45 protein-coding genes (2 of these 45 cut by a window edge) are annotated in these 57,671 nt (G+C 65.3%); 21 read left to right on the top strand and 24 right to left on the bottom strand.

Going from position 1 to position 57,671, the window contains the following annotated elements; translation table 11 throughout:
* The 4 genes from Q4S45_RS09385 to nadC form a co-directional block, all read left to right on the top strand.
* Nucleotides 1-422, top strand: the end of a protein-coding gene (locus tag Q4S45_RS09385) for a hypothetical protein (RefSeq protein WP_305511233.1). Its footprint begins 1,069 nt before the window's first position; the window shows 422 of its 1,491 coding nt (coding positions 1,070-1,491); the start codon falls outside the window, past its left edge; its stop codon occupies nt 420-422.
* A 210-nt stretch (nt 423-632) separates the two neighbouring features.
* On the top strand, nt 633-2,231 hold the full coding sequence (locus Q4S45_RS09380; protein ID WP_305511228.1) for an ABC-F family ATPase: 1,599 nt from the start codon (nt 633-635) through the stop codon (nt 2,229-2,231).
* Nucleotides 2,232-2,243: 12 nt separating this feature from the next.
* A complete protein-coding gene (gene nadA / locus Q4S45_RS09375; RefSeq protein WP_305511227.1) occupies nt 2,244-3,377 on the top strand; it encodes a quinolinate synthase NadA in 1,134 nt (377 codons plus the stop codon).
* Complete coding sequence (nadC, locus tag Q4S45_RS09370) at nt 3,374-4,240, top strand: carboxylating nicotinate-nucleotide diphosphorylase (protein ID WP_305511225.1); 867 nt, start codon at nt 3,374-3,376, stop codon at nt 4,238-4,240. Before nadA ends, nadC begins: the two co-directional genes overlap by 4 nt.
* Before the next feature lie 42 nt (nt 4,241-4,282).
* On the opposite strand, the gene Q4S45_RS09365 is transcribed toward nadC, so the two are convergent.
* The 5 genes from Q4S45_RS09365 to Q4S45_RS09345 form a co-directional block, all read right to left on the bottom strand.
* Nucleotides 4,283-5,089 (bottom strand): NAD-dependent protein deacetylase, encoded by an 807-nt coding sequence (locus tag Q4S45_RS09365; RefSeq protein ID WP_305511224.1) that lies wholly within the window; start codon nt 5,087-5,089, stop codon nt 4,283-4,285.
* 6 nt (nt 5,090-5,095) lie between these two features.
* Nucleotides 5,096-5,992: a DMT family transporter gene (locus tag Q4S45_RS09360; protein WP_305511223.1), complete on the bottom strand. Its 897-nt coding sequence runs from the start codon at nt 5,990-5,992 to the stop codon at nt 5,096-5,098.
* Nucleotides 5,993-6,031: 39 nt separating this feature from the next.
* Nucleotides 6,032-7,639: an L-aspartate oxidase gene (gene nadB / locus Q4S45_RS09355; protein ID WP_305511221.1), complete on the bottom strand. Its 1,608-nt coding sequence runs from the start codon at nt 7,637-7,639 to the stop codon at nt 6,032-6,034.
* A gap of 81 nt (nt 7,640-7,720) precedes the next feature.
* Nucleotides 7,721-8,521 carry a hydrolase 1, exosortase A system-associated gene (locus Q4S45_RS09350; protein ID WP_305511220.1) on the bottom strand — a complete coding sequence of 267 codons (801 nt, stop codon included), beginning with the start codon at nt 8,519-8,521 and terminating at the stop codon, nt 7,721-7,723.
* Complete coding sequence (locus Q4S45_RS09345; protein ID WP_305511218.1) at nt 8,518-9,366, bottom strand: hydrolase 2, exosortase A system-associated; 849 nt, start codon at nt 9,364-9,366, stop codon at nt 8,518-8,520. The genes Q4S45_RS09350 and Q4S45_RS09345 overlap by 4 nt, the downstream gene beginning before the upstream one ends.
* 301 nt (nt 9,367-9,667) lie before the next feature.
* Here Q4S45_RS09345 and Q4S45_RS09340 point away from each other — a divergent pair, with 301 nt between their 5' ends.
* Together Q4S45_RS09340 and Q4S45_RS09335 are read left to right on the top strand one after the other, a co-directional pair.
* Nucleotides 9,668-11,497 (top strand): asparagine synthase-related protein, encoded by a 1,830-nt coding sequence (locus Q4S45_RS09340; RefSeq protein ID WP_305511216.1) that lies wholly within the window; start codon nt 9,668-9,670, stop codon nt 11,495-11,497.
* Nucleotides 11,498-11,575: 78 nt separating this feature from the next.
* Complete coding sequence (locus tag Q4S45_RS09335; RefSeq protein ID WP_305511213.1) at nt 11,576-12,703, top strand: glycosyltransferase; 1,128 nt, start codon at nt 11,576-11,578, stop codon at nt 12,701-12,703.
* On the opposite strand, the gene Q4S45_RS09330 is transcribed toward Q4S45_RS09335, so the two are convergent.
* Nucleotides 12,643-13,818, bottom strand: coding sequence for a TIGR03088 family PEP-CTERM/XrtA system glycosyltransferase (locus Q4S45_RS09330; protein WP_305511211.1), 1,176 nt, complete (start codon nt 13,816-13,818; stop codon nt 12,643-12,645). The two genes, Q4S45_RS09335 and Q4S45_RS09330, sit on opposite strands and share 61 nt — an antisense overlap.
* A 281-nt stretch (nt 13,819-14,099) precedes the next feature.
* Between Q4S45_RS09330 and Q4S45_RS09325 the strand changes: the two genes are divergently transcribed.
* Both Q4S45_RS09325 and Q4S45_RS09320 read left to right on the top strand, forming a co-directional pair.
* Nucleotides 14,100-14,846 (top strand): long-chain N-acyl amino acid synthase, encoded by a 747-nt coding sequence (locus Q4S45_RS09325; protein ID WP_305511209.1) that lies wholly within the window; start codon nt 14,100-14,102, stop codon nt 14,844-14,846.
* A gap of 9 nt (nt 14,847-14,855) precedes the next feature.
* Nucleotides 14,856-16,538 (top strand): FAD-binding oxidoreductase, encoded by a 1,683-nt coding sequence (locus tag Q4S45_RS09320; RefSeq protein ID WP_305511207.1) that lies wholly within the window; start codon nt 14,856-14,858, stop codon nt 16,536-16,538.
* Between the two features lie 98 nt (nt 16,539-16,636).
* Here Q4S45_RS09320 and Q4S45_RS09315 read toward each other — a convergent pair whose 3' ends face one another.
* The 6 genes from Q4S45_RS09315 to Q4S45_RS09290 all read right to left on the bottom strand — a co-directional run bounded on the left by Q4S45_RS09315 (nt 16,637) and on the right by Q4S45_RS09290 (nt 23,607).
* Nucleotides 16,637-18,031 carry a SpoVR family protein gene (locus tag Q4S45_RS09315; RefSeq protein ID WP_305511205.1) on the bottom strand — a complete coding sequence of 465 codons (1,395 nt, stop codon included), beginning with the start codon at nt 18,029-18,031 and terminating at the stop codon, nt 16,637-16,639.
* Nucleotides 18,028-19,176 (bottom strand): DUF444 family protein, encoded by a 1,149-nt coding sequence (locus Q4S45_RS09310; RefSeq protein ID WP_305511203.1) that lies wholly within the window; start codon nt 19,174-19,176, stop codon nt 18,028-18,030. Before Q4S45_RS09310 ends, Q4S45_RS09315 begins: the two co-directional genes overlap by 4 nt.
* A gap of 16 nt (nt 19,177-19,192) precedes the next feature.
* Entirely contained in the window at nt 19,193-21,142 is a 1,950-nt protein-coding gene (locus Q4S45_RS09305) for a serine protein kinase (RefSeq protein WP_305511201.1), read from the bottom strand.
* Between the two features lie 228 nt (nt 21,143-21,370).
* Nucleotides 21,371-21,784, bottom strand: a complete 414-nt coding sequence (locus Q4S45_RS09300; RefSeq protein WP_305511199.1) for a hypothetical protein — start codon at nt 21,782-21,784, stop codon at nt 21,371-21,373.
* Nucleotides 21,785-21,907: 123 nt separating this feature from the next.
* The gene (gene mnmH, locus Q4S45_RS09295; RefSeq protein WP_305511197.1) at nt 21,908-22,984 is read right to left on the bottom strand and encodes a tRNA 2-selenouridine(34) synthase MnmH; all 1,077 of its coding nucleotides are present in this window, start codon (nt 22,982-22,984) and stop codon (nt 21,908-21,910) included.
* Nucleotides 22,981-23,607 carry an arylesterase gene (locus Q4S45_RS09290; RefSeq protein WP_305511195.1) on the bottom strand — a complete coding sequence of 209 codons (627 nt, stop codon included), beginning with the start codon at nt 23,605-23,607 and terminating at the stop codon, nt 22,981-22,983. The genes mnmH and Q4S45_RS09290 overlap by 4 nt, the downstream gene beginning before the upstream one ends.
* Here Q4S45_RS09290 and Q4S45_RS09285 point away from each other — a divergent pair.
* Nucleotides 23,606-24,322 carry an ABC transporter ATP-binding protein gene (locus tag Q4S45_RS09285; RefSeq protein WP_374046087.1) on the top strand — a complete coding sequence of 239 codons (717 nt, stop codon included), beginning with the start codon at nt 23,606-23,608 and terminating at the stop codon, nt 24,320-24,322. The two genes, Q4S45_RS09290 and Q4S45_RS09285, sit on opposite strands and share 2 nt — an antisense overlap.
* A gap of 184 nt (nt 24,323-24,506) precedes the next feature.
* Here the strand turns inward: Q4S45_RS09285 and Q4S45_RS09280 are convergent, their stop codons facing one another.
* Nucleotides 24,507-26,003: an NAD(P)H-hydrate dehydratase gene (locus tag Q4S45_RS09280; RefSeq protein ID WP_305511194.1), complete on the bottom strand. Its 1,497-nt coding sequence runs from the start codon at nt 26,001-26,003 to the stop codon at nt 24,507-24,509.
* Between the two features lie 92 nt (nt 26,004-26,095).
* Between Q4S45_RS09280 and Q4S45_RS09275 the strand changes: the two genes are divergently transcribed.
* Nucleotides 26,096-29,716, top strand: coding sequence for a hydantoinase B/oxoprolinase family protein (locus Q4S45_RS09275; protein WP_305511192.1), 3,621 nt, complete (start codon nt 26,096-26,098; stop codon nt 29,714-29,716).
* A gap of 194 nt (nt 29,717-29,910) precedes the next feature.
* On the opposite strand, the gene Q4S45_RS09270 is transcribed toward Q4S45_RS09275, so the two are convergent.
* Nucleotides 29,911-31,539 (bottom strand): tetratricopeptide repeat-containing response regulator, encoded by a 1,629-nt coding sequence (locus Q4S45_RS09270; protein ID WP_305511189.1) that lies wholly within the window; start codon nt 31,537-31,539, stop codon nt 29,911-29,913.
* A 231-nt stretch (nt 31,540-31,770) separates the two neighbouring features.
* On the opposite strand from Q4S45_RS09270, the gene purL reads away from it, so the two are divergent.
* From purL to Q4S45_RS09255, 3 genes are all read left to right on the top strand, one after another.
* Nucleotides 31,771-35,814, top strand: a complete 4,044-nt coding sequence (purL, locus tag Q4S45_RS09265; RefSeq protein WP_305511188.1) for a phosphoribosylformylglycinamidine synthase — start codon at nt 31,771-31,773, stop codon at nt 35,812-35,814.
* A gap of 153 nt (nt 35,815-35,967) precedes the next feature.
* On the top strand, nt 35,968-36,258 hold the full coding sequence (locus Q4S45_RS09260) for a nucleotidyltransferase family protein (protein ID WP_305511187.1): 291 nt from the start codon (nt 35,968-35,970) through the stop codon (nt 36,256-36,258).
* On the top strand, nt 36,255-36,632 hold the full coding sequence (locus tag Q4S45_RS09255) for a DUF86 domain-containing protein (protein WP_305511185.1): 378 nt from the start codon (nt 36,255-36,257) through the stop codon (nt 36,630-36,632). The genes Q4S45_RS09260 and Q4S45_RS09255 overlap by 4 nt, the downstream gene beginning before the upstream one ends.
* 101 nt (nt 36,633-36,733) lie before the next feature.
* On the opposite strand, the gene Q4S45_RS09250 is transcribed toward Q4S45_RS09255, so the two are convergent.
* From Q4S45_RS09250 to Q4S45_RS09220, 7 genes are all read right to left on the bottom strand, one after another.
* Nucleotides 36,734-37,507: a peptidyl-prolyl cis-trans isomerase gene (locus Q4S45_RS09250; RefSeq protein WP_305511183.1), complete on the bottom strand. Its 774-nt coding sequence runs from the start codon at nt 37,505-37,507 to the stop codon at nt 36,734-36,736.
* A 67-nt stretch (nt 37,508-37,574) separates the two neighbouring features.
* A complete protein-coding gene (locus tag Q4S45_RS09245) occupies nt 37,575-38,354 on the bottom strand; it encodes a peptidyl-prolyl cis-trans isomerase (protein ID WP_305511181.1) in 780 nt (259 codons plus the stop codon).
* 103 nt (nt 38,355-38,457) lie between these two features.
* The gene (locus Q4S45_RS09240; RefSeq protein ID WP_305511180.1) at nt 38,458-38,724 is read right to left on the bottom strand and encodes a BolA family transcriptional regulator; all 267 of its coding nucleotides are present in this window, start codon (nt 38,722-38,724) and stop codon (nt 38,458-38,460) included.
* Nucleotides 38,721-39,350 carry a septation protein A gene (locus Q4S45_RS09235; RefSeq protein WP_305511178.1) on the bottom strand — a complete coding sequence of 210 codons (630 nt, stop codon included), beginning with the start codon at nt 39,348-39,350 and terminating at the stop codon, nt 38,721-38,723. Before Q4S45_RS09235 ends, Q4S45_RS09240 begins: the two co-directional genes overlap by 4 nt.
* Before the next feature lie 13 nt (nt 39,351-39,363).
* Nucleotides 39,364-39,759, bottom strand: coding sequence for a peptide-methionine (R)-S-oxide reductase MsrB (gene msrB, locus Q4S45_RS09230; protein WP_305511176.1), 396 nt, complete (start codon nt 39,757-39,759; stop codon nt 39,364-39,366).
* A gap of 10 nt (nt 39,760-39,769) precedes the next feature.
* Nucleotides 39,770-41,164 (bottom strand): YdiU family protein, encoded by a 1,395-nt coding sequence (locus tag Q4S45_RS09225; RefSeq protein ID WP_374046105.1) that lies wholly within the window; start codon nt 41,162-41,164, stop codon nt 39,770-39,772.
* A 196-nt stretch (nt 41,165-41,360) separates the two neighbouring features.
* Complete coding sequence (locus tag Q4S45_RS09220) at nt 41,361-43,460, bottom strand: catalase (RefSeq protein WP_305511174.1); 2,100 nt, start codon at nt 43,458-43,460, stop codon at nt 41,361-41,363.
* Between the two features lie 209 nt (nt 43,461-43,669).
* Here Q4S45_RS09220 and Q4S45_RS09215 point away from each other — a divergent pair, with 209 nt between their 5' ends.
* The 7 genes from Q4S45_RS09215 to Q4S45_RS09185 all read left to right on the top strand — a co-directional run bounded on the left by Q4S45_RS09215 (nt 43,670) and on the right by Q4S45_RS09185 (nt 52,576).
* Nucleotides 43,670-45,322: a 3-(methylthio)propionyl-CoA ligase gene (locus Q4S45_RS09215; RefSeq protein ID WP_305511172.1), complete on the top strand. Its 1,653-nt coding sequence runs from the start codon at nt 43,670-43,672 to the stop codon at nt 45,320-45,322.
* 31 nt (nt 45,323-45,353) lie between these two features.
* A complete protein-coding gene (locus Q4S45_RS09210; protein ID WP_305511171.1) occupies nt 45,354-46,580 on the top strand; it encodes a branched-chain amino acid ABC transporter substrate-binding protein in 1,227 nt (408 codons plus the stop codon).
* Between the two features lie 101 nt (nt 46,581-46,681).
* Nucleotides 46,682-47,626 carry a branched-chain amino acid ABC transporter permease gene (locus Q4S45_RS09205; RefSeq protein ID WP_305511169.1) on the top strand — a complete coding sequence of 315 codons (945 nt, stop codon included), beginning with the start codon at nt 46,682-46,684 and terminating at the stop codon, nt 47,624-47,626.
* The gene (locus Q4S45_RS09200; protein ID WP_305511167.1) at nt 47,623-48,888 is read left to right on the top strand and encodes a branched-chain amino acid ABC transporter permease; all 1,266 of its coding nucleotides are present in this window, start codon (nt 47,623-47,625) and stop codon (nt 48,886-48,888) included. The genes Q4S45_RS09205 and Q4S45_RS09200 overlap by 4 nt, the downstream gene beginning before the upstream one ends.
* Nucleotides 48,885-49,625, top strand: a complete 741-nt coding sequence (locus tag Q4S45_RS09195; RefSeq protein ID WP_305511165.1) for an ABC transporter ATP-binding protein — start codon at nt 48,885-48,887, stop codon at nt 49,623-49,625. Before Q4S45_RS09200 ends, Q4S45_RS09195 begins: the two co-directional genes overlap by 4 nt.
* Nucleotides 49,622-50,323 carry an ABC transporter ATP-binding protein gene (locus Q4S45_RS09190; protein ID WP_305511163.1) on the top strand — a complete coding sequence of 234 codons (702 nt, stop codon included), beginning with the start codon at nt 49,622-49,624 and terminating at the stop codon, nt 50,321-50,323. Before Q4S45_RS09195 ends, Q4S45_RS09190 begins: the two co-directional genes overlap by 4 nt.
* 165 nt (nt 50,324-50,488) lie before the next feature.
* The gene (locus Q4S45_RS09185) at nt 50,489-52,576 is read left to right on the top strand and encodes a 3-hydroxyacyl-CoA dehydrogenase NAD-binding domain-containing protein (RefSeq protein ID WP_305511161.1); all 2,088 of its coding nucleotides are present in this window, start codon (nt 50,489-50,491) and stop codon (nt 52,574-52,576) included.
* A 100-nt stretch (nt 52,577-52,676) separates the two neighbouring features.
* Here the strand turns inward: Q4S45_RS09185 and Q4S45_RS09180 are convergent, their stop codons facing one another.
* From Q4S45_RS09180 to Q4S45_RS09170, 3 genes are all read right to left on the bottom strand, one after another.
* A complete protein-coding gene (locus tag Q4S45_RS09180; RefSeq protein WP_305511160.1) occupies nt 52,677-53,021 on the bottom strand; it encodes a four-helix bundle copper-binding protein in 345 nt (114 codons plus the stop codon).
* Nucleotides 53,022-53,175: 154 nt separating this feature from the next.
* Nucleotides 53,176-54,993 carry a M2 family metallopeptidase gene (locus Q4S45_RS09175; RefSeq protein ID WP_305511158.1) on the bottom strand — a complete coding sequence of 606 codons (1,818 nt, stop codon included), beginning with the start codon at nt 54,991-54,993 and terminating at the stop codon, nt 53,176-53,178.
* A 103-nt stretch (nt 54,994-55,096) separates the two neighbouring features.
* Complete coding sequence (locus Q4S45_RS09170; RefSeq protein ID WP_305511156.1) at nt 55,097-56,800, bottom strand: MFS transporter; 1,704 nt, start codon at nt 56,798-56,800, stop codon at nt 55,097-55,099.
* 205 nt (nt 56,801-57,005) lie between these two features.
* Between Q4S45_RS09170 and Q4S45_RS09165 the strand changes: the two genes are divergently transcribed.
* Nucleotides 57,006-57,671, top strand: partial view of an acetyl-CoA C-acyltransferase gene (locus Q4S45_RS09165; RefSeq protein WP_305511155.1) — the 5' portion only. The gene runs 513 nt beyond the window's last position; only the first 666 of its 1,179 coding nucleotides appear in the window; it begins with the start codon at nt 57,006-57,008; the stop codon falls past the right edge of the window.

Here is a 57,671-nt window from a genome sequence, read left to right as displayed (position 1 = left end):
CCAAGTTCGACGGCGAGGAGTCGATGAACAAGCTGGCGATGCTGCAGAACGCCACGGCCAGCGACAAGAAGACGGTGGACTCGTCCGCCGACGCCGCGCGCACCGGCCAGCAGATGATCGCGATGGAGACCTCCAAGGTGCAGGGCCTGCTCGCCGGCCTGGCCACGGTGGACACCAAGGCCAACAAGATGCTCGACATCAACTCGATGATGGACGCGCTGGACGACTACATCCAGAAGGCGCTGGCCGGCAACCTGGGCGTGCCGATCAATTACTACCTGAAACCGGTGACCAAGTCGGAACTGGCCGAAATGTGGATGTCGAAATACTATCCTAGCAAGTACCTGTCGATTGCCGGCGATGACACGCCGGTGGTCAATCCGGCCACGCCGACGCCTCAGCCGCAGCCAGTGAACAACTGACGCAGGAGAGGAGGGGGCTGGTCCTGCGGACTGGCCCCATCTTGGCGCAAGCCTTCGATCTGCCGCGCGGTCGTTCACGTCGCGGCGTCAAAACCGGGGTCAGGTCCGCCGGACCTGATCCCGCGCCCGCAAAAACAGCCCCGGCGCCATTTCGCCCTGCACAATGGTAAAATACGCGGTTAAATCAATCGCTAGTAAAGGCTTTACCAAGTGCTCTCCACTGCCAATATCACCATGCAATTCGGCGCAAAGCCGCTGTTCGAGAATATTTCAGTCAAGTTCGGCGACGGCAACCGCTACGGCCTGATCGGCGCCAACGGCTGCGGCAAATCGACCTTCATGAAAATCCTCGGCGGCGACCTCGAACCGTCGGCCGGCACCGTCATGCTCGACCCGAACGAGCGCCTGGGCAAACTGCGCCAGGACCAGTTCGCGTTCGAAGACATGCGCGTGCTCGACGTGGTGATGATGGGCCACACCGAACTGTGGAACGCGATCTCCGAGCGCGACGCGATCTACGCGAACCCGGACGCGACCGACGACGACTACATGCACGCCGCTGAACTGGAGAGCAAGGTCGCCGAATACGACGGTTACTCGGCCGAAGCGCGCGCGGGCGAACTGCTGCTTGGCGCCGGCGTGTCGATCGACCAGCACCAGGGTCCCATGAGCGCGGTGGCGCCGGGCTGGAAGCTGCGCGTACTGCTGGCGCAGGCGCTGTTCTCGAACCCGGACATCCTGCTGCTCGACGAGCCGACCAACAACCTCGACATCAACACCATCCGCTGGCTCGAAGATGTGCTCAACGACCGCGATTCGACGATGATCATCATCTCGCACGATCGCCACTTCCTCAACCAGGTCTGCACCCACGTGGCCGACATGGATTACGGCACCCTGAAGATCTACCCGGGCAACTACGACGAGTATATGTTCGCCTCGACCCAGGCGCGCAACCAGCAGCTGGCCAACAACGCCAAGGCCAAGGAAAAGGTCGCCGAGCTGCAGGACTTCGTGCGCCGCTTTGCCGCCAACAAGTCCAAGGCACGCCAGGCCACCTCGCGCGCCAAGCAGATCGAGAAGATCAAGGTCGACGACATCAAGCCGTCCTCGCGCGCCTACCCGTTCGTGCGCTTCGAAGGCGAGAAGAAGCTGCATCGCCTGGCGGTGGAAGTCGAGGGCATCTCGAAGAAGTACGACCGCCAGCTGTTCAAGAATTTCAGCATCATGGTCGAAGCGGGCGAGCGCATCGCCATCATCGGCGCCAACGGCGCCGGCAAGACCACGCTGCTGCGCTCGATCTGCGGCGAGATGTGCGGCATGCAGACCGACACCGGCCGCGTCAAGTGGGCCGAGAACGCGAACGTCGGCTACATGCCGCAGGACCCGACCGAGGAATTCGCCGGCGGCGAGGTGCTGACCGACTGGATGGGCCAGTGGACCAAGGAAGGCGACGACGACCAGGCCGTGCGCTCGATCCTGGGCCGCCTGCTGTTCGGCGGCGACGAGGTCAAGAAGTCGGTCAAGGTGCTGTCGGGCGGCGAGAAGGGCCGCATGATGTACGGTAAGCTGATGCTGGGCCGTCACAACGTCATGCTGCTCGACGAGCCGACCAATCACATGGACATGGAATCGATCGAGTCGCTCAACATCGCGCTTGAAAAATACGCCGGCACCCTGATTTTCGTGTCGCACGACCGTGAATTCGTCTCGTCGCTGGCCACGCGCATCCTGGAGATCAAGGAAGACGGCATCGTCGACTTCCAGGGCAATTACGAAGACTACCTGAAGAGCCAGGGTATCGATTAATCAGGAGCTGCCATGACTGTCATGCCAATCAAGAGCGTTGAGTACGATCACCCGCAGGCGGGCCTGTCCTGCACCGCGCAGGCTTGGGCGCGCACGCCGGAAACGCCGTCGGCCGACGAGCGCACCGCGCTCAAGGACAAGATCCGCCGCCTCCTGAAAGAGCGCGAAGCGGTGCTGGTCGCGCACTACTACGTGGACGCCGACCTGCAGGACCTTGCTGAAGAAACCGGTGGCTGCGTCTCCGATTCGCTGGAGATGGCGCGCTTCGGCCGCGACCATCCGGCCAAGACGCTGGTGGTTGCCGGCGTGCGCTTCATGGGCGAGACGGCCAAGATCCTCAGCCCGGAAAAGCGCATCCTGATGCCGGACCTGGACGCGACCTGTTCGCTCGACCTGGGCTGCCCGGCCGACGAATTCGCCGCCTTCTGCGACGCCCATCCGGACCGCACGGTGGTGGTGTACGCGAACACCAGCGCGGCCGTGAAGGCGCGCGCCGACTGGATGGTGACGTCCTCGATTGGCCTTGACATCGTGGCGCACCTGCACGCGCAGGGCAAGAAGATCCTGTGGGCGCCGGACCGCCACCTGGGCTCCTACATCCAGAAGAAGACCGGCGCCGACATGCTGCTGTGGCAGGGCTCCTGCCTGGTGCATGACGAATTCAAGGGCATCGAGCTCGATTTGCTCAAGGCAGAATATCCTGACGCGAAAGTGCTGGTGCATCCTGAGTCGCCGGCCAACGTGGTGGCGCTGGCCGACGTGGTCGGCTCGACCACGCAGCTGATCAACGCAGCCGTCGAGATGGACGCCACCACTTTCATCGTCGCCACCGACAACGGCATCCTGCACAAGATGCGCATGGCCGCGCCGGGCAAGCACTTCATCGAAGCGCCGACCGCCGGCAACAGCGCCACCTGCAAGAGCTGCGCGCATTGCCCGTGGATGGCGATGAACGGCCTGCGCAACCTGGCCGATGTGCTGGAAAACATGAACAACGAAGTGTTCGTCGATCCCGAGATCGGCAAGCAGGCGGTGCGCGCGATCGACCGCATGCTCGATTTCGCCGCTGCGAAAAAGGCCAAGGCACTGCCGACCGGCGAGCTGGCAAAAGAAGGCGCACTGTTTTCGGGAGTTGGTCCTGCATGAGTAATCTGAAGAATCCGTTCAATGAATTCGACGCGGCGCTGCAGTCGGCGTTCGAAGCAAACATCCTGGCCGCGCTGCTGGAAGACGTCGGCAGCGGCGACCTCACTGGTCTGCTGGTGCCGAACGACACACGCGTGCGTGCGCGCGTTATCGTGCGCGAGGATGCAGTGCTGTGCGGAGCGCCATGGTTCGAAGGCGTGATGCTGGCGCTCGACCAGGACACCGAGATCACCTGGAACTATGCCGAAGGCGAGATGATGAAAGCCGGCAGCGTGGTGTGCACGATCGAAGCGGCGCCGCGCGCGCTGCTGACGGCCGAGCGCGCCGCGCTCAATTTCCTGCAGCTGATGTCGGGCGTGGCCAGCGCCACGCGCCGCTATGTCGATGTCGTCGCCGGCACCAAGGCCGCGGTGCTCGACACGCGCAAGACCGTTCCCGGCCTGCGCCAGGCGCAGAAGTACGCGGTGCGCGTAGGCGGCGGCAAGAACCAGCGCATGGCGCTGTTCGACGGCATCCTGATCAAGGAAAACCACATTGCGGCGGCGGGCGGCGTGGGCAAGGCGCTGGCTGCGGCAGCAGCGCTCAACTCGGGCAAGCCGGTGCAGATCGAAGTCGAAACGCTGGCGCAGCTGACGGAAGCGCTGGACGCGGGGGCCGTGTCGGTCCTGCTGGATAACTTCGAACTGGGCACGATGCGCGAAGCGGTGAAGATCAACGCCGGCCGTGCGCTGCTGGAAGCATCCGGCGGCGTAAGCCTGGACAGCGTGCGCGCGATCGCCGAGACGGGCGTCGACCGCATCTCGGTCGGCAGCCTGACCAAAGATGTTAAAGCCACCGACTACTCTCTGCGAATAGTTGACTAGTCAAGTATCCCGGGGTCTGGTCCTGCGGACCTGACCCCATTTTCAAAGCAGCGGCAGCACTTCCTCGGCACTGGCATCGATCTTCAGCGTCAGCAAATCATCCGCACGCGTTATGCCAAGATTGATCGCCGCGATCGGCTTGCCGGCCGCCGCAGCCATCCGCGCAAACCGGAACCCCGAAAACACCATCAGCGACGAGCCGACCACCAGCAAGGCGTCGGCCGCTTCGACGCGGGACATCGCTTCTCGCGTCACGGTGCTGTCAACGCCATCGCCAAAGAACACGACATCGGGCTTGAGCATCCCGCCGCAGTGCACGCAAACGGGCACCTGAAAGTCCGCCAGCGCCTCTGGTTCGAGATGGGCGTCGCCGTCGGGCGCGGCGGCGGCCACCGCGCCGGTCACGCCGGGATTGAGCGCCGCCAGCACGTCCTGCACGTGCGCGCGCGAGAAGCCGGCCTGGCAATCGAGGCAAACCACGTGGTGAATGTTCCCGTGCAGTTCGAGCACGCCCCTGCTGCCGGCGCGCTGGTGCAGGCCGTCGACGTTTTGCGTCATCACCGACGCGATCCGGCCCGCAGCCTGGAGATCGGCCAGCGCGATATGCGCCGCGTTCGGCATCGCGCGCGCGAGCGTAGGGTAGCCGACCATGCTGCGCGCCCAGTAGCGCTTGCGCACCGCTTCGAGTTTGCGAAACTCCGGGCCCTGCACTGGCGGATTGCCGCGCCGGACTCCGTCGCGACCGCGGTAGTCGGGAATGCCCGATGCCGTGCTGACGCCGGCGCCTGAGATCACCAGGATGCTTTGGTGCTGAGCGAGGAAGGCGTCCAGTTGGTCGATGGGATTCATGAGCCGCTAGCGAGACGAATAAGCGATGCCGCCGACAATCAGGGTGAATGCCGCAAGGTGGTACAGGTGCGGCAGCTCGCCGAGGAAGGCCGACGACATCACGGCGGCGAACAGCGGCGTCAGGTTTGTGAAGAATGCGCCTACCGTCGGGCCGGCGCGTTGCACGCCTGCCCCCCAGCAGCGGAACGCGATCACCGCAGGGCCGGCTGCCACGTACAGCAGCACCGCCACAACGGTCCAGCTCCATGCGATGTGGCGCGGCGCCACCGACCATTCTACGCTGGCGAGCACGCCCGACCACAGCGCGCCGTAGATCACTTGCGCCAGCAGGAAGGCGGCCCAGTCGGCGCGGATCGCCGGCCGGTCCTTCGGCTGCATCAGCATCCAGCTGTAGAACGACCACGCGATGGTCGCGAGGATCATGTACAGGTCGCCCGGCACCAGCCGCAGCGCGACAAGCTGGCGCCACTCGCCGCGCGACAGCACCAGCACTACGCCGCCAATCGACAGCAGCGCGCCGACGATCTGGCGGCGCCGCACCGGCATCTTGAAGAACAGCGCGCCGACCAGCAGCATCCAGACCGGCATGCCGGCGGCGACCAGGGTGACGTTGATCGGCGTCGAGCTTTGCAACGCGAGGTATTGCAGCGAGTTGTAGAGGCCCACGCCGAACAGGCCAAGCAGGCTGTAACGGCGCCAGTCCTGCCACAGCCCGCTGCTGGAACGCAGCAGCGCGCGGCCGATCGGCAGCAGGATCAGCAGCGCCAGGCTCCAGCGCAGAAGATTGAGCGTCATCGGCGGCACGGCGTCGCGCACCAGGCGGCCGACGATGGCGTTGCCGGCCCAGAGCAGGGGCGGCACCGTCAGGAGCAGGGCAGTGGATGCGGTGAGGGGACGTTTCATCGAGACCGGGGTCTGGTCCTGCGGACCTGACCCCATCTTCTATCGGCGCGGCGGCGTCAGCACACTAGGCAACGCCTTCGGCAACGTGTTCGGATAATCGCGGCTGAAATGCAGCCCGCGGCTCTCATGCCGCGACAACGCGCTGTTGACGATCAGCGCCGCCACGTCGACCAGGTTGCGCAGCTCGAGCAGATCGTGAGTGATGCGGAAGTTGCGGTAGTACTCGTCGATTTCTTCCTTGAGCAGCGCGATGCGGTGCTGCGCGCGCTCGAGCCGCTTGGTGGTGCGCACGATGCCGACGTAATTCCACATGAAGCGGCGCAGCTCGTCCCAATTGTGCGAGATGACGACTTCCTCGTCGGCGTCGGTGACGCGGCTCTCGTCCCACTGCGGCAGCGCAGGCTGTTCCAGCTTCGGCTGCGCCGCGACAAACTGCGCGCAGGCGCGGCCGATCACGAGGCATTCGAGCAGCGAGTTGCTGGCCAGGCGGTTGGCGCCGTGCAGGCCGGTGCAGGCGGTTTCGCCGACCGCGTACAGGCCTTCGAGGTCGGTGCGCCCGGCCAGGTCGGTAACCACCCCGCCGCAGGTGAAGTGCACCGCCGGCACGACGGGAATCGGCTGCTTCGTGATGTCGATGCCGAGCTCCAGGCAGCGCGCGTAAATGGTCGGGAAGTGCTCCTTGAGGAACTCGGGCGGCTGGTGGCTGATGTCGAGGTTGACGTAGTCGATGCCGCGCTTTTTCATTTCGAAGTCGATCGCGCGCGCCACCACGTCGCGCGGGGCCAGCTCGCCCCGTTCGTCGTGCATCGGCATGAAGCGCGTGCCGGCCGCGGCGCCAGCCTCCGGCGGCAGCAGCAGGCGGCCGCCTTCGCCGCGGATCGCTTCCGTGATTAGGAAGGACTTGGCGTACGGGTGGTACAGGCAGGTCGGGTGAAACTGGATGAACTCCATGTTCGACACGCGGCAACCCGCGCGCCACGCCATGGCGATACCGTCGCCGGTGGCGGTGTCCGGATTGGTGGTGTACAGGTAGGTCTTGCCGGCGCCGCCGGTGCACAGCACGGTGTGCTCGGCTTCGAAAGTCAGCACGGCGCCCGATTTTTCGTCCTGTACGTACAGGCCGAGGCAGCGCGGCGTGGAGCCCGGCGCCTTGGCGCCCAGCTTGTCTGAGCTGATCACGTCGATCGCGCAGTGGTGCTCGAACAGCGAGATGTTCGGATGCGCGCGCACTTTCTGTTCGAGCGTGAGCTGCACCGCGTGGCCCGTCGCGTCGGCGGCGTGAATGATGCGCCGCTGGCTATGGCCGCCCTCGCGGGTCAGGTGAAATCCCAGTTCGGCGGTCGGGTCGCGGGTGAAGGGCACGCCTTGCTCGATCAGCCATTCGATCGCTTCGCGCCCGTGCTCGACGATGTAGCGCGTGGCGCCTTCGTCGCACATGCCGGCGCCGGCGACCAGCGTGTCGTTGATGTGTTCTTCGTAGCTGTCGCCCGAATCGAGCACCGCGGCGATGCCGCCCTGGGCCCAGTTGCTGGCGCCGTCGAGCAGTTCGCGCTTGGATACGATGGCGACCTTGCGCGTCTGCGCCAGGTGGAGGGCGACGGACAGGCCGGCCAGGCCGCTGCCGACGATTGCGACGTCAAATTTCATGGAGTGAGCGATGATGAATGCAGATGCATCACTATAGACGATTTGGCTTCGCCGCGCCCGCGGCTGGTGTTTCTGGTTCCCTTACCAGGACATGATCCAGTTGGCGCTGGCCTCGGCGACCTGGCTGCGCCATTTGGCCGACGCGAACGTGTGATTGGCGCCGCGGATGTCGATGCGCTTTGCGCGCACGTTGTGGCGCGCCATCAGGCGAGAAAATTCGCGCGCGGTGAGGTCGTCTTCGCTGAGCACCACCAGCACCTGGCCATCGAACGCGGCCAGGCTCGCCACCACGCGCTGCGGCAGCGCCTGGCCGCGGTCGCGCGCCGCCATCTTCATGTTCCGGCCCAACGTGGTGGCGCTGGCGGCAAAATCGAGCCTGCCGCTGGCGACTTTTTTCCAGAACGCGCCTTCGCCCAGCCGCGCCAGGTAATAGTGGCGCAGCATCGCGCGCGCGGCGCCTTGCGGCGTGCGCACCCAGGGGTTGAGCAGCACCAGGCCGCGCACCCTGGCGTCGGTGCCGACGTAGAAGGCGGCGGCGGTGGCGGCGTCGCACAGGCCCCAGATCACCACTTCCTTCATGTCCGGCACCTGCAGGAAGAATTCGCGCATGGCGGCGCCGATGTCGTCGTCGATCCGGTCGAAGCTGCGCGGCTCGCCCTCGCTGTCGCCCATGCCGCGCCGGTCGAAACGCATCACCGGGATGCCGCGCTCGGCCAGCTGGCGCGACAGCATGGTGAACTGGCGATGGCCGCCGATCCGGTATTGCGGGCCGCCCGTCACCACCAGCACGCCGCGCGGCAGGGGACGTTCGGGAACGTCGATGATCCCGACCAGGCTATTGCCGTTGCAGCTGAAGCGCAGTGCGCGCTGTGAGAAGTTCATGGCGCGCCCCGTGCAAAAACACTGGCCGTCGCGGCCAGCAGCGCCGGGCACTCGGCAATGTCGCTGGTGGCCCAGAACGGCACGCCGTCGACCGGATGGAAATGCAGCTCGACGCCGAGCGGCGCCCAGCGTTCGGCCAGGCGCGCCGCGCCAGCGGCCAGCCTGCGCGCGCCGGGCGTGCCGCTGGCGAACCAGTGCACGGTGCAGGGCAGCGGCTTCAGGTTGATGGCCTCGCAGGCGTCGATGGCGCCCACCATCGCGCACTCCAGGTCATAGCCCGCTACTTCGAGTCGGCCGTGCACGGCCAGCGCGGCACGCAACGCGGCGGTGCTGCGCGGGGCGCCCGGGCCGTCGCCGTCCAGACCCGCCGCGAGGCGCAGCCGGAGGAACTGGTTGATGCAGGTCCGGCCATTGAGAAATGGCTGCCACAGGACGATCGCTTCCACCTTGCGGGTGGTGGCGAAATCGAGCGCCAGCAATCCGCCCAGGCGCACGCCCCACAGGTGCAGCGGGCCGCTGTCGCGCGCATCGAGCCAGTCGGCGGCTGCGGCGAGGTCGCGCTTCCACTGGTCCCAGCGGCCCGAATGAAAGTCGCCGCAGCTGTCGCCGCAGCCGAACAGGTCGACCTGCAGCACCGCGTAGCCCATCGCCGCGAACGCGCGTGATTGCAGCGACGCCATGCGGCGGGTCTTGTTCAGTTCCTCGGCGAACGGATGCACGTAGAGGATCGTGCCGCGCGGCTCCAGCTGGGGATTGGGCGCGTGGTACAGGCAGAAACGCGTTCCGGGGGCGACGTCGAAGAAAAACGGTTCGACATGGGGGGCGGTGATGAGCGGCGCATTCATGGTTCAGGCATCTCCTGCACGATTTCGGGCACGCTGCCGACAGTGCAAGCGCATTCGATGTGATTGGAAGGAAACGTTCATGGTGTTTTTGTCCAGTGGACAAGTCCATTAGACACCCCCGAATTTGCAGGATGTTGATAGCGCACAAGCTGCGGACTCAGCCGTTAGCTGAGGGGCGTCAATGAGGTGCTGGCTGTTTTTCTGAATCATTGATTCTTTGACGCAATGCATCGGAGGAAATCATGGCCGCACAGCGACAGCGGGCGCGGGACGACGGCGCCGCCTTACCGGCGGATGCGCCATGAGCGGCCTGTGCGGATGGTTTTCGTCCGAACCGGGCGCGCTGCCGATCGGCGAGATGGCCGCGCCGCTGTGCCGCAATGGTGCGCACGAAGTGGTGACGGCCGAACACCGCGCCGGCGCGCTGGCCGTGGCCACCGCCGCCAACAGCGCGACGCTGCTGCGCGAAGACGGCTTGATCGTGGCGATGTGGGGCGATCGCGCCGATACGCTCGCGCGCCTGTGGCGCAGCCACGGCGCTAAGGCGTGCGCGGCGCTGTCGGGCAGCTTCGCCTTCGCCATCATCGACGAACGGCGCGGCGAAGCGCTGCTGGCGGTGGACCGTACCGGAGCGCGGCCCTTGTACTATCAGCAGCTCGGACGCACGCTGGCGTTCGCCAGTTCGGCCGATGCGCTGGCGCGCCATCCAGGCGCAGGCCACGAGATCGATCCGCAGGCACTGTACAGCTACCTGTATTTTCACGGCGTGCCGGCGCCGGCCTCCATCTACAAAGGGCAGCGCCGCCTGATGCCGGGCGAATCGCTGCATATGTGCGGCGCGCGGATGGTGCGCACGCGCTACTGGAAGCCGCAGTTCGACGAGTCGGCCGGCGCCGGCGGGCCGGCCTTGCAGCAGGAATTGGTCGATACGGTGCGCGGCGCCAGCGCCGACGCGCAGGGCGCGGGCGCCGCCGGGGTCCTGCTGTCCGGAGGGCGCGCCAGCGCGGCGATCGCGACGCTGTTGGGGAGCGCCAATCCCGTGCGCACTTATGCGATCGGGTACGGCGACGAAGCGGCGCTCGCCCCGGCGCGCCGCCTTGCGCAGCAGCTGGGCGCGCGCCATCGCGAGCTGGTGGCCAGCGCCGGCCAGGTGGCCGATGCGGCGGTGCGCCTCGCGGCGGGCTGCGACCAGCCGCATGGCGATCCGGCGCTGCTGTCCACCTATTTCGGCGCGGGACTGGCACGCGCGGACGGCGTGCAGCGCCTGCTGGCCGGGCATGGCGGGGCAAGCCTGTTCGGCATGCGCGCGCATTACGCGCGGCAGGCGCGCCTGAGCCAGTACGAAAGGATTCCGTCGGCGCTGCGCCAGACCCTGGTCGAGCCCTTCCTGTTCCGGCTTGCCGGCCGCGTGCGCGCGGCGCCATTGCGGCATGCGCGCAGCTACATCGAGGACGCGCTGGCAAGCCTGCCGCAGCGGCTGGAGGCATCGAACCTGCTGCATGGCTACGGAAGCGCCGAAGTCCTCGAGCCGGGCTTCATGGACGCAATCGATCCGACCGCGCCGGCGGCGATGCTCGGCGAGAGTTGGTGGCAGTCCGACGGCTGCAGCCAGGTCAATCAGCTGATCGCCCTCGACCTGCAGTTCGCGCTGGCCGGCTGCCAGCTCCCGGCCGCCATCGGCGCCTGCCGGCTGGCCGGCATCGAAGCGGCGTTTCCGTTCCTGGGCGACGCCGTGATCGCGTTCGCGGCGCGCCTGGCGCCGCAACACAAGCTCGATGGAGCCCGGCTGGCGCCGTTGTGGCGCAAGGCCCTGAACGACCTGCTGCCGCCGCGGCAGGGACCGCGCGCGCGGCCGGCCGCGCCGCCGCTGGCCCAGTGGCTGCACGCGGAACCGCGCATCCGTCAGCTGGTGTCGGACAGCCTGTCGGACCTGAAGCGGCGCCATATCGTGCGCGCCGGTTTCATCGACACGCTGCTGGCGGCAGGCGCCGGCGTCCAGCCGCAGCCCCACGCCCGCATGGCCTGGCTCCTGATGATGCTCGAACAATGGCTGGCGCAGCGCCCCGGCGCGGCAGTGCGCATGCCCGCCGCAAGAGGACTGCTGCGCGAGCCGGAGTCCTGCCGCCCGTAAGAAGCACCAGCCGGCGCCGAACCACCGCGCGCGGCGCAGGCTGGCCGCGGCCCTGTCGCACTGAACCCGGAGAATCCCATGCGAGTTGGCATATTGTCGTACCCGATGCTGTTCCAGCGCGACGGCAGGCTGCAGGCGCAGGTGCGCGCAACCATCCAGGCGCTGAACCGGATCGCGCTGATGCCCGGGCGCGGACCCGTAGAGGCCGAACTGGTCGATCCGCTGCGATCGCGGCTGGACGACTACGACCTGGTGCACGTGTTCGCGGCAATCAACGGCAACCACCGCATCGTCGAGGCGGCCGTCGAACTGGACGTGCCGGTGGTGCTGTCGGCCCTGATCGCGCCCGGCTGGAACCGCGCCGACGGCCGCCGCGCGCGCATCGCCGACCGGCTGCTCGGCAACCTGATTGGATGGGGTGTGCAAAGCAGCTATGCGCAGACGCGCGACGCGCTGCAGCTGGCCAGCCTGGTGCTGGCACAGGGGCCGGCCGAAAAGCAGGCGATGCGCAACGCCTTCCTGGTTGATCCGGACAAGGTGCGGGTGATGCCGAACGGGATCGGCCCGCACTTCTTCGCCGCCGATGCGCAGCTGTTCCGCGCGCGCACCGGGCTGCAGGGCGAATTTGCGCTGATGGCCGGCCCGGTCTCACCTTACCGCAACCAGATCGAGATGGCGCAGGCGCTGCACGAAATCGCGCTGCCGCTGGTGGTGATGGGCGAAGCGCGCGAGCGCGACGCCGGCTACCTGCGCCAGCTGCGCGCCGCCCCCGGCGTAATCTGCATGGGCACGCCGCGCCACGCGGAGCGCATGATGGCCAGCGCCTGCGCGGCGGCCAGCGTGTTCGTGCTGCCTGGCCGCGGCGACGATCTTGCGCCGGCGGCGCTCGAAGCGCTGGCGGCCGGCACGCCGGTGCTGGCCGGCGCCGAGTGCGCGCTGGAGCTGCCCAACAGCGAGTTCGCGCTGAAGAAGGCGCGCTGGGACGACGTGCGCGCGCAAAAGCGGGCGCTGCTCGCCATCCTGGAAGCGGCGCCCGCGCCCGAGCGGGTGCGTGCGCTGGTGCGCCAGTTCAGCTGGGACAGCGTGGCGCTGCAGCTGAACGACTGCTACCTCGACGTGGCCGAAAGCTTCAGGCGCCGCCTGCCTCAGGCGCCGTGGCTGGGGCAGGGGCCCTGTCCCAGCAGCGAGTCGTACACGGCCAGGTAGCCGCGCGCCATCGCCGGCAGGCTGTGGCGCGCGATCACCTGGCTGCGCGCGCGCATGCCGTGGCGCGCGCACATTTCCGGAATCCGGCAGTAGTCGGCGATCGCCGCAGCCAACAGGTCGGGCGAGCGGGGCGGCACCAGGATGCCGGTAAAGCCGGGATGCACCAGTTCGGCGTTGCCGCCGACCGCCGTGGCCACCACAGGTAGGCCGCTGGCCATCGCTTCGAGGATGGTGTGCGAGCTGCCTTCGGCCAGCGACGGCAGGACGAAGACGTCCATGGCGCGCAGCAGCTGCGGAACGTCGTTGCGTTCGCCCGGAAGCCAGGCGCGGTGCGAGGCGCCGGCGCGCGTGAGCATGTCGAGGCACTCGGCGCGCGCCGGCCCGTCGCCCACGATCATCAGGCGCAGACGCTGGTGCGCGGGGTGCGGCGACGCGATCAGGCGCAGGAAGGCGTCCACCAGGGTCGGATAGTTCTTGACCTCGGCCATGCGCCCGACGCTGCCGATGACGAACACGTTGTCCTGCATGAAGCCGGCGGGCCCCACCGCGGCGGGAGGCCCGAGGCGCGGGTGAAACTGCACGCTGTCGACGCCGTTCGAGATCTGCGAAACCCGCTCCGGCTCGGCGCCGACGCTGTCGATCAGCCAGTGCTGGAGGTCGGCGCTGACGGCGATGAAGTGGCCGATCAGGGGCCGCAGCATGCGCCGCAGCAGCTGGTACTTCAGGCGCGTGCCATACAGGTCGGCAATGTCGCGTCCGTGCTCGCCGTGCACGCGCTGCTTGATGCCGGCCAGCGCCGCTACCAGCTGGCCTTCGAAGCCGGACAGGTTGCGGGTGTGGATCAGATCCGGCTGCAGCGCGCGCAGCGTCTTATACATGCGCATGTAGTGGGCCAGGTCGCGGCCATTGCGCTTGTTCAGGCTGATGATTTCGACGCCGCGCTCCCTGATGTGGGCGTGGTAATCGCTGTAGTCCTTCAGGCAGACGATGGTGTGGCGGTAGCGCTCGGGCGGCATGTGGCGGATCAGGTTGATCAGGCCCGTTTCCAGGCCGCCGACATCGAGCTGGTGCACCAGGTGCACGACCAGCCGTGGTTGTTCTATTGTCGCTGCCATCACACGCTCCGCAATGTCGATGCGGAATGGGACTGCTGACTCCGCCACAAATAAAGTATATGGCCGATCAAAATGGGGGCAGCGGCTAACTCCGGCGCTGCTGATTCGCGTCAACAGCTTCCTGACAAGCGGGCTGTGCAAATTCCACCGGCAGCCCCGTGCATTTGTGGAAAGGCAAACGCTACGGCCGAGGCCGGAACTCCGCCACGCATGACCCTGTCTGAATCAGACAACAAGGATTTTCCGCGCACGACGCGGCGAACCGGCCAACAGGAGGCACCATGATGATTCAGGACGATGTGGCGATCGCGAGTTTCGCCGCTCCCCCCGCCGCGTGCGCGATTTGCGGAAGCGACAGTGGCATCGAGGCGCGGCGCGACCATCCGCACGATGCGCAGACCTTTCATATCCGGATGGCCGATTCGGTCAACCGGCGCGCGGAGGCCAGTCTCCTGATCCGCAAGATGTACGACTGGCGCGGTTATGCGTTCGACGCGGCGCGCTTCCACGACCCCAACAAGATCACGCTGTACGCCGAGACCGGCGGGGTGGTGGTGGGCACCATGAGCCTGTGCCTGGACAGCGCCATCCTGCTGCCGGCCGACGAAAATTTCCGCGACCTGCTCGACCTGCTGCGTGCGCAGGGCCGGCGCCTGTGCGAGCCGTCGCGCCTCGCCATCGACAAGGGCGTGACCAAGCGCGTTTTCGCCTCGCTGATCCACATCTCCTATCTTTACGCGCGCGCCATCCACGGCTTCACCGACTATGTCATCGAGGTCAATCCGCGCCACGTGATGTTCTACCAGCGCATGCTGGGCTTTCGCGACGTCGGCGCGGTGCGCGACTGCACCCGGGTTGGCGCGCCGGCCGTGCTGCTGCGCCTTCCGCTCGAGGAGATGGGCGCCCAGATCCGGCGCTGGGGCGGTCGCGTGGAACAGCATGGCGACGAGCGTTCCTTCTATCCGTATTTTTTCCCGCCGTGCGACGAACCGGGCATCACCGCCCGCCTGCTCGCCGGCCTCAATTAAGGAGATGGCATGGCTGAACAGGACGCAAGGGGCGGGAGCGCGACGGCGCAACTGCTGCGGGCGATGCGCGCGGTGGTCGGCGCCGCCAACGTCGCCGACGATGGCGCCACGCTGGCACGCTATGCGCGCAGCACCGCGGCGAGGGGCACGATGCCGCTGGCGGTGGTGCGGCCCGGCTCGCGCGCCGAGGTGGTGGCGCTGGTGGACCTGGCGCGTCGTTATCGCGCCCCGCTGTACCCGGTCAGCACCGGGAAGAACTGGGGCTACGGCGACGCCTGCGCGGTGACCGACGGCCAGGTAGTGCTGGAACTGGCGCGCATGAACCGCATCGTGCAGGTCGACCCGCAGCTGGCGTACGCGGTGATCGAGCCGGGCGTGACGCAACAGCAGCTGGCCGACTACCTGCGCGAGCGCGGCATCGGCCTGCAGATCGACTGCACCGGCGCCGGCCCCGACACCAGCTTCCTCGGCAATATCCTCGAGCGCGGTTTCGGCCATTCGCCCTACGGCAACCGGCTCGCTCACATCGCGGGCATGCAGGTGGTGCTGGCCAGCGGCGAGGTGCTCGACACCGGATTCGGGCACTATCCGAATGCGCGAACCGCGCACCTGTTCCCGTATGGCGTGGGGCCGTTCCTCGACGGCCTGTTCACCCAGTCCAATTTCGGCGTCGTCACCCAGGTGGGGATCTGGCTGATGCCCAAGGCCGAATGCATCAACCACTTCCTGTGCACGGTGCCGGCGCACGAAGACATCGCCGAAGTGATCGACGCGCTGCGGCCGCTGCGGCTGGACGGCACGCTGCGCAGCATTGTCCATATCGGGAACGACCTGCGCGTGCTGTCGGGCGGCTGCACCTTCCCGCGCGAGCAGGCGGGCGACCAGTCGATGCTGCCGGCCGATATGCGCAGCGCGATGCGGGCGCGCGCCGGGGCCGGGGCGTGGACGGTGTCGGGCGCCTTGTACGGCAGCGCGCTGCAGGTGGCGGCGGCGCGCGCGGCGCTGAAAAAGGCGCTGCGCGGCACGCAGGCGACGACGATCTTCCTCACCGAGCGCACGCTCAAACAAGGCGCGTTCCTTGCGAACCTGCTCGGAAAATTCGGCGGCGGCCAGCGCCTGCGCGCCCGGGTAGCGCTGGGGAACGCGCTGTTCGCGATGAACCGCGGAGTGCCCAACGGGCGCTTCCTGGCCGGTGCGTACTGGCGCCGGCGCGGCGGGCTGCCGTCGGGATTTCCGATGCGCGCCGATCCGGGCGCCGACAACTGCGGCATGTTGTGGGTGTCGCCCGTGCTGCCGATGCGCGGCGTCGACGTGTTGGCGCTGCACGCGCTGGCCGCGCCGATTTTCGCGCACTATCGCTTCGACCTGTTCGCCACGTTCAGCATGATCAACGAGCGCGCGCTGGGCGGGGTGCTGACGGTAGCGTACGACAAGGATGATCCGGCCGAAGTGGACCGGGCGCAGATGTGCCATGCCGCGCTGTTCGACGCGGCGATGAAGGCGGGGTACATCCCGTACCGGGTCGGCATCGGGTCGATGGCCGCGCTCGATCCGCATGGCGACGTGTACTGGAAAACGGTCAGCCGGATCAAGCGCGCGCTGGACCCGGACGGCATCATCGCGCCGGGGCGGTACGAGCCGGGGCTGCAGCGGCGGATTGCGAAGCATGACCGTTTTGGTGCGATCCGATAGTCGCGGGCGGGGTCTGGTCCGGCGGACCTGACCCCATCTTATGTTTTGACTCGCACTATGCCAAGAATGGGGTCAGGTCCGCAGGACCAGACCCCGGATCAGCCAACTCCGGTCTTCCTCGCCGGGAGAACTCGCACCGCGCCGCGAAAATCGACCGTGTGCAGCGTTACCGGCCGGCGCCACACGCGCTGCACGTATTCCACGACGCGCTCCGCCTGCGGCAAATCGAGCCCGCGTCCGTCTCTCAGGAAGTCGTGCTGCAGTTCCAGCGACCCGTCCGCGCCCACCTGGTGGACCGCCACAGCCGGCGAGCCAAAGTGGAATTTTGGCGCCAGTATCGCCTCGCGCACGGCATGAATGTCGCGGTTCGCGATTGTCGTTGCGCCGTCCTTGCGCGTCTCGTACACGAACAGGTCGAGCCGCTCGGCCAGCTCGCGGCCCAGGTAGTTGCGGATGAAGCCGAAGTCGTCTTCCTCGCGCATTACCTGGCGCGCCTTGTCGATGCCGTGCCGGTTGATGATGTGCTCCCACATCGCGAAGCCCAAGTGGTAGGGATTGACCGACAGCGCGAGCTGCTGCGCGCCGGCGTACGGGCGCACCACGTCCGAGTGGACCTTGATGGCGGACAGGTACAGTTCGGGCGGCAGGAAGTTCGCCTCGCGCAGCAAGCGCGCATGCCAGTACGAGGCCCAGCCTTCGTTCATGATCTGGCAGGCGAAGACCGGATGGAAGTAGTAGGCTTCCTCGCGCACGGCCCGCAGGATGTCGCGTTCCCAGTCTTCCAGGTCCGGCGCATACTCTGCGAGGAACCACAGCAGGTCGGCCTCCGGCCGCGGCGGCAGCGGCGCGCGCTGTGGCGGGGCGGCGGCGGGGGCGGCGCGGCTTTCGCCAGGCAGGCGATCGAAGCGCTCGCGAAATGCGTCAGCCACTGGCGCCGCCGGCGCCGCGGCGAACTCGGGGAAGGGCGGCCGCCGCAAGGGCTGGTCCGCGTCGATGTGGGTTTCGAGCGCGAGCGCCGCGTCCAGCACGGCGTCGACGCGCTGCTGGCCGTGCGTCGCCAACGCGCGCTCCAGCCGATGGGCACGCGCCGCGCTCTGTTCGAGAATGCGGCTGCCGGCCATCGCCATGAAGCGCGCGAACAGCTGGTTGTTCTTGGCGAAGTCGGCATGGCCGATCACATGCGCGGTGACCAGGGTATTCTCGGCCAGCGAATTCTGTTCGAGCATGTAGGCCTGGCAGGGATCGCCGGGGAACATGACTTCGAAAATCTTCGAGTGGCCCATGTTCTGGCGCACCAGGTGGTGAATGTACCGCACGCCGAATGACCAGTGCCGCATCCGCACCGGCAGGCCGTACACGGCGATCTCCGCCATGAAGCTGGCCGGCACGATGTCGAAATTGACGGGATAGAAGTCGAGACCCTGATCGCGCGCCAGCGACTCGATGCGCGCGGTGTAGCCGGCCAGGACGCCGGCATCCGTGACGGCGTTCATTGCCTGGCCTCGCCGGCTTCCCGCACGAAGAACGAACGCAGTGCGCGCCAGACGTCATCCGGCCCGGCCAGCACACTGCTGCCGATCGGAAGTCCGCGCCGTTCCAGTTCGCCGCACAGGCGCCGCATCTCCGTATCGAGGGAGCGGGGCAGGCCGGGGAGGGTCTCGATGTAACCGATGTAGTTGAAGGTGTCGCCCAGTTCGCCCAGTGCGGCCAGTGCAGCGCCGCGGTCTTCGCTGAAGTTTTCGCCGTCGGAGGCGTAGAACAGGTAAGCATTGTCGTGCGCCGTGTCGAGCGCAGCACGCGACAGGTCGAGCACCAGCTTGAAGGCGCTCGAGGCGATGGTGCCGCCGCTGCCAGACACCTGGAAAAATTGCGCTTCGTTGAACTCCCAGGCGCGCGTGGTGTGCGCGACGAAGCGCGTTTCGACACGTGCGTATTGGCGGCGGATGCCTTGCAGCGCGAAAAAGAAGAAGGACTTGGCCAACTTGCGCTCGGCCGGCGTCATGCTGGCCGAAACGTCGATGGCGAAGAACACCGTGGCGCTGGTACTCGGGAGCGGCTTCGCGACCACCTGGCGGAACCGCAGGTCCTCGTTGGTGAACGGCACCGGCGCCACCTGCACTGCGCGCCGCTTGATCGCTTCCTTGACGGTCCGGCGCCGGTCAAGCCGTGACGGCGCGCCGCGCTTGTCCCAGCCTTCGCGTTTCAGCTCGGGCGCGTCGATGCGGGTGTTCGGCTTCGGTTTCAGGTCCGGCAGCTTCAGATCTTCCCACAGCCAGTCCATCAGTTCATCGACGGGAAATTCGAGCATCAGCCGCACTTCGCCTTCACCGTTGCCGCCCGCGCCATCTTCGGCGGCATCGCCGGGGGGCGCCGGCTGCAGCACTGTTCCCGGATCGCCTTCGCCCTGGCCGGCGCCGGCGCTGGTGCGGCCCTCGGCCAGGCGCAGGCGCGCGTGCTCGAGCAGGCGCACCGGAACCTGCATCGTGCGTTGCTGCGGCCCGGTGATCAGGTCGGGTCCGGCGATAAGGTCGGGCAGGTGGGCGTGGACCGCCTCGCGTACTTTCTCGTTGTGGCGCAGCCAGTCGTGCGCCCCGCGCGAGAACAGGTCGTACCACGCCGCATCGATGCCTGCCGCCATGCCGCCTCCGGCTTTGCTATTCCTGCGCCAGCAATGTCGTCACGTAGTTGAGCGCCTCGCGCGCGCTGTGGCTGTCGTAGCCGTATTCGTCGACCAGCCGCTGCGCCACCGCCGACACCTTGGTGCGCACCTCGTCGTCCGGACGCCGGGTCGAGCTGACCAGCCGCAGCACGTCGCGCCGCTGTTCGAACAGGTACTGCTGCACCGCTTCGTTCAGCTGCAGGTGGCTGTCGAGGCTGAACTTGACGCCGCGCTTGTACGCGCCCATCGCCTTGCGCACTACCTCCTGGCGAAACGATTGCTTGCCCGATTCCGACACGTTGATCCTTTCCTCGACCGTGCGCAGGAAGCGCTCGTCGGGCCGCCGTTCCTCATTGGTGATCAGGTCCTTCACCTGGCGGTTGTCGAGCGAGGCCTCGACCTCGTCCAGGTACTTGTCGAGCAGGTCTTGCGCTTCCTGGGCGAACGAGACGAACAGCGCCTTGTGCACGTCTTCCTTGACCCAGCGGTTGTAGAAGTCCTTGCGGGTGAGGACCAGGTAGTCGACCCATTTGCGCTTCTTCTTCGGGTCGATGCGGGCGTCGCTCTCGATGGCGTCCTTCAGCGCGAGCAGCACGTCCATCGTCGACAGGCTCTTTTGGTTGGACTGGATAATGGCGTTCGACAGCGCGTTGATGACGAAGCGCGGCGAGACGCCGGCCAGGCCTTCGTCCGGCGCCTGCTCCTTGTCCCTGATGCGGCGCGCGTCGCCGCGGGTGACGCCATCGACTTCCTCGTCGGCGTGGATGCGCACCTTGCGCACCAGGTCCAGTTCCTTCTGGTCGGCGTCCTGGATGCGGCTGAGAATCGCGAACACGGCCGCCGCGTGCAGCACGTGAGGATCCAGGTGCACATCGCGAAACGCCGGCGCGGCGGAAGAAATCAGCTTGGCGTAGATGCGCGCCTCTTCCTTGTAGTCGAGCGTGTAGGGCACCTGGATGATCACCATGCGATCGAGCAGCGCTTCGTTCTCGCTCTCCTGCAGGAACTTGCGGAATTCGGCCAGGTTGGTGTGCGCCAGGATGGTTTCGTCGAGGTAAATGAGCGGGAAGCGCGACACCTTGACGTTGCGTTCCTGCGTGAGCGTCAGCAGCAGGTAGAGAAACTCGCGCTTGACCTTGAGGATCTCAATCATTTCCAGCACGCCGCGGCTGGCCGCGTACACGGCTCCGGACCAGGACCAGGCGCGCGGATCGCCTTCGTCGCCGTATTCGGCCACCTTGGACAGGTCGACCGAGCCGACCAGGTCCGCCAGGTCGGCGGTGCTGGGGTCGTGCGGCGCGTAGGTGCCGATTGCGCTGCGGCCGGCCTCGGAGACGAAGAAGCGCTCCACCGGCATCTGCAGGAAGTCGCCGGCGAAGTCGTTGTCCAGGCGCGCGCGGCAATGCGGACACAACTCGCCGGCGATGTCGATGCCGTAGGTGGCGCGCGAGGCGGCGCGCAGGCTGTGGGGGACCAGGTGCAGCGGCGACTCGTGCACCGGGCAGCCGGCGATCGCGTACATCGCGCCTTCGTCGGTGTGGCTGTATTCTTCCAGGCCGCGCTTGAGCAGGATGACCATGGTCGATTTGCCGCCGGACGGCGGCCCGAGCAGGAGCAGCAGGCGGCGCCCGACTTCGGAGCCGGCCGCCGCGGCCTTGAAGTAATCGATCACGCGTTCGAGCGCCTCGTCGATGCCGAACAGTTCGTCGGCGAACAGGGCGCAGCGGTGGCGGCCGTTCTCGTCGACGCTGACGGTGGCGCGCAGCATGTCCCAGATGTATTGGTGCGAACTGCGCGTGACACGTTCAGGCGCGTGCGGGAGGATGTCGTGCATGAAGGCCGAGAAGGTGCCCGACCACTGGCCAGCGCGGTGCTCCCGGGTGAACCTGCCGAGGCTTTCGATGAAGCGCGCCTGCTGGTTGGGGTCTTCGCCTTGTTGCGTCACGTTTCCTCCGGTTCGATGGGCGCCTCAAGGACCAGTATGGGCGCGCCAGCGAGCGGTCGGGTGAGGGGCGTCAATCGGCTCAACTGAACCTTTTGGCACAGAAGATGAGCAAGAGCGGCTACAGGTATCCGTCGATCGAAATGCAAGCGATCTGTGCGTCCGCTTTAACAGTCGCAAACCGACATCCAACCTTCGTTTCTCCGCGACCGCGTCCGCTATCCATTGCAGTCATTCGCTTGCGGCCAGCATCCGGCGATTTGCCGCTAATGCCGCATCTCTCACGAAAAGATTGTCGTCGCGAACGAGCCGGGCAATGATTTCAGCAGGCGTCTTTTTGTTGCGAGCAATAGTTTGTCTTACAAGCTCATCTGAGTCGCGTGAAAGAGTTTCAAAAAGCTCTCGATCCAGCTTCCTCTTCTCTGCTACTGAGGTGCGTACTAATCGGTTCGAATCTGTAGCGAGAACCTTCAGTATCTCAAGCGGCACTGTCTTGTTATGAGCTACCCATGTTCGCATCTCGGGGAAACGGATGATTACATCGGTCCAAGTCTCGATTGATGCTTGCTCAGTCGCGGCACGGTCGTACTCCGCGCTGCCAACACTAGTTCGAAGCGTAACGAACTCCTCCGCAGATTGAATCATTACCACCCCTTAACGTGCAAAAAATCCTGACTACCTAAGACCGCTTTGGGCCGCCAGAAGCAGAACCCGGTCACGGTGCCGTGTATCCAATATTCTGCCCATACTGGGATTGGTTCCCACTTCCTAAGAAAAATCAGCACTCGCGTATTTGGCGTGCAAAGACTGCGCAGCGGCCAGGAAATCGGCCGCGCCGATGTCGCCCAATTCCAGCACCTCGGCCTGCGCGAACAAGGTGAAGTTGCGGTCGATGGAGCGCAGGTAGGCGGGATCGTAATGGTCCAACAGCAGTTCGTCCACCAGCTGCGGCATGGCGCCGCTGTTGGCCATCGCGTGCCAGGCGTCGATCTTTTCGCGCCCGTGCAGCTTGACCAGGCAATCGAGCTGGGTGTTGAGCAGCGCCGGGTCGGCGGTGAAATGGCGGTAGTCCTCCATCAGCAGGCGCACGCGGTTCGGCCGCGACAAGGTCAGCGAGATACAAGGCGACAGTCGCATCTGCTCCATCAGCGCATCCGGCACGCGCAGGTTGCCGACCTTCTTGCTCTCCGACTCGACGAACACAGGCCGCGCAGGATCGAAGCGGCGCAGCTTGTCCCAGATGAGGGTTTCGAATTTCTTTTGCGAGGGTTGCGGCTGGCTCGGCAGATGGCCAAGCACGGAGCCGCGATGGGCTGCAAGCTGCTCGAGGTCGAGTACTTGCGCGCCGATCGAGTCCAGCACTTCGAGCAGGCGGCTCTTGCCGCTGCCGGTAGTGCCGCAGATGACCTTGAACTTCAGTTGCGGCGGGTGCTCCAGCGCGGCGCTGACATGCGCCCGGTAGGCCTTGTAGCCGCCGTCGAGCTGGATCGCGGGCCAGCCGATCTTGGCCAGGACGTGCGCCATCGCGCCGCTGCGGTTGCCGCCGCGCCAGCAGTAGATCAGCGGCTTCCAGTCGCGCGGCTTGTCGATCCACAGGGTTTCGATGTGGCGCGCGATATTATGCGACACCATCGCCGCTCCGACCTTCTTGGCCTCGAACGAGTTGACTTGCTTGTACATGGTGCCCACTTCGATGCGCTGCTGGTCGTCGAGCACCGGGCAGTTGATCGCACCTGGGATGTGGTCCAGCGCGTATTCCGACTCGCTGCGCACGTCGATGATGGCGTCGAACTCGTCGAGCATGGGCAGGACGTGCATGAAATTAAGGAGGGCCGGATATTTCATCGTGCTTTCAAGAGGGGAAGGAAGGTCGGCCAGATATTGGCCAGGATCGTCGGATGCGCTTGCGCGGTCGGGTGCAGGCGGTCGGCCTGGAACAGGGCCGGCTTCTCGGCCACGCCTTCGAGCATGAACGGCACCAGCGGCGCCTTCTGCTGCTGCGCGACGGTCTTGTACATCGTGAAAAAGCGTTCGGTGTAATCGCGTCCGTAGTTGGGCGGCATGCGCATCCCGACCAGCATCACCTTGGCGTTGTTCTTGCGCGCTACATCGATCATGGCACGGATGTTCGCCTCGGCCGCCGGCACCGGCAGGCCGCGCAGGCCGTCGTTGGCGCCCAGTTCGATCACCACGATCGAGGGATGATATTGGGTCAGCAGCGCCGGCAGGCGACTGCGGCCGCCGCTGGTGGTCTCGCCGCTGATGCTGGCGTTAACAATGGTGGCGTCGATTTTCTCGGCCTTGAGCTTCTGCTCGAGCAGTGCGACCCAGCCGCTGCCGCGCGACAGTCCGTATTCGGCCGACAGGCTGTCGCCCAGCACGAGCACCGTTTTTGGTGCAGAATGGGCGAGCGCCGCGGCCAGCAGCAGCACCGCGCCGAGCATCCATCGAGTGAGAAAAGCAAGCATGCGTGACATCCCTGAAGCGTCAAAAAACATGGCGGACGAACCAACCAAAGCGCCAGCCGCAATCGAAGTGCGCCAGCTGTCCAAGCGGGTGGCCGACGCCAGCGGCGAGCTCACCATCCTGCACAGCGTGGATTTTACAGTGCAACCGGCCGAGACGCTTGCCATCGTGGGCGCCTCGGGGTCGGGCAAGTCCACCTTGCTCGGATTGCTGGCGGGGCTGGACAGCCCGTCGGGCGGCACAGTGATCCTGGACGGCGTCGATATCTTCGCGCTGGACGAGGACGGCCGCGCCAGGCTGCGCATGGAAAAGCTGGGCTTCGTGTTCCAGTCGTTTCAGCTGTTGGCGCACCTGAACGCGCTGGAAAACGTGATGCTGCCGCTGGAGCTGCGCGGCGAGTCCGATGCGCGCGCGAAGGCGACTGCGATGCTGGGCCGGGTCGGGCTGTCGAGTCGCCTGAAGCACTATCCGAAGTTCCTGTCCGGCGGCGAGCAGCAACGGGTGGCGCTGGCCCGCGCCTTCGTCACCGAACCGCCGCTGCTGTTTGCCGACGAGCCGACCGGTAGCCTGGATGCGGCCACCGGGGAAGCGGTGATCCAGCTGATGTTCGATCTGAATCGCGAGCGCGGCTCGACCCTGGTGCTGGTCACGCACGATCCTTCGATCGCGGCGCGCTGCGGCCGCACCATCACGATTGCGGCAGGCCGGCTGGTCTGAGTTAACGCCAAGATGGGATCAGGTACTGACGCAATTAAGTTGGTGCGTCGTACCTGCGAAGGCAGGTACCCATGCTGAGCGCGCTCTGCCTTCCCTGTGTACTCAGCATGGGGGAAACGCATGCGTTTCCCCTGCGCGGGTACGACGGTCTTTAGGCTAACAGGCCTTCGTCAGTGCTGACTTGTCACTTTCCCCGCGCCGCTACCAGGTCGTTCAACTCCGCGCGCGCCGCCGCCGGCAGTTCGCCGGCGCACAACCCGATCGGCCCGACGCCTTGCCTCACCAGCCGGTCGGCGGCCGCGCCGTGCAGCCACACCGCACCCACGGCCGCATCGCGCGCCGGCCATCCCTGCGCCAGCAGGCCGCCGCAAATGCCCGCCAGGATATCGCCGGTGCCGGCCGTGGCAAGGCCCGGATTTCCGGTCGGGTTGATGGCCAGTGCGCCGCCCGGTGCAGCGATCACGCTGCCCGAACCTTTTACAATCACCACTGCCTTGAATCGGCTGGCGAGCTTGCGCGCGGCGGCCGGCCGGTCGTGCTGGACTTCGGCCGCGGTGATGCCAAGCAGGCGCGCGGCTTCCAGCGGATGCGGTGTCATTACGGTCGGCGCCGTGCGGGCAGTCAGCCGGCCTTCCAGGTCCACGCTCTCGGCGATCAGGTTGAGCGCGTCGGCGTCGAGCACCAGCGCGGCGTCGCCGGCCAGCGCCGCGGCCAGCAGCGCGATCGCCTGCGCCGAGTCGCCCATGCCGGGGCCGACCACCAGCGTGCCGGCATCCAGCGGATAGTTGGCGGCGTCGCGGAACATGATCTCGGGCTGGACGCTGTCGAACGCCGGCCCGGCGTGCATCGCCGCGACCAGTGTGCGCCCGGCGCCGATGAACAGCGCGCCGCGTGCGGCCAGCATCGCGGCGCCCGCCATGCCGTGCGCGCCGCCGACAATGGCGACATCGCCGTAGCTGCCCTTATGCGAATTGTGAGCGCGCGGCGTCAACTGCGCAGCGAACAGCGCCGGCTCGCTCAATTCAGCGTCGGTGCCCAGCAAGTGCTGCGCTTCGATGCCCAGGCCCTCGACCTGGACTTCGCCGGTGTGGTCGCGCGCGTCGCCGGTGTGCAAGCCGGGCTTATCGCCGATGAAGGTGAGGGTGCGGCTGGCGCGAACGGCCACGCCATGCGGGCCGACCACCGCGCCAGTGTCCGCATCGAGGCCGCTCGGCACGTCGAGCGACAGCACCTGCCAGCCCTTGTCATTGATCGCTTCAACCAGGTCGCGCGCGCGGCCGTCAAGAGCGCGCGCAAGGCCGATGCCGAACAGGCCATCCACCACCAGGCCAGGCTCGCGCTCGGGAAGGCCATCGATGAATTGCGCCTGGCTGGCCATCGCCCGCTCCAGAGCGGTCGCGGTTTCGGCCGACACCTGCTGGCCCGCGGGCAGGTGCAGCACCGACACCTCCACGCCGGCATTGGTGTGCGCGAGGTTGGCGGCCGCTTCGAGCGCGTCGCCGCCGTTGTTCCCGGGACCGGCGAGCAGCAGGACCGAGCGGTTGTGTTGACCCGCCAGCAGCGCGAGCGCCACTTTGGCCGCGGACTGGCCGGCGCGCTGCATCAAGGCGCCGGGTTCAAGCGCCGCCGCGGCCGATTGTTCGATCGCGCGGATTTGCGCCACAGTGTATAGAGGTTTCATCGTTTTCTTGTATTTTGAAGTGGCCAACATGCATTTTCGCTAATTTTACGTTTTCGGCGAATACAATAGGCGAAACAAGCGAGGAGTCAGGGATGGATTGGCAGTTCTGGATAGACCGCGGAGGCACTTTCACCGACATCGTCGCGCGCCGGCCCGATGGCGCGCTTGTCACGCACAAGCTGCTGTCCGATGATCCCGCGCGCTACCGCGACGCCGCCGTTGCCGGCATCCGCCACCTGCTTGCCGCTACGCCGGACGCGCACATCGAGGCGGTCAAGATGGGCACCACGGTCGCCACCAACGCGCTGCTCGAGCGCAAAGGCGAGCCGACCGCGCTGGCGATCACGCGCGGATTTCGCGACGCGCTGCGCATCGCTTACCAGAACCGTCCGCGCCTGTTCGACCGCCACATCGTGCTGCCGGAACTGCTGTACCGCGAGGTGGTGGAAATCGACGAGCGCATCGGCGCGCATGGCGACGTGCTGCGGCCGATCGACGAAACGGCCACCCGCGCCGCGCTGCAGGCGGTCTACGACAAAGGCCTGCGCTCGCTGGCGATCGTGTTCATGCACGGCTACCGCTTCACCGGGCACGAGGCGGCGGCGGAGCGCATCGCGCGCGAGATCGGCTTTACGCAGGTGTCGGTGTCGCACCAGGTCAGTCCGATGATGAAGCTGGTGGCGCGCGGCGACACCACGGTGGTGGACGCCTACCTGTCGCCGAACCTCGGCCGCTACGTCGAACAGGTGGCGTCGCAGATGCCGGGCGTGAACCTGCAGTTCATGCAGTCGAACGGCGGGCTGACCGACGCGCGCGCCTTCCACGGCAAGGACAGCATCCTGTCCGGTCCCGCCGGCGGCATCGTCGGCATGGTGCGCGCGAGCCAGCTGGCCGGGTTCGAGCGCGTGATCGGCTTCGACATGGGCGGCACATCGACCGACGTGTCGCATTTCTCGGGCGAGTTCGAGCGCGTGTTCGAAACCCAGGTCGCGGGTGTGCGCATGCGCGCGGCGATGATGAGCATTCACACAGTGGCGGCCGGCGGCGGTTCGATCCTGCATTTCGACGGCAGCCGCTATCGGGTCGGTCCGGACAGCGCGGGCGCCAATCCCGGGCCGGCCAGTTACCGGCGCGGCGGACCGCTCGCGGTCACCGACTGCAACGTCATGCTCGGCAAAATCCAGCCGGCGTATTTCCCGCGCCTGTTCGGCGAGGACGGTGCGCAAGCGCTTGATTATGATACGGTTTTAAAGCAATTCAACGAGATGGCGTATCAGATTGGCGCGGCCACTGGCGCCGTGCCGAAGCCCGAGCAGGTGGCCGAGGGCTTCATCCGCATCGCGGTCGGGAATATGGCCAATGCGATCAAGCAGATATCGGTACAGCGCGGCCACGACGTCACCGAATACACGCTGACCAGCTTCGGCGGCGCCGGCGGGCAGCACGCCTGCCTGGTTGCCGACGCGCTGGGAATGAAGACGGTGTTCGTGCATTCGCTGGCCGGCGTGCTGTCGGCATACGGCATGGGGCTGGCCGACCAGACTGCGATGCGCGAATCGGCGGTCGAACTGCGGCTCGATGCGGCGGACGACCTGGCGCTGCGGCTGGACGCGCTCGGCGAGGGCGTGCGGCAGGAACTGCTGGCGCAGGACGTCGCGCCTGAACGCATCACCCTCGTCCGGCGCGTCCACCTGCGCTACGAAGGCACCGATTCGGCCATCATCGTGCTGTTCGACGACCCGGCGGGAATGAAGCGCCAGTTCGAAACGGCCTACAAGAAGCGCTTCTCTTTCCTGATGCCGGCCAAGGCGCTGGTGGTGGAAGCGGTGTCGGTCGAGGCGATCGGCGCGTCCGGAGCGCCGGCGGAAGAAGCGGTCGTGGAGGCGCCGCGCCAGGGCCCGCTGGCTCCGCGCGAGACGGTGCGTACCTTCGGCGACGACACCTGGCGCAAGACAGCCCTGTACGTGCGCGCCGACCTGCGATCCGGCGACGCCATCGACGGCCCGGCCATCATCGCCGAGGACAATGCGACCACGGTGGTGGAGCGGGGCTGGCAGGCGCGCGTGACGCCATTCGGCCACATCGTGATGACGCGCGTCGAAGCGCTGCCCGAACGCCGCGCGATAGGCACCAGCGCCGACCCGGTCATGCTCGAAATCTTCAACAACCTGTTCATGTCGATCGCCGAGCAGATGGGGCTGCGGCTGCAGAACACCGCGTACTCGGTCAACATCAAGGAGCGGCTCGACTTCAGCTGCGCGATTTTCGACGGCGACGGCAACCTGATCGCCAATGCGCCGCACATGCCGGTGCACCTGGGCTCGATGGGCGAGAGCATCAAGACGGTCATGCAGCGCAATGCCGGCGCAATGCGCGACGGCGACGTCTTCATGCTCAACGATCCGTACCACGGCGGCACGCACCTGCCCGACGTCACGGTGATCTCGCCGGTGTTTGATGAGGCTGGGGAGCGGATCCTGTTTTATGTTGGCTCGCGCGGACACCACGCCGACATTGGCGGCACCACGCCCGGCTCGATGCCGCCCGATTCGCGCACGATCGAGGAAGAGGGTGTCCTGATCGACAATTTCAAGCTGGTCGATGGCGCCACCGGTCTCATACGCGACGCCGAAACGCGCGCGCTGCTGGCCGGCGCGCGCTACCCGGCGCGCAATCCGGACCAGAACATGGCCGACCTGCGCGCGCAGGTAGCGGCCAATCAGAAAGGCGTCGATGAACTGCGCAAGATGGTCGCGCACTTCGGCCTCGACGTGGTGCAGGCCTACATGGGACACGTGCAGGACAACGCGGAGGAAGCGGTACGGCGCGTGATCGCGGCGTTGCATGATGGTGAGTACTGCCTGGAGCTCGACAACGGCGCGCGCATCCAGGTGGCGATCCGGGTCGATGCGGCCGCGCGCAGCGCGCAGATCGATTTCACCGGAACGTCCGCGCAGGTGGACAACAACTTCAACGCGCCGTCGGCGGTGTGCATGGCCGCGGTGCTGTACGTGTTCCGCACGCTGGTGGACGACGAGATCCCGCTCAACGCCGGCTGCCTCAAGCCGCTGCACGTGATCATCCCGGAAGGCTCGATGCTCAATCCGCGCTATCCGGCGTCGGTCGTGTCGGGCAATGTCGAGACCTCGACCTGCATCACGAACGCGCTGTACGGCGCGCTGGGTGCGATGGCGGCCGCGCAGGGCACGATGAACAACTTCACGTTCGGGAATGCGCGCTACCAGTATTACGAGACCATCTCCGGCGGCTCGGGCGCGGGCGAAGGGTTCGACGGCACCGACGTAGTCCAGACGAACATGACCAATTCGCGGCTCACCGATCCGGAGATTCTCGAATTCCGCTTCCCGGTGCGGCTGGAGAGCTACGAGATCCGGCACGGTTCGGGCGGGGCGGGGCGCTGGCACGGCGGCAATGGCGGCGTACGCAAGGTGCGGTTCCTGGAGCCGATGACGGCGGCGATCCTGTCGAACAACCGGATTTATCCGCCGTTCGGGATGGCCGGCGGCGAGCCTGGCGCGGTCGGGAAGAACTGGGTGCTGCGGCTTGACGGCAGCGTGGAGCAGCTAGGCCATATCGGCAAGGTCGAGATGGCGACGGGCGACGTGTTCGTGGTCGAAACGCCTGGCGGTGGTGGGTGGGGGAAGATGGGGTCAGGTCCGCAGGACCAGACCCCGGAATTCACGCGGCGCTGACCCTAATGCCGTTAAGTTAAGGAATAAGTCAGCACCGCACGGAGGCGCATCAGCCTAAAAACCGTCGTACCCGCGCAGGCGGGTACCCATGCTGAGCATGCCGACGAGGTAAAGCACGCTCAGTATGGGTACCTACCTGCGCAGGTACGACGGCTTAACTTTACGGCGTTGGGCGCTGACCGCATCTTCGCTTTTCAGTTCGCGATACCGTACTTGCGCTTCGCGGCCAGGTAAGCCTCGTTCAACGGCCCCAGCTCCGCGTGCGCAGCATCGAGCTTGCGGATGGTGTCGATGACGCCCGCACACTGCTCGGCCAGCGGATGATCCCATCCCAGCTCGTTGATTTGCCGCAGGATGCCGTTCGCCAGCGCGAACATCACCGACAGGTTCCCCGGCGACATATGGCGCGCTTCCAGCAGCGAATGCACCGCGCCCTTGTAGTCGGCCATTCCGGCCTTTTCGTCCGCGACATCGAGCAGCGCCCTGGCCTTGGCCTTGAGCTGGGAACCCATCCCCTCGGCCAAGTCCGGCCGCCCGGCCTTGACGAACACGCCCATCGCCTGCTGCATCGAGACGCCGCTGCCGACATCGTTCATCACCGCCAGCATGACCTCGGACGCCTCCTGGTCGAGCCGCGCGCTCAGGCAGCTGCGCGCCAGCCCGATTTTGAGCTTGCTCGACACCGCCGCGCTGGCTCGCACGGCCTGCACCGCGGTACTGAGCTCGCCGGCCGCCGCCGCGGCATTGCCCGACGATTCGTGCAGCATCGCGTTGGAGATCGCCTTGCACACCTCGGTCGCCGGATTGCCGCGCAAGGACTTCTCCAGGTCGCGGATCATGCTTCCTGCCTGCGCCAGGTCGCCGTTGCGGATCAGCGCCCGGATCAGGTTGACGTGGTCCTCCGGGTCGCGGAATTCCGAATACTTCGCCTTGGCGACTACCTGTTTGAACGAGCGCTCGGCCGCCGCGGCGTCGCCGGCGTCGAGCGCCACTTCGCCCAGCTTGCGCAGGCGCCGCACCATATGCGGCGAAATCGCCACCGCGTCTTCCAGCACCAGTTGGGCGCGGGCCGGGGCGCCGCTGGCCTCATGGCAGCGCGCGAGCAGGTCGTAGGCCGCCATCAGTTTCGGATTCTGCGCCACCAGCTTGGTCAACAGGGTTTCGGCTTCCTCATGGCGCTCCTGCGCGAACAGCGTGCGTGCCAGGCCAAGCGCGGCCCAGCCAACGGGCTTGGCCTCCATCACGGCGCTGTAGAGGCGCTCCGCTTCAGGCAGTTCGTTCAGGCTCACGTGCAGTTCGGCGCGCAGGCGGGTGAAGTCGGCGGCGTAGCGTGCATGGGCCGCTTCGCCCAGCGCGCACAAGCGCACCGCCTCGCGCAGGTTGCCCTGGCCGATCTGCTGGTAGGCCGGCAGGAAGGCCGCGCGCCGCTCGATCGCGCGAGCAATGCGGCCGGCCAGCATCTCCACCGTGAACGGCTTGAGGATGTAGTCGGTCGGGGTCAGCTCCGCCGCGCTGACCACCTTGCCGTACACGCCCTCCGACGTGATCATGATGAAAATGGTCAGCAGGCCAATCAGATTGTGGTGGCGCAGGTCTTCGAGCAGCTGCTGGCCATCCTGGCCGTCGCCGGCGCTGCCGCCGAGGTCATATTCGCACAGGATGATGTCGAAGCTGCGCGTGGACAGCAGCCGGATCGCCGTGCCGGCGCTGACGGCGAAGTCGATCTTGCTGATGCCGGCCTGGGCCAGCATGTTCTTCAGGTTGCCCCGCATGCCGGGATTGGGATCGACCACGAGGACAGACAAATTGCTGTTGGTTTGCATCGGCTCGGCTTTGGTGGGTTGTCTCGGCGCTTTCCTTGTACTAACGGCAGATGCCGGAAAGTCTTGAAGCTGGACAATACGCTATTGTTTATATGGAAAGCAATAGGGGAGGCGAACCAGCTTCCTCATAGGGAGCGGTATAATAGCGGGCTAAGGAAAAACGCCTCACTCATCATCAGTGCCACTTCGACCCTTAACCCGCAGCCACGCTGCATCAACCAAAGTCCAACCATGTTGATTCTGCCGGGTTCCAATGCCCTTTCCGCATTCCGTAGCCAACGCCTCCTGAGCCAGCTCCAATCGGCCGCCCCCCACATTGCCGCCGTCCAGGCGCGATTCGTCCACTTCATCGATTCCCCCGCGCCGCTGTCCGCCGAGGACACCGGCCGCCTCGAGGCAATGCTGACCTACGGCGAACCGGCGCATGCGGAGAAGGCGAGCGGCGCCACCGAAGCGTTCTTCGTGATCCCGCGCTTCGGCACGATTTCGCCGTGGGCGTCGAAGGCGACCGACATCGCGCACAACTGCGGCATGGCGCACATCCACCGCATCGAGCGCGGCGTGGCGTACACGCTCGAACTGAAGGCCGGCCTGCTGGGTACCGGCATCGGCGCGGCGAAGAAGCTGACCGAGGCCGAACTGGCGGCGGTGGCTGGCCTGCTGCATGACCGCATGACCGAATCGGTGCTGCGCAGCGCCGATGAGGCGGCGGGCTTGTTCCGCGAACTGGAAGCGAAGCCGCTGGAATCGGTCGATCTGCTGGGCGAGGGCAGGGCCGCGCTGGAGCAGGCCAACACCGACCTTGGCCTGGCCTTGTCGGAAGACGAAATCGACTACCTGGTCGATGCGTTCACGCGTGAGCGCCGCAACCCGACCGACGTCGAACTGATGATGTTCGCGCAGGCTAACAGCGAGCATTGCCGCCACAAGATCTTCAACGCCGACTGGACCATCGACGGCGAGGCGCAGGACAAGTCGCTGTTCCAGATGATCAAAAATACGCACCAGCTGGCGCCGAAGGGCACGATCGTCGCGTACAGCGACAACTCGTCCATCATCGAAGGCGCCGCCGTCACTCGCTTCTACCCGCGCGGCGCGAATCACGAATACGCGGCGGCGACCGAACTGACGCACACGCTGATGAAGGTCGAGACGCACAACCACCCCACCGCGATCTCGCCGTTCCAGGGCGCCTCGACCGGCGCCGGCGGCGAAATCCGCGACGAGGGGGCGACGGGCCGCGGCGCCAAGCCGAAGGCCGGCCTGACCGGCTTCACGGTGTCGAACCTGATGATTCCAGGCGCCGTGCGTCCGTGGGAGAACGCCGCCAGCGTCAATGCGCCGTTCGCCCAGCGCGCACCAGCCACCTTCTATGGAAAGCCTGAGCGCATCGCTTCGCCGCTGCAGATCATGATCGACGGCCCGCTTGGCGGCGCCGCGTTCTCGAATGAATTCGGCCGGCCCGTCCTGGGCGGCTACTTCCGCACCTACGAGCAGAACGTCGGGCGCCTGTCGGCCGGCGCGCCGGACACCGTGTACGGCTACCACAAGCCGATCATGATCGCCGGCGGCATCGGCAGCATCGCCGACCAGCACACCCACAAGAACGACATCCCGGTCGGCAGCCTGCTGATCCAGCTGGGCGGCCCCGGCATGCGCATCGGCATGGGCGGCAGCGCCGCGTCGTCGATGGCGACCGGCGCCAACACCGCGGACCTGGACTTCGACTCGGTCCAGCGCGGCAATCCGGAAATGGAGCGGCGCGCGCAGGAAGTGATCAACGCGTGCTGGCAGATGGGCGCCGACAATCCGATCATCTCGATCCACGACGTGGGCGCCGGCGGCCTGTCGAACGCTTTCCCGGAAATCACCAACGACGCCAAGCGCGGCGCGATCTTCAACCTGCGCAAGGTGCCGCTGGAGGAAAGCGGCATGGCGCCGAAGGAAATCTGGTGCAACGAGTCGCAGGAACGCTACGTGCTGGCGATCGCGCCGCAGAACCTGCCGCTGTTTGCCGCCCTGTGCGAGCGCGAGCGCTGCCTGTTCGCCGCCGTGGGCGTGGCGACCGAAGAGCGCCAGTTGAAGGTGGTCGATGACCTCAACGGGAACAACCCGGTCGACATGCCGATGGACGTCCTGCTCGGCAAACCGCCGAAGATGCAGCGTGACGTGAATCATGTGACCAACGACTTCGCACCGGTCGACCTGACCGGCCTCGATCTGGCGGAAGTGGCGCGTAAGGTGCTGCTGCTGCCGACAGTGGGCGACAAGTCCTTCCTGATCACGATCGGCGACCGCAGCGTGGGCGGCATGACCGCGCGCGACCAGATGGTCGGTCCGTGGCAGGTGCCGGTGGCCGATTGCGCCGTCACCGCGATGAGCTTCGACGGCTACCTGGGCGAAGCGATGGCGATGGGCGAGCGCACGCCGCTGGCGGTGATCGACGCTGCCGCGTCGGGCCGCATGGCGGTGGGCGAGGCAATCACCAACATCGCCGCGGCGCCAATCAGGGAAATCGGCGACATCAAGCTGTCGGCCAACTGGATGGCCGCCTGCGGCCAGCCGGGCCAGGACGCGGCGCTGTTCGACACCGTCAAGGCGGTCGGCATGGAGCTGTGTCCTGCGCTGGGGATCAGCATCCCGGTCGGCAAGGACTCGCTGTCGATGCGCACCACCTGGACCGACGGCGATGCGGCCAAGGCCGTGGTGTCGCCGGTGTCGCTGATCGTCTCGTCGTTCGCGCCGGTGACCGACATCCGCCGCACGCTGACGCCGCAGATCCGGATGGACGCCGGCGAGACCGCGCTGATCCTGGTGGACCTCGGACGCGGCAAGAACCGCATGGGCGCCTCGGCGCTGGCGCAAGTGACGCAGCAACTCGGCAACGACACGCCGGACGTGGACAGCGCGGACGACCTGAAAGGCTTCTTCAACGCGGTCCAGCGATTGAACAGCGACGGCAAGCTGCTCGCTTACCACGACCGTTCGGACGGCGGCCTGTATGCGGCGCTGTGCGAGATGGCGTTCGCCGGCCGCTGCGGCCTGTCGATCAATCTCGACATCCTGGCGATGGAAGGCGAACACGCGGCCGACTGGGGCGATGCGAAGAACTGGGCCGGCCAGGTGTCCGAGCGCCGCAACGAGCTGACCCTGCGCGCGCTGTTCGCGGAAGAACTGGGCGCCGTGATCCAGGTGCGCGCCGACGATAAATCGGCGGTAATGAACGTGCTGCGCCAGCATCAGCTGGGCGCCTGCAGCCACATCATCGGCAAGCCGAACGACCGCGGCGTGATCGAGTTCACGCGCGACGCCAAGACCGTGTACAGCGAACAGCGCAGTGCGCTGCACCGCCTGTGGAGCGAGACCAGCTGGCGCATCGCGCGCCTGCGCGACAACCCGGCTTGCGCCGACGCCGAATACGACCGCCTGCTGGACGAAACCGATCCTGGCATTTCGCCGGTGCTGACGTTCGACCCGAGCGAGAACGTAGCGGCGCCGTTCATCGGCGGCGCGCGTCCGCGCGTGGCGATCCTGCGCGAGCAGGGCGTCAACTCGCACATCGAGACGGCGTATGTGATGCACCAGGCGGGCTTTGCGGCCATCGACGTTCACATGAGCGACCTGATTGCGGGCCGAGTGAAGCTGGACGACTTCCAGGGCGTGATCGCGGTGGGCGGCTTCTCGTACGGCGACGTGCTGGGCGCCGGCGAAGGCTGGGCCAAGACGATCCTGTTCAACAATCTGCTGGCCGACCAGTTCGCGCGCTTCTTCAACCGCACCGACACCTTCGGCCTGGGTGTGTGCAATGGCTGCCAGATGATGAGCAACCTGAAGTCGATCATCCCGGGCGCGCATGCGTGGCCGAAGTTCACGCGCAACAAGTCGGAGCAGTTCGAGGCGCGCTTCGGCATGGTCGAAGTGCTGGACTCGCCGTCGATCTTCTTCAGCGGGATGGCGGGCACGAAGACGCCGATCGCGATCGCGCACGGCGAGGGCTACGCGGACTTCTCGCAGACGGGCGACGCCGATGCGGTGATTCGCGCGCTGCGCTATGTCGACAACCGGGGCGAGGCGACCGAGGTGTATCCGTTCAACCCGAACGGTTCGCCACAGGGCCTGACCGCGGTGACGACGGCGGACGGGCGCTTTTCCGTGATGATGCCGCACGCCGAGCGCGTGTTCCGCTCGGTGCAGCAGTCGTGGCATCCGACGTCGTGGGGCGAGGAATCGCCGTGGATGCGCATGTACCGCAACGCCCGCAAATTCGTGGGGTAAAGGCAAAGATGGGGTCAGGTCCGCAGGACCAGACCCCGGTTTTGACGCCGCCGCTGGCGCTCTAGCGATGCGAATCTTCAGGCCGTTGAGCGACGCTTGGAATGCTCCGCGCAATGGTTTACCATCCAGATATATTCCGAATGGGAGAGAATCATGCGTCCCTCAGCATTGCTTGATCTTAAGCGAGCTGACATTCTTGACGCGGTAAGCCGCTTCCGGACTGCAAACTTGCGCATCTTCGGCTCGGTGCTGCACGGTACCGACAGTAATGGCAGCGACCTTGATTTGTTGGTCGACGTACTTCCGGAAACGACTTTGTTCGATTTGGGCGGTTTGCAAGACGAGCTCGAAACGTTGCTCGGAGTTCGCGTCGATTTGTTGACTCCAGCGGATCTTCCTCTGGCTTTCCGCGCGACAGTGCTGGCAGAAGCCCGGCCCGTATGAGCAAGCATCGGCTCTCGGATTATCTAACCCATTTGCATCAGGCCGCCTCAGATGCTTCTGGCTTCGTGACGGGCATGAAGCTAGACGAGTTCCTGGCAGACAAGCGCACACAGCAAGCGGTGATCATGAACCTCATCATCATCGGTGAAGCGGCAACGCGGGTGATGGAAGGCTACGGCCATTTTGCTGCGAAGCATCCTGAAATTGCATGGAGTAGCATGCGTGGGATGCGCAATCGAATTGCGCACGGCTACTTCGACATCAGCGTCGAGGTGGTGTGGCAAACCATTCAGACCGCGGTCCCGGAACTTCTGGAGCAGCTTGCCGCCCTTCACCCGGATGCCGATACAGAAGAGCGCAAAAGCGTTACGTAAACCGGGGTCTGGACAAGCGGACCCGCCCCCATCAATTCAGGCATCGCCGACGAAAAAAAAGCGCTCCAGCCGGAGCGCTTTTTCATTGCGGACCCAGTTAATTACTGGATCTTGGCTTTCTTGGCCAGTTCGTCGCGGAAGGCGGCGAGCTTGCGCTGCTGGATCGATTCCGACACTTGCGTCTTGACTTCCTCGAACGGAGGAATCTTCGCCGCACGGGTGTCTTCCAGCTTGATCACGTGGTAGCCGAACTGCGTCTTGACCGGGGTCTCGGTGTACTGGCCCTTGTTCAGCTTGACCATCGCCTGCGAGAACTCAGGCACGTAGGCCGCCGGGCTCGCCCAGTCCAGGTCGCCGCCATTGGCTGCCGAGCCGTCCTTCGACTGCTTGGCCAGCTCTTCGAACTTGCCGCCGGCTTTCAGCTTGGCGATGATGGCCTTGGCTTCTTCTTCGGTGCCAACCAGGATGTGGCGGGCGTGGTATTCCTTCTCGCCGACCTGCGCCTTGTACTTGTCGTACTCGGCCTTCGCTTCGGCGTCCTTCACCGGATTCTTCTTGATGTAGTCGGCCAGCATCGCGTTGATGATGATGCTCTGGCGGGCGTTTTCCAGCGCCATCTTCACTTCAGGACGGGTGGCGACGCCTTGCTTGTCGGCTTCCTGGATCAGCACTTCGCGGTTGATCAGGTCTTTCTTGATTGCTTCGCGCAGTTGCGGGGAATCGGCTTGCTTGCCCTGGGCGACAACTTGCTTGACGATCTGGTCGACCTTCGACGACGGGATTGCCTTGCCATTGACGGTGGCGACGTTCTGCGCGAATACCGGGGCGGCGACCAGTGCGGTCATGGCTAACAGGGTGGCTGGCTTCAAGATCATGTTCGATTCCTATAAAAATCCGGGAAGAGGGCGCACCGGCGCCTCGAAGGCGCCGGCAGGGGAAATATTACTGAATCTTGGCTTTGGCAAGCATCGATTCCTGGTAGGCCTGCAGCTGCTTCTGCTGCAGTGCTTCTTCGATCTGGCCCTTCACTTCTTCCAGCGCCGGCAGCTTGGTCGGACGCGTGTCGTCGAGCTTGACGACGTGGAAGCCGTTCGGGGTCTGGACCGGCTTGTCGGCGACGGCGCCTTTTTGCAGGCCGATGAAGGCGTCGCTGAACACTTTCGGGAACGAGGTCGGGCTAGCCCAGTCCAGGTCGCCGCCGTTGGCCGCGGTGCCGGTGTCTTTCGACTGCTTGGCCAGCTCTTCGAACTTGGCGCCGCCCTTCAGCTTGGCGATGATGGCGTTCGCTTCGGCTTCGGTGCCGACCAGGATATGGCGCACATGGTATTCCTTGTCGCCGGCCTGCGCCTTGTAACGCTCATATTCGGCCTTGACGTCGGCATCCTTGACCGGATGCTTGGTGACGAAGTCACGCACCAGGGCGTTGATGACAATGGTCTGGCGCGCCGTTTCCATTTGCGACTTGACGGTCGCGTCTTTCTCGAAGCCCTGCTTGACGGCTTCCTGCATCATCACTTCACGGATGATCAGGTCTTTCTTGACGGCGTCGCGCAGCTGCGGCGAGTCCGGCTGCTGGCCCTGGGCGATGACTTGCTTGACGACGGCATCGGCGCGCGAGGAAGGGATGGCTTTGCCGTTGACGACGGCGAGGTTTTGCGCGAACGCCGGGGCGGCGGCTACAGCGATAAGGGCTAACAGCAAACGGGCTGGCTTGAAGGTCATTATTTATTCCTGATTGGAAAAGTTTCTTGGACAGATGAATCGATTTTTTTGTACTTCGCGATTGTCGAATAGATTTCTTAAGAATCCCTGAACATGCTCTCGGTCACTGCTCGGACGGGGCCAGCGCAGTGATGGCGAGGGCATGGATCTCCTTGTGCATCATATCGTGCACGGAATCATACACCAGACGATGGCGCATGACGAGCCTCTGGCCCTCGAAGCGGGGCGAGACGATCCGCAGGCGATAGTGCCCGCCGCCGGAGGCCGCGCCGGCGTGGCCGGCGTGCAGGTGCGATTCGTCGGTCAGCTCGACGGCGGTGGGCTCGAGCTGGGCCAGCGCGGCGCGGATGCGGTCCATGCGCGTAGTCATGCTTCCTCCTGCAGGTATTTCGACAGCACGAATGCCTGGGCGACCGTGAAGGCGAAGAACAGGCCGGTGGCGCCGAACACCTTGAAGTTAACCCAGGCGCTGGTATTGCCCTTGAAGATGACGAAGGCCATCAGCAGGTTCAGCAGGCCGAGGGCGAACAGGAACCAGATCCAGGCGAAGCAGACGCGCGGCCAGACTTCCTCGGGCAGCTTGAACGCCTCGCCCAGCACGCTCTTCATCAGGTTCTTGCCCTTGAACAGCTGGTAGACCAGCAGGATCGCGGCGAAGGTCCAGTAGAGAATGGTCGGTTTCCACTTGATGAAGGTCTCGTCGTGCAGGTAAATGGTGGCGCCGCCCATGATCGTGATGACGGCCGCGGAAACCCACAGCATGCCGTCGACTTTCTTGCGCTGCACCATCAGGTAGCCGATCTGGAGCGCGGTCGCAATGATGCCGACGACCGTGGCGAGGATGACCGGCGAGACTGCGGCCGTGACCGAGCCGCCCGTCATCAAGCCGCCCAGGTATTGCTGGACGATGCCGTGGGCGGCCTGCTCATGGCCTTCACCCCATTTGAAGACGCCGAAGAACAGGATAAGAGGAAACAGGTCGAACAAAAATTTCATGGAAGGGCAAAAGTTAGAGTGGTTCGAAGCGCAGCGACGCCGAATTGATGCAATAGCGCAGGCCGGTCGGCGGCGGGCCATCGGGGAACACGTGTCCCAGGTGGGCGTCGCAGACCGCGCAGATGATCTCGGTGCGCAGCATACCATGGGTGCGGTCGGTCTTTTCGATCACGTTGGCCGGGTCGATCGCCTTGAAGTAGCTGGGCCAGCCGCAGCCGGAATCGAACTTGGCGTCCGATTCGAACAGCGGCGTGTTGCAGCACACGCAGGTGTAAATACCGTGCTCGTGGTGGTCCCAGAACTTGCCGGTGAAGGCGCGCTCGGTGGCCGCGTGGCGCGTCACCTGGTACTCCATCGGATCGAGCATCTCGCGCCATTCGGCGTCGGTCTTGATTACTTTGTCGGTCATGGCGGGCCTTTCAGGAGGAACAGCTGACTTCGAGGTGGCTGGCCCAGTCGGGCGGCAGGGCGGCGTACGCCTCATGCTCGGGCTGTTCGTCGAACGGGTGCTCGAGGATGGCCAGCAATTTGGCGATTTCGGAATAATCCTTGTTCTGGGCCTTTTCGATGGCCACCTGGGCCAGGTAGTTGCGCAGCACGAATTTCGGATTGACCGCGTCCATCGCGGTCTTGCGCTCGCTGTCGGCGCTGGCTTCCTGGCGCAGCCGTTCACGGTAGCGCGCCGCCCAGGCGTCGAAGGCTTCGCGCTCGATGAACATGTCGCGCAGCGGGGCGTCGGCAGCCGGGTCGTCCAGCTTCAGCTTGCCCAGCGTGCGGAAGAAGCGGGTGAAATCCACATGGGCGGCGGCCATCAGCTTGAACAGCTCGTCGAACAGGGCGCGGTCCTGCTCGTGTTCCGTTGCCAGGCCCAGCTTGGCGTGCAGCAGGTGGTCGAGGGTGCGGGCGAACTCGGGCTGATACACCGCCAGCGCCTCCTGGGCATCATCGGCGTCGCCGATCAGCGGCATCAGCGCCTGGCCCAGCGCATAGCAGTTCCAGTGGCCGATCTGGGGCTGGTTGGCGTAGGAGTAGCGGCCCTGCTGGTCGGTATGGTTGCAGATATGGTTAGGATCGAACGCTTCCATGAAGCCGAACGGGCCGTAGTCGAGCGTCAGGCCGAGGATGGACATATTGTCGGTGTTCATCACGCCATGCATGAAGCCGACCGCCTGCCATTGCGCGATCATGCGCGCGGTGCGGCGCGTCACTTCCGCCAGCAGCGCGGTGTACGGGTTCGGTTCAGCGGTCAGCTCCGGGTAGAAGGTGTAGATCACGTAATCCGCCAGCGCCTTCAGTTCCTCCGGCTTGTCGCGGTAGTACCAGTGCTCGAAGGAGCCGAAGCGGACAAAGCTAGGCGCCATGCGCGTGACGACTGCCGAGGTCTCGACGGTTTCGCGCATCACGCCCTTGTCCGAGCCGGTGATGCACAGCGCGCGCGTGGTGGGAATGCGCAGCGCGGCCATCGCTTCGGAGCACAGGAATTCGCGGATCGACGAGCGTAGCACGGCGCGGCCGTCGCCCATGCGCGAATACGGCGTCAGTCCGGCGCCCTTGAGCTGCAGTTCCATCGGGCCGGCGGGGCCGTTCAGCTCGCCGAGCAGGATGGCGCGGCCGTCGCCCAGTTGGCCAGCCCAGACGCCGAACTGGTGGCCGGAATACACGGCCGACAGCGGCTGCGAGCGGGCGGGCACGCGGTTGCCAGTGAGAAAGTCCACGAAATCGCTGTTGGCAAGGTGCGCGGCGTCGAGCCCGACCAGGGCGGCGGCCCTGGCGCTGGCCGCAACGAAGTACGGCGCCGGCAAGGGCGTCGGCATCAGCCGGGTGTAGAAGGCAGGGGGCAGGGCGGCAAAGGAATTGCCCAATGGCAGGTCGTCGGCAGTAATGGCGGGTCCAGTCTGAAAATGAAAATGGGACCAGGTTCGTTGAACCAGGTCCCGAGATTCTACCGTGCGCAGCAAAAGCGTGCGACACACCTGGGGCCTGGTCCTGCGGACCGCACCCCATCTAGCATCAAGCCAATGTTCGCAGCTTCGGTTCGCGGTCCCACTGGCGCGTCTTCGCAGCCTGCACGAAGCCCTTGCTGTTGGAAGCTTCCACCACGCCGGCATCCTTCTCCACGCCGGCCTTGTCCAGCACGGCGCGCGCGCCTTCGTCCGCCGCAATCGCCTTCAGGTGCCCGAAAGCATCGCGCACGAAGTCGACCGCGCAGGCCTCCTTCGCCAGCTTCGCGCCCGCGTCGGCGCTCAGCACCAGCGCCACCGCGTCGAACAGCACCGACGGCGTGCCGGCCAGTTGGCCATCGACTTTCAGGCGCGACTTGTCCGACAGCGTCACCTCGCCCACCTTGGGCGCGATGATCTTGAACGAGGCGCCGGCCTGCTTGACCGCGGCGGTGATGCCGTCCACCGTGGCCTTGTCCGAGCCGTCGGCCACCAGCACGCCGACGGCGCGGCCTTCCAGCGTGTCTTTCATCTTGCCGATGATCTGCAGCGCGGGCGATGGTTCCATTTCCCTGGTCTCCACTGTGGTTGGGGCTGGCTCCGGCAGTTTATCCATTCCGAGGCCGGTGGCAACGCGCTGCGCGAGGTCGCCGTCGATGTGGCGCAGGTGGCTGACCACGGCTTCGCGGATGTGCGGATGCTCGACCTTCGAAAGTTCGAACACCAGCGCCGAGGCCATGTGCGCCTGCTCGACCGGGGTCTGGCTGATGAAGAACTGGCGCGCCTGGCTGTAGTGGTCGGAGAACGACTCGGCGCGGATGCGGCCCTTGGCGCCGGTCTCGTCGGCGGCCATGCTGCGGAAGCCCGTGGCGCGTTCGCGCGGCCCGTCCGGCGCCAGCGAGTTCGGCTCGTAGTTGACGCGGCCGGCCGGCTGCGCCATCTGCATGTGGCCGTCGCGCTGGTTGTTGGCGAACGGGCACTTCGGCGCGTTGACCGGGATCTGGTGGAAATTCGGCGAGCCGAGGCGCTTGAGCTGGGTGTCCAGGTAGGAAAACAGCCGCCCCTGCAGCAGCGGGTCGTTGGAGAAATCGATGCCCGGCGGGATGTGCGACGGGCAGAACGCGACCTGCTCGGTTTCGGCGAAGAAGTTGTTCGGCCAGCGATTCAGCACCATGCGGCCGATCACTTTCAGCGGGATCAGTTCTTCCGGGATCAGCTTGGTCGCGTCGAGGTGGTCGAAGGGGAAGCCGTCGGCCTGCTTCTCGGTGAACAGCTGCACCGCCAGCTCCCACTCGGGGAAGGCGCCATTGGAGATCGACTCGAACATGTCGCGGCGGTGGAAATCGGGATCGGCGCCGGCGAGCTTGACGGCTTCGTCCCAGACTGTCGATTGCAGGCCGAGCTTGGGTCGCCAGTGGAACTTGACGAAGGTCGATTCGCCCTTGTCATTGAGCAGGCGGAAGGTATGGACGCCGAAGCCTTCGATCATGCGCAGCGAGCGCGGAATGGTGCGGTCGGACATCGCCCACATGATCATGTGCAGCGATTCCGGGGTCAGCGAGATGAAATCCCAGAACGTGTCGTGGGCGCTGGCTGCCTGCGGAAAGCCGCGGTCCGGCTCCATCTTGACGGCGTGCACCAGGTCGGGAAACTTCATGGCGTCCTGGATGAAGAACACCGGGATGTTGTTGCCCACGAGGTCCCAGTTGCCCTCCTTGGTATACATCTTGACGGCGAAGCCGCGCACGTCGCGCGGAGTGTCGATCGAGCCGGCGCCGCCGGCCACCGTGGAAAAGCGCGTAAATACTTCCGTCTTTTCGCCCACTTCGGTGAGGATCTTCGCGGTCGTATATTTGGCCAGCGATTCGGTCAGCTCGAAGAAGCCGTGCACGCCGGTGCCGCGCGCGTGGACGATGCGTTCGGGAATGCGCTCATGGTCGAAATGGGTGATCTTCTCGCGCAGGATGAAGTCTTCCAGCAGTGTCGGCCCGCGGGCGTTGGCGCGCAGCGAATTCTGGTTGTCGGAAATGGGCACGCCCTGGTTGGTGGTGAGGGTATTGTCGTGCGCTTGCTGATGCCATTCGCCGCCGTTGCCGACCGCGGTGGAAGGGGTTGATCCGTTCGCTGGCTTGGCGCCGTTCTTGCCACCATTCGATTTGGTCTTGGGCATTGTCTTGGATCTCCATTAAATTCACGATATGTCGGAAAAGTATAGGGGGCGCCCTGCCGCGCACGATTGAGATTATTTTTATTTCAACGATATGGAAAAACTATCGCATTTACCCACTATTGCGCCGCAGCATCGAAAAGTATTGACTGCCTTCCCGCGGTCGAACGAAACTCAAGACAGGTTGCAAAAAAATCCACAGGAGAGTTCGCATGACGTCTTATCCAAAGAGCCCAGTGATGGGGCAGATGATGGACCAGCCGCTGCTCGTTTCGAGCATCATCGAATTTGCCGCGCGCCATTACGGCCATGTCGAGATCGTCTCGCGCCGGGTCGAGGGCGACTTGCACCGCTATACCTATCGCGACTGCCACCAGCGCGCGCGCCGCGCCGCCCACGCCTTGAAGGGCCTGGGCGTGCAGATGGGCCAGCGGGTGGCCACGCTGGCGTGGAACGGCTACCGCCACATGGAGCTGTACTACGCCGTGTCGGGGATGGGCGCGGTCCTCCACACCATCAACCCGCGCCTGCACCCGGAGCAGATCGCCTACATCGCCAACCACGCCGAGGACCAGTACCTGTTTTTCGACCTGACCTTCCTGCCCTTGATCGAGGCGGTGGCCGCGCAGTGCAAGACCGTCCAGGCTTTCGTGCTAATGGCTGGCCGCGACCGGATGCCGACGGAAACGAAAATCCCCAACCTCCTGTGCTACGAAGACCTGATCGCCAGCAGTTCCGACGATTTTGCGTGGCCGCAGTTCGACGAGAATTCCGCCGCGTCGCTGTGCTACACCTCGGGCACCACCGGCAATCCGAAAGGCGCGCTGTATTCGCACCGCTCCACCGTACTGCACTCGTACGGTTCGGCGATGCCCAATGCGCTCAACGTGTCGGCCGCCGACACCGTGCTGCCGGTCGTTCCGATGTTCCACGTGAACGCGTGGGGACTGCCGTATTCTGTGCTGCTGTCGGGCGCGAAGATGGTGTTCCCGGGCGCCGCGCTGGACGGCAAGTCGCTCTATGAGCTGTTCGAATCGGAAGGCGTGACCTTCTCGGCCGGCGTGCCGACGGTCTGGCTCGGGCTGGTCAACTACGTGCTGCAGAACGATTTGAAGTTCTCCACCTTCCGCCGCACCGTCATCGGCGGCTCGGCCTGTCCGCCGGCGATGATGGATACGCTGATCGACAAGCTGGGCGTGGAGGTGATCCACGCCTGGGGCATGACCGAGATGTCCCCGCTCGGCACCGCGGGCGGTCTGCAGGCGAAGCACCTGGCGCTGCCGAAGGACGAACAGCGCAAGATCTTGCAGAAGCAGGGCCACGCGATCTACGGCGTGGACATGAAGATCGTCAACGATGACGGCGAGGAGCTTCCGTGGGACGGCAGCACCTACGGCCACTTGCTGGTCAAGGGCCCGTGGATCATCTCGGGCTACTTCAAGAATGAGGGCGGCGACGTGCTGCAGGACGGCTGGTTCCCGACCGGCGACGTGGCGACGATCGACGCCGACGGCTACATGCAGATCACCGACCGCAGCAAGGACGTGATCAAGTCTGGCGGCGAGTGGATCGGCACGATCGACCTCGAGAACATCGCGATGGCGCATCCGGCAGTGCTGCAGGCGGCGTGCATCGGCATCGCGCATCCGAAATGGGACGAGCGCCCGCTGCTGCTGGTCGTCAAGCGGCCGGGCCAGGAAGTCACGCGCGAGGAGATGCTGCAATTCTTCGCAGGGAAGATCGCGAAATTCTGGATGCCGGACGACGTGGCCTTCATCGAGGCCTTGCCGATGGGCGCTACGGGCAAGATCCAGAAGAACAAGCTGCGCGAGCAGTACCGCGACTACAAGCTGCCGAACACCTGAATTTATAACGACAATAAGGGATGGAGACGAGATGAAAACTTTGGCAGCCGCAGTGACCTTCGCACTCATCGCGCCGTTCGCGCACGCGGACACGGTGAAGATCGCGTTCATCGACCCGCTGTCCGGGCCCTTCGCGCCGGTCGGGCAAAACCAGCTGCACAGCTTCCAGACGATGGCCGAACTGGCCAACAAGGAAAAGTGGGCAGGCGAGCACAAGATCGAGGTGGTCGGCTTCGACAACAAGGCCAGCCCTCAGGAGTCGCTCACGCAGCTGAAGGCCGTGATCGACCAGGGCTACCGCTACATCACGCAGGGCAACGGCTCGGGCGTGGGCCTCGCGCTGCTGGATGCGGTCAACAAGCACAACGAACGCAATCCCGGCAAGGAGGTGGTGTTCCTCAACTACGCCGCGATCGACCCGGATATGACCAACAGTAAGTGCAGCTTCTGGCACTTCCGTTTCGACGCCAATTCGGACATGAAGATGGAAGCGCTGACGTCGTATATGGCGCCGAACAAGGACATCAAGAGCGTCTACATCATCGGCCAGAACTACGCCTTCGGCCAGGCGGTCAGCCGCGCAGCCAAGGACTACCTGAAGCGCAAGCGGCCGGACATCAAGATCGCCGGCGACGATTTGCATCCGATCGCGCAAGTGAAGGATTTTTCGCCGTACATCGCCAAGATCAAGGCGTCGGGCGCCGACACGGTCGTCACCGGCAACTGGGGCGCCGACCTGGCGCTGCTTATCCGCGCGGCCAAGGACGCCGACCTGAAGGCCAATTTCTACACCTATTACGGCGCCACGACCGGCGTGCCGACGGCGATGGGCGCGGCCGGCGCCGAGCACGTGAAGATCGTCGGCAACTGGATGGCCAACAACGAGGCGCTGAAGGGCAGGGAGATCGTCGAGGCGTACCGGAAGAAGTACAACGACGACTTCTACACCGCGCAGACGCACAGCAGCATCGGCATGCTGTCGCAGGCGATCAAGGCCGCCAAATCGACCGATCCGGTGAAGGTGGCGTTTGCGATGGAGGGGGCACGGTTCAACAGCTTGAATGGCGAAGTAATGATGAACAAGGCGGACCATCAGCTGCAGCAGCCGCTGTACATCGGCACCTGGACCAAGGTGAACGGCAAGGACGTGAAGTTCGACCAGGAGAACACCGGTTACGGCTGGAAGATGGACAAGAAGATCGACGCGTACATGGCGGGGCAGCCGACGTCGTGCCAGATGAAGCGGCCAGGGGCCTAACCGGTTGTCGTTCCTGCGCAGGCAGGAACCCATGCTGACTTGGCATTCACGCTCAGTATGGGTTCCAGCCTTCGCTGGAACGACGGCAAAATAAGATATTCATGGAATTTACGCTGTTCACCCTGCTGAACGGGGTCAGCTACGGCCTGCTGCTGTTCATGCTGTCCTCCGGCCTGACGCTGATCTTCAGCATGATGGGCGTGCTCAATTTTGCGCACGCGAGCTTTTATATGTTGGGCGCCTACATCGCCTACACCATCAGCCACTGGCTCGGTTTCTGGCCCGCGCTGATTATCGCGCCGCTGGCCGTCGGCCTGGCCGGCGCCGCGGTCGAACGCTACGGTCTGCGCCCGCTGCACAAGTTCGGCCACATCCCCGAGCTGCTGTTCACGTTCGGCCTGTCCTACCTGATGGTCGAACTGGTGCAGCTGGTCTGGGGCCGCGCCGCCGTGCCGTATGCGATCCCCAAAGAACTCGATCGGCCATTGTTCACGCTGTTCGCCACCAGCTTCCCGATGTACCGGGGCTTCATGATGCTGGTCGCGCTGTCGATGCTGGCCGCGATCTGGCTGGTGCTCACGCGCACCCGCGTCGGCCTGGTGATCCAGGCGGCGCTGACGCATCCCGACGCGGTCGAGGCGCTGGGCCACAACGTGCCGCGCGTGTTCATGTGGGTGTTCGGCGGCGGCTGCGCACTGGCCGGCCTGGCAGGCGTCATTGGGGGCAATGCCTTCGTCACCGAACCCGGCATGGCAGCCACGGTCGGCAGCATCATCTTCGTCGTCGTGGTGGTGGGCGGTATGGGATCCCTGGCCGGCGCCTTCGCCGCTTCGCTGCTGATCGGCGTGCTGCAGACCTTCGCGGTGGCGCTCGATTATTCGCTGATGTCCTTGCTGAACTGGGCCGGCGCCAACATCACGGCGGCCACGCCAGGCTACAGCGTGTTGAAGGTGACCATCGCCCAGAGCGCCGCGATCCTGCCGTTCCTGCTGCTGGTGCTGATCCTGATTTTCCGCCCCAAGGGCCTGATGGGAACGCGCGAATGACGTACCGGCCCCTGAATCTCGGGCGCTGGCTGCTGTGGAGCGCCTTTGCGCTGCTTCTGATCGTCGCGCCGCTGATCTTCACCAGGGGCGCCGCGCTGTCGATCCTGTGCCAGATCGGCACCGTGATGATCTTAGGGCTGTCGTACAACATGCTGCTCGGGCAGGGCGGCATGCTGTCGTTTGGCCACGCCGTCTACTCCGGTCTTGGCGCGTTCTGTGCGGTCCACGCGATGAACGCCACCGGAATGCGCGTGCCAACCACCTTGATCCCGCTGGTGGGCGGCGTCGCCGGGATGTTTTTCGGCGTGCTGTTCGGTTACGTCACGACGCGCAAATCCGGCACCACGTTCGCGATGATCACGCTCGGCCTGGTGGAACTGGTGTTCGCCGGCTCGCTGATGTTCCCGGAGTTCTTCGGCGGCGAGGGCGGCGTCACGACCAACCGCACGGCCGGCCAGCCGTTCCTCGGCATCACGTACGGGCCGCAGATCCAGGTGTACTACCTGATCGCGGCCTGGCTGTTCGCCAGCACCGCGGCGATGTTCGCGTTCACCCGCACGCCGCTGGGGCGCATCCTCAACGCGGTGCGCGACAACCCGGAGCGCGCCGGCTTCATCGGCTACGACGCGCAGTGGGTGCGCTACCTGACGCTGATCCTGTCGGCCTTCTTTGCCGGCATTTCAGGAGCGCTGGGCGCGATCAACTTCGAAATCGTCAGCGCGGAAAACGTCAGCGCGATCCGTTCCGGCGCCATCCTGCTGTTCGTCTTCATCGGCGGCATCGGCTTCTTTTTCGGCCCGCTCATCGGCGCGGTGGTCGGCGTCTTCTTTACGGTAATGCTTTCGGAGTTCACCGCCGCCTGGCAGCTGTACCTTGGTCTGTTCTTCATCGCCGTGGTGCGCTTTGCGCCGGGCGGCCTGTCGCACCTGCTGTTGCAGCTGCTGCGCGTGGCGCGCTTCGGCGGGTTCGGCCGAATCGGGCTGCCGCTGGTGGCGGTGTCCTGGGCCACGCTGGTTGGCGTAGCTGGCTTCGTGATCGGCGTGGAGTTGCTGTACCACCTGACGCTGGAGTCGGCCAGCGGCAGCGGCATGATGCTGTTCGGCATCCAGACCGACACGCATTCGGCGGGGCCGTGGGTGATGGCGGCGACACTGCTGCTGGGGTCGTGGCTCGGCTATCGGCGCCACCAGCCAAGATATATGGCCGCGTGGGACGAGGTGCACGCGGAAATCGCCGGCAAACAGAAGCGGGGCGCGGCATGAATGCACTCGAACTGAAGGACGTGCGCAAAAGCTTCGGCAAGTCGGAGATCATCCGCGGCGCAAGCCTGGCTGTCGCGAAGGGCGAACGTTGCGCGATCATCGGGCCGAACGGCGCCGGCAAATCCACGCTGTTCAATCTGGTCTCCGGACGCCACGGAATCAGTAGCGGCGACATCCGCCTGAATGGGCGCAGCGTGGCCGGCCTGCAGCCGCACCAGATCAACCGCCTCGGCCTGGCGCGGAGCTTCCAGATCAGCAATCTGTTCGACAAGCTGACCGTGTACGAGAACCTGCGCTGTGCGGCGCTATGGTCGCTGGGTTACAGGTATTCGTTCTGGCAGCGGCTCGACGGACTGCGCGACGCGCACGAGCGCGCCGAACAGGTGCTCGAGGAGATCGGCCTGCAGCGCCAGCGGCATTTGCCCGCGGCGGTGCTGACCTACGCCGAGCAGCGCGCGCTGGAAATCGGCCTCACCATCGCCGGCGGCGCCGACGTCATCCTGCTCGACGAACCGACCGCGGGAATGAGCCGCGGCGAGTCGGACGCGGCGGTCGAACTGATCCGAAAGGTCACGGCCGGCAAGACGCTGGTCATGGTGGAACACGACATGGGCGTGGTGTTCGGGCTGGCCGACAAGATCGCGGTGCTGGTGTACGGCGAGGTGATCGCCTGCGATACGCCGGCCAACATCCGCGCCAACGCCGCGGTGCAAGCCGCTTACCTGGGCGAGCCATGAGCGACATCCTCGACATACGTGGCTTGCAGGCGTTCTACGGCAAGAGCCACATCCTGCATGGCGTCGATCTGCGTGTGGGCGAAGGCGAGATCGTCAGCCTGCTGGGGCGCAACGGCGTCGGGCGCTCGACGCTGGTGAAGGCGGTGATGGGGCAGGTGGCCGCGAGCGGCTCGGTGCGATTCAGGGGGAGCGAGCTGCTGGGATTGAAGGCCTTCCAGATTGCGCACAAGGGCGTTGGCTACGTGCCGGAGAACCGCGACATCTTCCCGACGCTGACGGTGGAGCAGAACCTGGTGCTGGGCCAGAAGCGCTCCACGCCGGGACGTTGGACTTTGGCGGACATGTACCGGATGTTCCCGCGGCTCGAGGAACGGCGCCTTGTCGCGGCCGGCGTGCTGTCGGGCGGCGAACAACAGATGCTGACCCTGTGCCGCACCTTGATGGGCGATCCGGACCTGATCATGATCGACGAGCCGACCGAGGGGCTGGCGCCGAAGATCGTCGCGCTGGTGGCCGAGTACCTGCTGGCGCTGAAGGAAAAGGGCGTCGCGGTGCTGCTGGTTGAGCAGAAGCTGGCGATAGCCCTCGATATTTCGCAGCGGGTTTACGTGATGGGGCATGGCGCCATCGTGTTCGAGGGGACGCCGGCCGAACTGCGTGCCAATGCCGCCGTCCGCAAGGAATGGCTAGAGGTCTGACACGCTCAGCATGGGTTCCTGCCTGCGCAGGAACGACGGTTCCAAGTATCGTTGGCCAAAAGACTGTCGGCTGAGCTCGAAAATTTGGGAGCTTAAAAATAATACGACCGTACTTTTATCGGTTATAGTAAAGAATTGCTGGTTCAACTGACAAAAGGGATAAACATGAGCGCCGATTACGTGGTCAATGGCAGTGTCGCCGTCATCACATTGAACAATCCGCCGGTCAACGGGCTGGGGCTCGCCACCCGCACCGCGGCCGTCGAAGGGCTGCGCAAGGCGCAAGCCGACGACGCGGTCAAGGCGATCGTGATCACCGGCGCCGGCAAGGCCTTCTCGGGCGGCGCCGACATCAAGGAATTCAATTCGCCGAAGGCCCTGACCGAACCGACGCTGCACTCCCTGATTCGCGTGGTCGAAAATTCGGAGAAGCCGACCGTCGCCGCGATCCACACGATCTGCATGGGCGGCGGCTTGGAGCTGGCCCTCGGCTGCAACTACCGCGTGGCGATGCCAGGGGCGCAGATCGCGCTGCCGGAAGTCAAACTGGGTTTGCTGCCAGGCGCCGGCGGTACCCAGCGCCTGCCGCGCGTGGTCGGCCTGGAGAAGGCGGTCAACATGATCGTCTCCGGCACCTTCATCCCTTCCGAAAAGCTGGCCGACACCGCGCTGTTCGACGAGGTGTTCGCCAAGGACGCCAACCTGCTCGAATCGGCCATTGCGTTCGCCAACAAGGTCGCCGACGTGCGTCCGCTGCCGAAGGTGCGCGACCGCAAGGTGGACTATCCGAACCACGAAGCCTTCCTGCAGTTCACACGCAACACGGTCAAGGCCATGTCCGGACCGTTCCCGGCGCCGATCGAATGCGTGGAGACGGTTGCCGCTTCGGTCACCCATAAGTTCGAGGACGGCCTGAAGTTCGAGCGCGAGCGCTTCCTGCACCTGGCGCAGACACCAGAGTCGAAGGCGCTGCGCCATGCCTTCTTCGCCGAGCGTAACGCCAGCAAGGTGCCGGATGTGCCGGCCGATACGCCGGTGCGCGAGATCCGCCAGGCTGCCATCGTCGGCGCCGGCACGATGGGCGGCGGCATCGCGATGAACTTCGCGAACGCCGGCATCCCGGTGATCCTGCTCGAGACCAAGCAGGAAGCGCTGGACAAGGGCCTCGCGACGATCCGCAAGAACTACGAGAACACCATGAAGAAGGGCAAGCTGACGCAGGAGAAGTTCGACCAGCGCGTGGGCCTGATCACAGGCACCTTGTCGTACGCCGACATCGCCCAGGCCGATATCGTGGTCGAAGCTGTGTTCGAGGACATGGGCGTGAAAGAGTCGGTGTTCCGGCAGCTCGATGCGGTGATGAAGCCGGGCGCGATCCTGGCATCGAACACGTCGACGCTGGATGTCGACAAGATCGCCGCGTTCACCAGCCGTCCGCAGGATGTCGTGGGCACCCACTTTTTCAGCCCGGCCAATGTGATGAAGCTGCTGGAAATCGTGCGCGGGAAAGAGACCGGCAAGGACGTGCTGGCCACCACGCTGGCGCTGTCGAAGAAGCTGAAGAAGACCGGCGTGGTGTCGGGCGTGTGCGACGGCTTCATCGGCAACCGCATGGTGGAGCAGTACGTTCGCCAGGCCGGCTTCCTGCTGGAAGAAGGCTGCCTGCCGGAGCAGGTGGACAAGGCGGCCGAGAAATTCGGGTTTGCGATGGGACCGTTCCGCATGGGCGACCTGGCCGGCAACGACATCGGCTGGTATATCCGCAAGCGCCGCTACGTCGAGCAGCCGGACATCGTGTATTCGAAGACGGCCGACCTGCTGTGCGAAATGGGCCGGTTCGGCCAGAAGACCGGCGCCGGCTGGTACGACTACAAGGCGGGCGACCGCAAGGCCTACCCGAGCCAGGAGGTCAACGACATGATCCTCAAGAACTCGGCGGACATCGGCGTTGAACGGCGCAAGATTTCGGACCAGGAGATTGTCGAACGGCTGGTGTATGCGCTGGTGAACGAGGGCGCGCGCATCCTGGAGGAGGGGATTGCGATGCGGGCGTCGGACATCGACATGGTGTACCTGACTGGCTATGGCTTCCCGTTGTTCCGCGGCGGGCCGATGTTCTATGCCGACACGGTGGGGCTGTACAACGTGCTGATGGCGATCGAGAAGTTTGCCAAGGGCCGGCACGGCGAGGCGTGGAAGCCGGCGCCGCTGCTGGTTAAACTGGCGGCCGAGGGCAAGCGCTTCAACGACTAGGCACAGATGGGGTCAGGTCCGCGGGACCAGACCCCGATGCTGCCGGCGCCGCGTCACGACGGCGGGGTCTGGTCCTGCGGACTTGACCCCATTGTTACTTCTAAAGATGCCGCTCTTTTGCGTGCTTCATGCACTCGCTGGCGCAGTGCTCGCACGCGCGCATGCACACCGCGCAGTGCTCGTGCACCTGCGCATGCGCCGCGCAGGCCGTCGCGCACGCGCGGCAGATGTGCGCACACACAGTGCAGAAATCGCCATGATGCTCCGAGCCGCGCGCCATCGCATTCATCGTCGCAGTGCAGATGTCGATGCAATCGAGATTGATCAGCGCGCACAACGACGTGCCGGCCCGGATATCTCCCGCGGCGCAGGCCTGGCACGCGGCAATCGCCGCCGCGCACGCCGCGATGCAGTTCTCCCGGTTTTGCTTTTCCCTGTCAAGCATGATGAGCTCCTTGTTCGTGGACTTTACTCACCGCTCAATCATATGCCTCGAAGCCGAGGCTGCTTCGTTCGATACCGCTCGTCAATTGCCCGACCCAGGCATAAAAAAATGCCGCTATCCCTAGCGGCATTCCGTTTGCATCGGTAACTGGTTTTCAGGGCTTGACGTTCTTGTCCGCCAGCGCCAGCTGCTTGTTCTGTTCATCGAGCCAGGTCTTGAGCGGCGCGAAGTATTCGATCAGGGCGTTGCCGTCGATCTTGTCTTCGCCCGTGATGGCCTTCAGCGCTTCCGGCCATGGCTTGCTCGCGCCCATTGCCAGCATCGCCTGGAACTTGGCGCCGGCCTTCTTGTTGCCGTATATCGAGCAACGGTTCAGCGGCCCGGTGTTGCCGGCCTCGCGGCACAGCGCGCGGTGGAACTGGAACTGCAGCAGCGTGGCCAGGAAGTAGCGCGAGTACGAGGTGTCGCTGGCGACGTGGTACTTGGCGCCGGCATCGAAGCCGCCGTCCACCATCGGCGCCGGGCGCGACACGCCCTGGTACTTCTCGCGCAGGTCCCACCACGACTTGTCGTAGTCGGCCGGCTTGGTCGCGCCGGCATAGACCTTCCAGCGCCACTGGTCGACCAGGAAGGCGAACGGCAGGAACGACACCTTCTCCAGCGCGCGGTGCATCATCGGGCCGAGGTCCTGCGCCGGATCGGGCGCCTGGGTCATCAGCGATACCTTCATCAGGTAGTCCGGCGTGATCGACAGCGCCACCGTGTCGCCGATCGCTTCATGGAAGCCTTCGTTGGCGCCATTCTTGAACAGGTAGGGCTGCTTGCGGTAGGCCAGGTCGTAGTAGATGTGGCCCAGCTCGTGGTGGATGGTGGCGAAATCCTCGGACGTCGGCGTGATGCACATCTTGATGCGCACGTCGAGCTGGGTGTCGATGTCCCACGCGGAGGCGTGGCAGACCACGTCGCGGTCCCGGGGCTTGGTCAGCAGCGAGCGCTCCCAGAACGTGGCGGGCAGGGTCTCCATGCCGAGCGAGGTGTAGAAGCGTTCGGCGTAGCGCGTCATGTCCTGCGCGCTGGTCTTGCGTTCGGCCAGCACCTTGCCCGTGTCGTACGTGCTGGTGGCGACCGGCGGCTTGAGGATCGGGTACAGGTTGTCCCAGGACTGGCTCCACATATTGCCGAACAGGTGGGCCGGAATCGGGCCGGTTGCCGGCACCAGGGTCGAGCCGTAGGTCTGGCGCAGCTTGTAGCGCGTGTAGGTGTGCAGCGAATCGTACAGCGGCTTGACCTGCTGCCACAGGCGCTCCATCTCGGCGGCGAACGCCTCGGGCGGCATGTCGTACTGCGAACGCCACATCGCGCCGGTGTCGGCAAAGCCCATCTCTCGCGCACCCTTGTTGGACACGGCGACGTACTCGGCGTAGCTCTGCTTGTAGGCCGGCGACTGGGCGTGCCAGCCGAGCCACATCTCTTTCAAGCGGGCCGGATCGCGGCTTTCGGCGAGCACCTTTTCCATCTCTCCCAGCGGCATGCACGGCCCGCTCGTGCCGTCGGCCAGTTTCGGGCAGTACTTGGCCTTGCCGTAGGATCCGGTCATGCTGGCGGCAAGGCGCGCGTAGGTCTCGCGGTCGCCGGCGTCGGACAGGGACAGCGACAATTGCAGCAGCTTGAGCTTGCGCGCGGTCGCTTCCGGCAGCTTCAGGCCGTTGTAGCGGCGGGCCTTGCGGGCGATCTCGCCGTTCACGGTCAGGAACTGCTCGTTGGCCTGCGCAGTGATGGTTTCCGTGTCGTTGGTGATGAAGTTTTCAGCGACCCATTCGGCGCGCTGGGCGTTGATGCCCATCTTTTCGAGCTTTGCCTCGGCGTCTGCGACGAAACGCTCGGCTTCGGCGACGGTCGGCTTGCTGGCCGCCATGGCGACTGGCGCGGCGAGGAAGGCTCCCGCCACCAGCAGTGAAGGAATCTTGTGCAAGGTGATCTCCGTGTGATTTTAATGATGGCGGCAATGATATACGAAGCGCAAAGAAAAATGCCGCTATCGCTAGCGGCATTTTTGAGTGAAGCGGCTACCTGTTTCAGTCGGCCGCGTAGATGTCGTTGTCCTTGGTCTCCTTGACGAACAGCGTGCCGATGACGACGGTGATCAGCGCGATGACGATCGGGTACCACAGGCCGTAGTAGATGTCGCCTTTCAACGCCACCAGCGCGAACGCGGTGGTCGGCAGGAAACCGCCGAACCAGCCGTTACCGATGTGGTAGGGCAGGGACATCGAGGTGTAGCGGATACGGGTCGGGAACATCTCGACCAGCATCGCGGCGATCGGGCCGTAGACCATCGTCACATACAGCACCAGGACAAACAGCAAGGCGACAACCATCGGCTTGTTGATTTGCGCAGAATCGGCGGCGGCCGGGTAGCCGGCGGCCTTGATCGCGCCGCCCAGGTCGGTCTTCAACGTCGCTACCTTCTTCTTGCTGCCGGCGTCGAAGTCGAGACCCGCGGCATCCATATTGGCGTCGAAGGAGTTGAACACCTTGTCGCCGACCTTGACGCTGGCAACGGTGCCCGCAGGCGCGTCGATCTTGGTGTAGCTGACCGAAGCTGCCGTCAGCATGCCGGTGGCGATGTCACAGGACGACGGGAATTTCGAGGTGCCGGTCGGGTTGAACTGGAAGTGGCAGGTGGCTGGATCGGCCGTGACTGTCACTGGCGAGTTTTTCAACGCGGTTTCCAGTGCAGGATTAGCGTAGTGGGTGATCGCGCCGAAAATCGGGAAGTAGGTCAGCGCGGCGATCAGGCAGCCGCCCAGGATGATGTACTTGCGGCCGATCTTGTCCGACAGGCTGCCGAAGAAGATGAAGAACGGAGTTCCCAGCGCCAGCGAGATGGCGATCAGGATGTTCGCAAGGGCGCCGTCGACCTTCAGGGTCTGGGTCAGGAAGAACAGCGCGTAGAATTGGCCCGTGTACCAGACAACTGCCTGGCCCATCGTCAGGCCAACCAGCGCCAGGAAGACGATCTTGGCGTTGCGGCCCTTCAGGAACGACTCGGTCAGCGGCGCCTTCGAGGTCTTGCCTTCGGCCTTCATCTTGGCGAATGCGGGCGACTCGTTCATCGACAGGCGAATCCACACCGAGACGGCCAGCAGCAGGACGGAGACCAGGAAAGGAACGCGCCAGCCCCATTCCAGGAACGCTGGCTCGCCAATCGCCGTGCGGGTGCCGAGAATGACCATGAGCGAGAGGAACAGGCCCATCGTCGCGGTGGTCTGGATCCATGAGGTGAACAGGCCGCGCTTGCCTTCCGGCGCGTGTTCCGCGACGTAGGTTGCAGCGCCGCCGTACTCGCCGCCCAGCGCCAGGCCTTGCAGCACGCGCAGGGTCACCAGGATGATCGGCGCGGCGATGCCAATGCTGGCATAGCCGGGCAACAGGCCGACGACGAAGGTCGACGAACCCATGATCAGGATCGTGATCAGGAAGGTGTACTTCCGGCCGATCATGTCGCCGAGGCGGCCGAACACCAGCGCGCCGAACGGGCGAACCAGGAATCCGGCCGCGAAGGTCATGAGGGCGAAGATGAAGGAGGTGGTCTGGTCGCCGAGGAAGAACTGCTTGCCGATGATCGCGGCAAGCGAGCCGTATAGGTAGAAGTCATACCATTCGAAAACGGTGCCGAGGGAAGACGCGAAAATGACCTTGCGCTCTTCCTTGGTGATGCCTGTCGATGGCGGGGCTGCGGTGTGCCCGCCAGCGGCCAAGCCGGGTGTGATTGCCATGTTTGTCTCCGTGTGTAGTTTTAGATCTGTCATCGGATTGGCCGATACTTCGTCAGCCAAGGCGGAGTGTGAACCGTTAAACTTACGACAGGCTTGCTCCAAACTTACGCGAAACTGACGAGCACCGGCGGTCATATTTTTTGCGAACGACCGTTCTATATTGTGCTATTCTCGTATCGAACACACCCCAACTCAGGAGACCTGTATGTCAGACGCCGTCATCGTATCGACCGCCCGCACCGCCTTGGCCAAATCGTGGAAGGGCGCGTTCAACATGACGCATGGCGCCACGCTGGGCGGACACGTGCTGCAGGCGGCGATCGGCCGCGCCGGGATCGCGCCGGGAGAAGTGGAGGACGTGTTGATCGGCTGCGCCAATCCCGAAGGCGCGACCGGCGCCAACATTGCGCGCCAGATCGCGCTGCGCGGCGGCTGCCCCGTGACCACGGCCGGCATGACGGTCAACCGTTTCTGCTCCTCCGGCCTGCAGACCATCGCGCTGGCCGCCCAGCGCATCATCGCCGGCGAAGGCGAGATCTATGCCGCAGGCGGCGTCGAGTCGATCTCCTGCGTGCAGCAGGAAATGAACCGTCACATGCTGGCCGAGCCGTGGCTCAAGGAGCACAAGCCGGAAATCTACTGGCCGATGCTGCAGACCGCCGAGACGGTTGCCAAGCGCTACAACATCAGCCGCGAGCGCCAGGACGAGTACGGCGTGCGCAGCCAGCAGCGCGCCGCGGCGGCGCAGGCGGCCGGGCTGTTCGACGCCGAGATCGTGCCGATGACGACCACCATGGGCGTAGCCGACAAGGCCAGCGGCATGCTGCTCACGCGCGAAGTGACGATTTCGGCCGACGAAGGGATCCGCGCC

It is taken from the genome of Massilia sp. R2A-15 (assembly GCF_030704305.1).
Lineage (GTDB): Bacteria > Pseudomonadota > Gammaproteobacteria > Burkholderiales > Burkholderiaceae_D > JAFCUW01.
The sequence above is the reverse complement of the archived record's forward strand: the minus strand, read 5'-3'. Positions and strand labels throughout refer to the sequence as shown.

Coding starts and splice junctions, on each gene's coding strand:
- nadA (WP_305511227.1), top strand. CDS start 2,244: ATGACTGTCATGCCAATCAAGAGCGTTGAGTACGATCACCCGCAGGCG.
- nadC (WP_305511225.1), top strand. CDS start 3,374: ATGAGTAATCTGAAGAATCCGTTCAATGAATTCGACGCGGCGCTGCAG.
- Q4S45_RS09365 (WP_305511224.1), bottom strand. CDS start 5,089: ATGAATCCCATCGACCAACTGGACGCCTTCCTCGCTCAGCACCAAAGC.
- Q4S45_RS09360 (WP_305511223.1), bottom strand. CDS start 5,992: ATGAAACGTCCCCTCACCGCATCCACTGCCCTGCTCCTGACGGTGCCG.
- nadB (WP_305511221.1), bottom strand. CDS start 7,639: ATGAAATTTGACGTCGCAATCGTCGGCAGCGGCCTGGCCGGCCTGTCC.
- Q4S45_RS09350 (WP_305511220.1), bottom strand. CDS start 8,521: ATGAACTTCTCACAGCGCGCACTGCGCTTCAGCTGCAACGGCAATAGC.
- Q4S45_RS09345 (WP_305511218.1), bottom strand. CDS start 9,366: ATGAATGCGCCGCTCATCACCGCCCCCCATGTCGAACCGTTTTTCTTC.
- Q4S45_RS09340 (WP_305511216.1), top strand. CDS start 9,668: ATGAGCGGCCTGTGCGGATGGTTTTCGTCCGAACCGGGCGCGCTGCCG.
- Q4S45_RS09335 (WP_305511213.1), top strand. CDS start 11,576: ATGCGAGTTGGCATATTGTCGTACCCGATGCTGTTCCAGCGCGACGGC.
- Q4S45_RS09330 (WP_305511211.1), bottom strand. CDS start 13,818: ATGGCAGCGACAATAGAACAACCACGGCTGGTCGTGCACCTGGTGCAC.
- Q4S45_RS09325 (WP_305511209.1), top strand. CDS start 14,100: ATGATGATTCAGGACGATGTGGCGATCGCGAGTTTCGCCGCTCCCCCC.
- Q4S45_RS09320 (WP_305511207.1), top strand. CDS start 14,856: ATGGCTGAACAGGACGCAAGGGGCGGGAGCGCGACGGCGCAACTGCTG.
- Q4S45_RS09315 (WP_305511205.1), bottom strand. CDS start 18,031: ATGAACGCCGTCACGGATGCCGGCGTCCTGGCCGGCTACACCGCGCGC.
- Q4S45_RS09310 (WP_305511203.1), bottom strand. CDS start 19,176: ATGGCGGCAGGCATCGATGCGGCGTGGTACGACCTGTTCTCGCGCGGG.
- Q4S45_RS09300 (WP_305511199.1), bottom strand. CDS start 21,784: ATGATTCAATCTGCGGAGGAGTTCGTTACGCTTCGAACTAGTGTTGGC.
- mnmH (WP_305511197.1), bottom strand. CDS start 22,984: ATGAAATATCCGGCCCTCCTTAATTTCATGCACGTCCTGCCCATGCTC.
- Q4S45_RS09285 (WP_374046087.1), top strand. CDS start 23,606: ATGCGTGACATCCCTGAAGCGTCAAAAAACATGGCGGACGAACCAACC.
- Q4S45_RS09290 (WP_305511195.1), bottom strand. CDS start 23,607: ATGCTTGCTTTTCTCACTCGATGGATGCTCGGCGCGGTGCTGCTGCTG.
- Q4S45_RS09280 (WP_305511194.1), bottom strand. CDS start 26,003: ATGAAACCTCTATACACTGTGGCGCAAATCCGCGCGATCGAACAATCG.
- Q4S45_RS09275 (WP_305511192.1), top strand. CDS start 26,096: ATGGATTGGCAGTTCTGGATAGACCGCGGAGGCACTTTCACCGACATC.
- Q4S45_RS09270 (WP_305511189.1), bottom strand. CDS start 31,539: ATGCAAACCAACAGCAATTTGTCTGTCCTCGTGGTCGATCCCAATCCC.
- purL (WP_305511188.1), top strand. CDS start 31,771: ATGTTGATTCTGCCGGGTTCCAATGCCCTTTCCGCATTCCGTAGCCAA.
- Q4S45_RS09260 (WP_305511187.1), top strand. CDS start 35,968: ATGCGTCCCTCAGCATTGCTTGATCTTAAGCGAGCTGACATTCTTGAC.
- Q4S45_RS09255 (WP_305511185.1), top strand. CDS start 36,255: ATGAGCAAGCATCGGCTCTCGGATTATCTAACCCATTTGCATCAGGCC.
- Q4S45_RS09250 (WP_305511183.1), bottom strand. CDS start 37,507: ATGATCTTGAAGCCAGCCACCCTGTTAGCCATGACCGCACTGGTCGCC.
- Q4S45_RS09245 (WP_305511181.1), bottom strand. CDS start 38,354: ATGACCTTCAAGCCAGCCCGTTTGCTGTTAGCCCTTATCGCTGTAGCC.
- Q4S45_RS09240 (WP_305511180.1), bottom strand. CDS start 38,724: ATGACTACGCGCATGGACCGCATCCGCGCCGCGCTGGCCCAGCTCGAG.
- Q4S45_RS09235 (WP_305511178.1), bottom strand. CDS start 39,350: ATGAAATTTTTGTTCGACCTGTTTCCTCTTATCCTGTTCTTCGGCGTC.
- msrB (WP_305511176.1), bottom strand. CDS start 39,759: ATGACCGACAAAGTAATCAAGACCGACGCCGAATGGCGCGAGATGCTC.
- Q4S45_RS09225 (WP_374046105.1), bottom strand. CDS start 41,164: ATGCCGACGCCCTTGCCGGCGCCGTACTTCGTTGCGGCCAGCGCCAGG.
- Q4S45_RS09220 (WP_305511174.1), bottom strand. CDS start 43,460: ATGCCCAAGACCAAATCGAATGGTGGCAAGAACGGCGCCAAGCCAGCG.
- Q4S45_RS09215 (WP_305511172.1), top strand. CDS start 43,670: ATGACGTCTTATCCAAAGAGCCCAGTGATGGGGCAGATGATGGACCAG.
- Q4S45_RS09210 (WP_305511171.1), top strand. CDS start 45,354: ATGAAAACTTTGGCAGCCGCAGTGACCTTCGCACTCATCGCGCCGTTC.
- Q4S45_RS09205 (WP_305511169.1), top strand. CDS start 46,682: ATGGAATTTACGCTGTTCACCCTGCTGAACGGGGTCAGCTACGGCCTG.
- Q4S45_RS09200 (WP_305511167.1), top strand. CDS start 47,623: ATGACGTACCGGCCCCTGAATCTCGGGCGCTGGCTGCTGTGGAGCGCC.
- Q4S45_RS09195 (WP_305511165.1), top strand. CDS start 48,885: ATGAATGCACTCGAACTGAAGGACGTGCGCAAAAGCTTCGGCAAGTCG.
- Q4S45_RS09190 (WP_305511163.1), top strand. CDS start 49,622: ATGAGCGACATCCTCGACATACGTGGCTTGCAGGCGTTCTACGGCAAG.
- Q4S45_RS09185 (WP_305511161.1), top strand. CDS start 50,489: ATGAGCGCCGATTACGTGGTCAATGGCAGTGTCGCCGTCATCACATTG.
- Q4S45_RS09180 (WP_305511160.1), bottom strand. CDS start 53,021: ATGCTTGACAGGGAAAAGCAAAACCGGGAGAACTGCATCGCGGCGTGC.
- Q4S45_RS09170 (WP_305511156.1), bottom strand. CDS start 56,800: ATGGCAATCACACCCGGCTTGGCCGCTGGCGGGCACACCGCAGCCCCG.